48 protein-coding genes (1 of these 48 cut by a window edge) are annotated in these 56293 nt (G+C 73.5%); 35 read left to right on the forward strand and 13 right to left on the reverse strand.

Annotation, left to right across the window (positions count from 1 at the left end; genetic code table 11):
- The first annotated feature begins 166 nt into the window (after positions 1 to 166).
- The 3 genes from ACME2J_RS08095 to ACME2J_RS08105 all read left to right on the forward strand — a co-directional run bounded on the left by ACME2J_RS08095 (position 167) and on the right by ACME2J_RS08105 (position 7617).
- On the forward strand, positions 167 to 5674 hold the full coding sequence (locus ACME2J_RS08095) for an SDR family NAD(P)-dependent oxidoreductase (RefSeq protein WP_495544385.1): 5508 nt from the start codon (positions 167 to 169) through the stop codon (positions 5672 to 5674).
- Between the two features lie 87 nt (positions 5675 to 5761).
- Entirely contained in the window at positions 5762 to 6952 is a 1191-nt protein-coding gene (locus tag ACME2J_RS08100) for an acyl-CoA dehydrogenase family protein (protein WP_495544386.1), read from the forward strand.
- Entirely contained in the window at positions 6949 to 7617 is a 669-nt protein-coding gene (locus ACME2J_RS08105; RefSeq protein ID WP_495544387.1) for a GntR family transcriptional regulator, read from the forward strand. Before ACME2J_RS08100 ends, ACME2J_RS08105 begins: the two co-directional genes overlap by 4 nt.
- A gap of 42 nt (positions 7618 to 7659) precedes the next feature.
- On the opposite strand, the gene ACME2J_RS08110 is transcribed toward ACME2J_RS08105, so the two are convergent.
- Positions 7660 to 8943, reverse strand: a complete 1284-nt coding sequence (locus ACME2J_RS08110; protein WP_495544388.1) for a cytochrome P450 — start codon at positions 8941 to 8943, stop codon at positions 7660 to 7662.
- A 120-nt stretch (positions 8944 to 9063) separates the two neighbouring features.
- Between ACME2J_RS08110 and ACME2J_RS08115 the strand changes: the two genes are divergently transcribed.
- Positions 9064 to 9207, forward strand: coding sequence for a hypothetical protein (locus tag ACME2J_RS08115; protein WP_495544389.1), 144 nt, complete (start codon positions 9064 to 9066; stop codon positions 9205 to 9207).
- A 6-nt stretch (positions 9208 to 9213) separates the two neighbouring features.
- Here ACME2J_RS08115 and ACME2J_RS08120 read toward each other — a convergent pair whose 3' ends face one another.
- The 3 genes from ACME2J_RS08120 to ACME2J_RS08130 form a co-directional block, all read right to left on the reverse strand.
- Positions 9214 to 11235 (reverse strand): putative bifunctional diguanylate cyclase/phosphodiesterase, encoded by a 2022-nt coding sequence (locus ACME2J_RS08120; RefSeq protein WP_495544390.1) that lies wholly within the window; start codon positions 11233 to 11235, stop codon positions 9214 to 9216.
- A 194-nt stretch (positions 11236 to 11429) separates the two neighbouring features.
- Positions 11430 to 11852, reverse strand: a complete 423-nt coding sequence (locus ACME2J_RS08125) for a MaoC/PaaZ C-terminal domain-containing protein (protein ID WP_495544445.1) — start codon at positions 11850 to 11852, stop codon at positions 11430 to 11432.
- Positions 11853 to 11863: 11 nt separating this feature from the next.
- Complete coding sequence (locus ACME2J_RS08130; RefSeq protein ID WP_495544391.1) at positions 11864 to 12313, reverse strand: MaoC family dehydratase N-terminal domain-containing protein; 450 nt, start codon at positions 12311 to 12313, stop codon at positions 11864 to 11866.
- A gap of 67 nt (positions 12314 to 12380) precedes the next feature.
- Between ACME2J_RS08130 and ACME2J_RS08135 the strand changes: the two genes are divergently transcribed.
- Complete coding sequence (locus ACME2J_RS08135; protein ID WP_495544392.1) at positions 12381 to 13556, forward strand: acyl-CoA dehydrogenase family protein; 1176 nt, start codon at positions 12381 to 12383, stop codon at positions 13554 to 13556.
- Between the two features lie 172 nt (positions 13557 to 13728).
- On the opposite strand, the gene ACME2J_RS08140 is transcribed toward ACME2J_RS08135, so the two are convergent.
- Positions 13729 to 14994, reverse strand: a complete 1266-nt coding sequence (locus tag ACME2J_RS08140) for a cytochrome P450 (RefSeq protein WP_495544393.1) — start codon at positions 14992 to 14994, stop codon at positions 13729 to 13731.
- 120 nt (positions 14995 to 15114) lie between these two features.
- The gene (locus ACME2J_RS08145) at positions 15115 to 16404 is read right to left on the reverse strand and encodes a PucR family transcriptional regulator (protein WP_495544394.1); all 1290 of its coding nucleotides are present in this window, start codon (positions 16402 to 16404) and stop codon (positions 15115 to 15117) included.
- A 133-nt stretch (positions 16405 to 16537) separates the two neighbouring features.
- On the opposite strand from ACME2J_RS08145, the gene ACME2J_RS08150 reads away from it, so the two are divergent.
- The 13 genes from ACME2J_RS08150 to ACME2J_RS08210 all read left to right on the forward strand — a co-directional run bounded on the left by ACME2J_RS08150 (position 16538) and on the right by ACME2J_RS08210 (position 31477).
- Complete coding sequence (locus tag ACME2J_RS08150; protein ID WP_495544395.1) at positions 16538 to 18151, forward strand: GMC family oxidoreductase; 1614 nt, start codon at positions 16538 to 16540, stop codon at positions 18149 to 18151.
- Between the two features lie 78 nt (positions 18152 to 18229).
- Entirely contained in the window at positions 18230 to 18808 is a 579-nt protein-coding gene (locus ACME2J_RS08155; protein WP_495544396.1) for a TetR/AcrR family transcriptional regulator, read from the forward strand.
- A gap of 160 nt (positions 18809 to 18968) precedes the next feature.
- Positions 18969 to 19631, forward strand: a complete 663-nt coding sequence (locus tag ACME2J_RS08160; protein ID WP_495544397.1) for a hypothetical protein — start codon at positions 18969 to 18971, stop codon at positions 19629 to 19631.
- Between the two features lie 380 nt (positions 19632 to 20011).
- Positions 20012 to 20464, forward strand: coding sequence for a hypothetical protein (locus ACME2J_RS08165; protein WP_495544398.1), 453 nt, complete (start codon positions 20012 to 20014; stop codon positions 20462 to 20464).
- Positions 20461 to 21336 (forward strand): ABC transporter ATP-binding protein, encoded by an 876-nt coding sequence (locus ACME2J_RS08170; RefSeq protein WP_495544399.1) that lies wholly within the window; start codon positions 20461 to 20463, stop codon positions 21334 to 21336. Before ACME2J_RS08165 ends, ACME2J_RS08170 begins: the two co-directional genes overlap by 4 nt.
- Before the next feature lie 162 nt (positions 21337 to 21498).
- The gene (locus tag ACME2J_RS08175) at positions 21499 to 22374 is read left to right on the forward strand and encodes an MlaE family ABC transporter permease (RefSeq protein ID WP_495544400.1); all 876 of its coding nucleotides are present in this window, start codon (positions 21499 to 21501) and stop codon (positions 22372 to 22374) included.
- Complete coding sequence (locus tag ACME2J_RS08180) at positions 22374 to 23237, forward strand: MlaE family ABC transporter permease (protein WP_495544401.1); 864 nt, start codon at positions 22374 to 22376, stop codon at positions 23235 to 23237. The genes ACME2J_RS08175 and ACME2J_RS08180 overlap by 1 nt, the downstream gene beginning before the upstream one ends.
- Positions 23238 to 23241: 4 nt before the next feature.
- Positions 23242 to 24720 carry an MlaD family protein gene (locus tag ACME2J_RS08185; RefSeq protein WP_495544402.1) on the forward strand — a complete coding sequence of 493 codons (1479 nt, stop codon included), beginning with the start codon at positions 23242 to 23244 and terminating at the stop codon, positions 24718 to 24720.
- Positions 24720 to 26192 carry an MlaD family protein gene (locus tag ACME2J_RS08190; protein ID WP_495544403.1) on the forward strand — a complete coding sequence of 491 codons (1473 nt, stop codon included), beginning with the start codon at positions 24720 to 24722 and terminating at the stop codon, positions 26190 to 26192. Before ACME2J_RS08185 ends, ACME2J_RS08190 begins: the two co-directional genes overlap by 1 nt.
- Entirely contained in the window at positions 26189 to 27478 is a 1290-nt protein-coding gene (locus ACME2J_RS08195) for an MlaD family protein (protein WP_495544404.1), read from the forward strand. Before ACME2J_RS08190 ends, ACME2J_RS08195 begins: the two co-directional genes overlap by 4 nt.
- A complete protein-coding gene (locus tag ACME2J_RS08200; RefSeq protein WP_495544405.1) occupies positions 27475 to 28884 on the forward strand; it encodes an MlaD family protein in 1410 nt (469 codons plus the stop codon). Before ACME2J_RS08195 ends, ACME2J_RS08200 begins: the two co-directional genes overlap by 4 nt.
- Positions 28881 to 30146: an MlaD family protein gene (locus ACME2J_RS08205; protein ID WP_495544406.1), complete on the forward strand. Its 1266-nt coding sequence runs from the start codon at positions 28881 to 28883 to the stop codon at positions 30144 to 30146. Before ACME2J_RS08200 ends, ACME2J_RS08205 begins: the two co-directional genes overlap by 4 nt.
- Positions 30143 to 31477, forward strand: a complete 1335-nt coding sequence (locus ACME2J_RS08210; RefSeq protein WP_495544407.1) for an MlaD family protein — start codon at positions 30143 to 30145, stop codon at positions 31475 to 31477. Before ACME2J_RS08205 ends, ACME2J_RS08210 begins: the two co-directional genes overlap by 4 nt.
- A gap of 68 nt (positions 31478 to 31545) precedes the next feature.
- On the opposite strand, the gene ACME2J_RS08215 is transcribed toward ACME2J_RS08210, so the two are convergent.
- A complete protein-coding gene (locus ACME2J_RS08215; protein WP_495544408.1) occupies positions 31546 to 32697 on the reverse strand; it encodes a LuxR C-terminal-related transcriptional regulator in 1152 nt (383 codons plus the stop codon).
- A gap of 88 nt (positions 32698 to 32785) precedes the next feature.
- Positions 32786 to 33961, reverse strand: a complete 1176-nt coding sequence (locus tag ACME2J_RS08220; protein ID WP_495544409.1) for a LuxR C-terminal-related transcriptional regulator — start codon at positions 33959 to 33961, stop codon at positions 32786 to 32788.
- Between the two features lie 90 nt (positions 33962 to 34051).
- Here ACME2J_RS08220 and ACME2J_RS08225 point away from each other — a divergent pair, with 90 nt between their 5' ends.
- The 9 genes from ACME2J_RS08225 (at position 34052) to ACME2J_RS08265 (ending at position 44539) form a co-directional block, all read left to right on the forward strand.
- Positions 34052 to 34927 (forward strand): hypothetical protein, encoded by an 876-nt coding sequence (locus tag ACME2J_RS08225; protein ID WP_495544410.1) that lies wholly within the window; start codon positions 34052 to 34054, stop codon positions 34925 to 34927.
- Between the two features lie 94 nt (positions 34928 to 35021).
- Entirely contained in the window at positions 35022 to 36227 is a 1206-nt protein-coding gene (locus ACME2J_RS08230; protein ID WP_495544411.1) for a CaiB/BaiF CoA transferase family protein, read from the forward strand.
- 159 nt (positions 36228 to 36386) lie between these two features.
- Positions 36387 to 37142 (forward strand): SDR family NAD(P)-dependent oxidoreductase, encoded by a 756-nt coding sequence (locus tag ACME2J_RS08235; RefSeq protein WP_495544412.1) that lies wholly within the window; start codon positions 36387 to 36389, stop codon positions 37140 to 37142.
- A gap of 62 nt (positions 37143 to 37204) precedes the next feature.
- Positions 37205 to 38779 (forward strand): acyl-CoA synthetase, encoded by a 1575-nt coding sequence (locus ACME2J_RS08240; protein WP_495544413.1) that lies wholly within the window; start codon positions 37205 to 37207, stop codon positions 38777 to 38779.
- 126 nt (positions 38780 to 38905) lie between these two features.
- Positions 38906 to 40099, forward strand: a complete 1194-nt coding sequence (locus ACME2J_RS08245; protein ID WP_495544414.1) for a thiolase family protein — start codon at positions 38906 to 38908, stop codon at positions 40097 to 40099.
- Positions 40100 to 40195: 96 nt separating this feature from the next.
- Positions 40196 to 40936 carry a lytic transglycosylase domain-containing protein gene (locus tag ACME2J_RS08250; protein WP_495544415.1) on the forward strand — a complete coding sequence of 247 codons (741 nt, stop codon included), beginning with the start codon at positions 40196 to 40198 and terminating at the stop codon, positions 40934 to 40936.
- The gene (locus ACME2J_RS08255; protein WP_495544416.1) at positions 40933 to 42813 is read left to right on the forward strand and encodes a PKD domain-containing protein; all 1881 of its coding nucleotides are present in this window, start codon (positions 40933 to 40935) and stop codon (positions 42811 to 42813) included. Before ACME2J_RS08250 ends, ACME2J_RS08255 begins: the two co-directional genes overlap by 4 nt.
- A gap of 121 nt (positions 42814 to 42934) precedes the next feature.
- Positions 42935 to 43399: a hypothetical protein gene (locus ACME2J_RS08260; RefSeq protein WP_495544417.1), complete on the forward strand. Its 465-nt coding sequence runs from the start codon at positions 42935 to 42937 to the stop codon at positions 43397 to 43399.
- A gap of 114 nt (positions 43400 to 43513) precedes the next feature.
- Complete coding sequence (locus ACME2J_RS08265; protein ID WP_495544418.1) at positions 43514 to 44539, forward strand: sigma-70 family RNA polymerase sigma factor; 1026 nt, start codon at positions 43514 to 43516, stop codon at positions 44537 to 44539.
- 237 nt (positions 44540 to 44776) lie between these two features.
- Here the strand turns inward: ACME2J_RS08265 and ACME2J_RS08270 are convergent, their stop codons facing one another.
- Positions 44777 to 45058: an acylphosphatase gene (locus ACME2J_RS08270; protein WP_495544419.1), complete on the reverse strand. Its 282-nt coding sequence runs from the start codon at positions 45056 to 45058 to the stop codon at positions 44777 to 44779.
- Positions 45059 to 45232: 174 nt separating this feature from the next.
- Here ACME2J_RS08270 and ACME2J_RS08275 point away from each other — a divergent pair, with 174 nt between their 5' ends.
- A complete protein-coding gene (locus ACME2J_RS08275) occupies positions 45233 to 45601 on the forward strand; it encodes a DUF1330 domain-containing protein (protein ID WP_495544420.1) in 369 nt (122 codons plus the stop codon).
- A 10-nt stretch (positions 45602 to 45611) separates the two neighbouring features.
- Here the strand turns inward: ACME2J_RS08275 and ACME2J_RS08280 are convergent, their stop codons facing one another.
- From ACME2J_RS08280 to ACME2J_RS08290, 3 genes are read right to left on the reverse strand one after another with little or no spacing between them, the layout of a single operon-like run.
- Positions 45612 to 46271: a haloacid dehalogenase type II gene (locus ACME2J_RS08280; RefSeq protein ID WP_495544421.1), complete on the reverse strand. Its 660-nt coding sequence runs from the start codon at positions 46269 to 46271 to the stop codon at positions 45612 to 45614.
- A complete protein-coding gene (locus ACME2J_RS08285; RefSeq protein ID WP_495544422.1) occupies positions 46259 to 46456 on the reverse strand; it encodes a hypothetical protein in 198 nt (65 codons plus the stop codon). The genes ACME2J_RS08280 and ACME2J_RS08285 overlap by 13 nt, the downstream gene beginning before the upstream one ends.
- Before the next feature lie 28 nt (positions 46457 to 46484).
- Positions 46485 to 48080 (reverse strand): S1 family peptidase, encoded by a 1596-nt coding sequence (locus ACME2J_RS08290; protein ID WP_495544423.1) that lies wholly within the window; start codon positions 48078 to 48080, stop codon positions 46485 to 46487.
- An 85-nt stretch (positions 48081 to 48165) separates the two neighbouring features.
- Here ACME2J_RS08290 and ACME2J_RS08295 point away from each other — a divergent pair, with 85 nt between their 5' ends.
- From ACME2J_RS08295 to ACME2J_RS08325, 7 genes are all read left to right on the forward strand, one after another.
- A complete protein-coding gene (locus tag ACME2J_RS08295; RefSeq protein WP_495544424.1) occupies positions 48166 to 48831 on the forward strand; it encodes a transglutaminase-like domain-containing protein in 666 nt (221 codons plus the stop codon).
- A gap of 100 nt (positions 48832 to 48931) precedes the next feature.
- On the forward strand, positions 48932 to 50305 hold the full coding sequence (locus tag ACME2J_RS08300; protein ID WP_495544425.1) for a flavin-containing monooxygenase: 1374 nt from the start codon (positions 48932 to 48934) through the stop codon (positions 50303 to 50305).
- Positions 50295 to 50942: a TetR/AcrR family transcriptional regulator gene (locus tag ACME2J_RS08305; RefSeq protein ID WP_495544426.1), complete on the forward strand. Its 648-nt coding sequence runs from the start codon at positions 50295 to 50297 to the stop codon at positions 50940 to 50942. Before ACME2J_RS08300 ends, ACME2J_RS08305 begins: the two co-directional genes overlap by 11 nt.
- Positions 50939 to 51880 (forward strand): alpha/beta hydrolase, encoded by a 942-nt coding sequence (locus tag ACME2J_RS08310; RefSeq protein ID WP_495544427.1) that lies wholly within the window; start codon positions 50939 to 50941, stop codon positions 51878 to 51880. Before ACME2J_RS08305 ends, ACME2J_RS08310 begins: the two co-directional genes overlap by 4 nt.
- A complete protein-coding gene (locus ACME2J_RS08315; protein ID WP_495544428.1) occupies positions 51877 to 52305 on the forward strand; it encodes a VOC family protein in 429 nt (142 codons plus the stop codon). The genes ACME2J_RS08310 and ACME2J_RS08315 overlap by 4 nt, the downstream gene beginning before the upstream one ends.
- A 107-nt stretch (positions 52306 to 52412) precedes the next feature.
- Complete coding sequence (locus tag ACME2J_RS08320; protein ID WP_495544429.1) at positions 52413 to 54071, forward strand: AMP-binding protein; 1659 nt, start codon at positions 52413 to 52415, stop codon at positions 54069 to 54071.
- A 70-nt stretch (positions 54072 to 54141) separates the two neighbouring features.
- On the forward strand, positions 54142 to 54798 hold the full coding sequence (locus ACME2J_RS08325) for a hypothetical protein (RefSeq protein WP_495544430.1): 657 nt from the start codon (positions 54142 to 54144) through the stop codon (positions 54796 to 54798).
- Between the two features lie 31 nt (positions 54799 to 54829).
- On the opposite strand, the gene ACME2J_RS08330 is transcribed toward ACME2J_RS08325, so the two are convergent.
- A protein-coding gene (locus ACME2J_RS08330; protein ID WP_495544431.1) for a flavin-containing monooxygenase crosses the window boundary here: on the reverse strand, positions 54830 to 56293 show its 3' portion. It continues 114 nt past the right edge of the window; the window shows 1464 of its 1578 coding nt (coding positions 115-1578); the start codon falls outside the window, past its right edge; it ends in the stop codon at positions 54830 to 54832.

Here is a 56293-nt window from a genome sequence, read left to right on the forward strand (position 1 = left end):
CTTGCAATGTATAAAAGATCTCCTTCACCGCGTAGCTCATGCAGCCTCCCGGGTGCACAGGGGCGTCATCGAGGTGGGTTCAGGTAGACCGGCGGGGGGATGGGCGTCGAAAACGACAGGCGCAAGGACAAGCAGCCGCACAAGGTGCGGCGACGAGGTTTTGAACATGGTGTTCCTCTACATGACCCCGTCGTCGCGCCTGCGCGCGCACGTCGCCGAGGCGGGCCTCGCGCCGGCCGACGTCGCGCTCACCCTCGCGACCGGGCGCGCGCACCTCCCGCACCGCGGCGTCGTCGCCGGCCGCGACCGCGCCGGGCTCCTCGCCGGTCTCGACGCGCTCGCCGTCGGGACGCCCGCGGCGCGCGTCGCCGCCGGCGCGGTGGGCGAGAGCACCGGGCGCGTCGCCTTCGTCTTCCCCGGACAGGGGTCCCAGTGGGCCGGAATGGGCGCAGCGCTCGCGGAGGACTCGCCGGTCTTCGCCGCGGCGCTGCGGGCGTGCGGGGACGCGCTCGCGCACTACATGGGCGTCCCCCTCGCCGACGCGCTCCGCGATCCCGCCGCGCTCCAGCGCGTCGACGTCGTGCAGCCTGCGCTCTTCGCCGTCCACGTCGCGCTCGCCGCGCTGTGGCGGAGCCTCGGAGTCGAGCCGTCGGTCGTCGTCGGCCACTCGCAGGGCGAGATCGCCGCCGCCCACGTCGCCGGCGTCCTCTCGCTCGAGGACGCGGCCCGCGTCGTCGCCCTGCGCAGCCGCGCGCTCGCCGAGATCGCCGGGGCGGGCGGGATGCTGTCGGTCTCCCTGCCGCCGGAGGAGGTCGGTGAGCGCCTCGCCGGGTGGCCCGGCCGCCTCTCCGTCGCCGCGTTCAACGGACCGCGCTCCGTCGTCGTCTCCGGGGGCCCCGAGGCGCTCGACGAGCTCGCCGCCGCCTGCGAGAGCGACGGCGTGCGCACCGGCCGGATCCCGGTCGACTACGCCTCCCACTCCCCGCACGTCGAGCGCATCCGCGAGCGGCTCCTCAGCGAGCTCGCGTCGATCGCGCCGCGCACCGCGGAGATCCCGCTCGTCTCGACGACGACCGCTGAGGCCGTCGCGGGCCCCGAGCTCGACGCCGCGCACTGGTACCGCAACCTCCGCGAGCCCGTCCTCTTCGAGCCGGCCGTCCGCGCGCTCGCCGCCGAGGGCACGGGGACGTTCATCGAGTGCAGCGCCCACCCGGTCCTCACATGGGCGATCGAGGAGACGGCGAGCGACGTCGCGGTGACCGGCACGCTGCGTCGCGACGACGGCGGCCTCGACCGCGTCCTCGAGTCGGCGGGCGCGGCGTGGGTCGGCGGGGCGAGGGTCGCCTGGGAGCGCCTCCTCGAGGGCACCTCCGCCCGTCCCGCCGACCTCCCCACCTACGCCTTCCAGCACACGCGCTTCTGGCAGCCGCCCCGCGCCGGTGCGGACCGGGCCCGCGACGCGGCGGGACACCCCATGCTCGGCGCCGCCGTCGCGCTCGCCGATCGCGACGCCCTCGTCCTCTCCGGCCGCGTCTCGCTGCGCACCCACCCGTGGCTCGCCGACCACGCCGTCGGCGGCACGGCGCTCCTCCCCGGGACGGGCCTCCTCGAGCTCGCGCTGCGCGCGGCCCGCGCGGCGGGCGCAGAGGTCGTCGACGAGCTCACCCTCGAGGCGCCCATCGTCCTCGGCGACGACGAGGTCGAGCTGCAGGTCGGCGTCGGAGAGCCCGGAGGGGACGGCCTCCGCGCGCTCGTGATCCACGCGCGCCCCGCCGGCCGCGACGCCGAGTGGGCGCGCCACGCGAGCGGCCTCGTCGGACCGGCCCGCGACGCCGCGCCCGTGGGCGCGGACGGCACGTGGCCGCCGCCCGGCGCCGAGCCGATCGACGTCGACGCGCTCGACGACCGGCTCGCCTCGCTCGGCTACGACTACGGGCCCGCGTTCCGCGGCGTCGGCGCCGCGTGGTCGCACGGCGGCGATCTCCTCGCCGAGGTCTCCCTCCGTCCCGAGGAGGCCGCCGAGGCGAGGCGCTTCGAGGTCCATCCCGCCCTCCTCGACGCCGCGCTGCACCCCGCGTTCGGCCGCGCGCAGGACGGCGGCGTCCGGCTGCCGTTCCGCTGGGCGGGCGTCCGCGTCGCGCGGCCCGGCGCGACGTCCCTGCGGGTGCGGATGCGTGCGGGCGAAGGCGACGCCCTCTCGGTCGTCGCGACCGGGGAGGACGGGGAGGTCGTCCTCGCCGTCGACACGCTCGAGGCGCGCCCGCCCGCCCCGGGCGCCTTCGCCGCGCCGGGGCCGGACGCGCTCCTCGCGGTCCGGTGGGTCGAGGCCGTCCCCGGCACGCCGTCCGCGACGGGCGACGCCGTCGTCGAGGCCGCCTCGGCGCGCACGGCGCTCGCCCTCGTCCAGGAGCGGCTCGCCGACGTCGAGGCGCGGGACGGGCGGCTCGTCCTCGTCACCCGCTCGGCCGTCGCGGCGCGACCCGGCGAGGTGCCCGATCCGCGTGCCGCCGAGGTGTGGGGCCTCGTCCGCAGCGCGCAGACCGAGCACCCCGGTCGCTTCGCGCTCCTCGACGTCGACGACGCGTCGGCGGCGGGTCCGCTGCCCGCCGTCCCCGCCGTCCCCGCCGACGAGCCGCAGGCCGCGCTCCGCGACGGCGCGCTCCTCGTCCCGCGCCTCGCGCGCGCCGCGAGCGCGGAGCCGCCCGCGGCCGACTGGCGCCTCGGCCTCCGTCGGGCCGGCTCGCTCGACGGCGTCGGCCCCGTCGCGGGGGACGGAGCCCGTCCGCTCGCCGCCGGAGAGGTCCGCGTCGCGGTTCGCGCCGCCGGCGTCAACTTCCGCGACGTCCTCCTCGCGCTCGGCACCTACCCGGGGGCGGCGCCGCTCGGCAGCGAGGCGGCGGGCGTCGTCGTCGAGACCGGCCCCGGTGTCGGCGGCCTCTCCGTCGGCGACCGCGTGACGGGCCTCGTCCCCGAGGCGTTCGGGCCGCTCGCCGTCGCGGACGCCCGGCTCCTCGCACCCGTCCCGGCGGGCTGGTCGTTCGCCGAGGCGGCGACCCTGCCCGTCGCGTTCGCGACGGCGCACCACGGCCTCGTCGACCTCGCGGGCCTGCGCGCCGGCGAGCGCGTGCTCGTGCACGCGGCCGCGGGCGGCGTCGGCCTCGCGGCCGTCCACCTCGCCCGGCGGCTCGGCGCCGAGGTCTTCGCGACGGCGAGCCCCGCGAAGTGGGACGCCCTGCGGGCGCTCGGCATCGACGACGACCACCTCGCCTCGTCGCGGACGAGCGATTTCCGCGAGCGCTTCCTCGCCGCCACGGGCGGTGAGGGCGTGGACGTCGTCCTCGACGCCCTCACCGGCGAGCTCGTCGACGCGTCGCTGGACCTGCTCCCGCGCGGCGGCCGCTTCGTGGAGATGGGGAAGGCCGACGTCCGCGACCCGGCGCAGGTCGCCGCCGCGCGCCCCGGGGTCGAGTACCGCGCCTTCGACCTCTTCGACGCCGGTCCGGACCACCTCGGCGCGATCCTCGGCGACGTCGCGGCCGCCGCGGCCAGGGGCGAGCTCCCCGCGCTCCCGCTCACGGCATGGGACGTGCGCGACGGCGTCGCCGCTCTCCGCCACCTCGCCCAGGGGAGGAACGTCGGCAAGGTCGTCGTCACCGTCCCGCGGGCGCTCGATCCCGACGGCACGGTCCTCGTCACCGGCGGCACGGGCGCGCTCGGCGGCCTCGTCGCCCGGCACCTCGCGGAGGCCCACGAAGCGCGGCACGTCGTCCTCGCCGGTCGGCGCGGGCCCGACGCCGAGGGTGCCGCCGAGCTCGCCGCCGACCTCGCGGCGCTCGGCTGCGAGGCGACGGTCGTCGCCTGCGACGTCGGCGACCGCGACGCCCTCGCGGCGCTGCTGGACGCCATCCCCGCCGCCCACCCGCTCACCGCCGTCGTCCACGCGGCGGGAGCGCTCGCCGACGGCGTCGTGGAGTCCCTCGACGAGGAGGCGCTCGCGCGCGTCATGCGCCCGAAGGCCGACGCCGCCCGGCATCTCGACGAGCTCACCGCCGGCGCGGATCTCGCGGCGTTCGTCCTCTTCTCGTCGGTCGCGGGGACGCTCGGCACGCCGGGCCAGGCGAACTACGCGGCGGCGAACGCGGCGCTCGACGCGCTCGCCGTGCGCCGCCGCGCCGCGGGCCGACCGGCGACCTCCGTCGCCTGGGGTCTCTGGGAGCAGGCGAGCGGGCTCACCGGCGCGATGCGCGACGAGGACGTCGCCCGCCTCGCCCGCGAGGGCATCCGGCCCCTCTCCACCGAGGAGGGCCTCGCCCTCCTCGACGCCGCGCTCGCGCACCCCGCCCCGGGGCTCGTCGCGCTGCCGCTCGACCGCCCGGCGCTGCGCGAGCGGGCAGCGGCGGGCACGCTCCCCCCGCTCCTGCGCGACCTCGCGCGGGGGCCGGGCACATCCGCGGGCGCCGCGGCCGCGCCCCTCGCGCGACGGCTCGCCGCCGCGGCCCCCGGGGACCGGCGGGACGTCCTCGTCGATCTCGTGCGGGAGCAGGCCGCGGCGACGCTCGGGCTCGACGCCGTCGACGAGGTCCGCCCCGACCGGGACTTCAAGGACCTCGGCTTCGACTCCCTGGCGGCCGTCGAGCTGCGCAACCGCCTCGGCCAGGTGACGGGGCTGCGGCTCCCGTCGACGCTCGTCTTCGACCACCCGACCCCGGCGGCGGTCGCCGCGCTCCTCGAGGAGGCGTCGGCCGCGCCGGCTCCGGCGCAGGCACCGGTCGCCGGAGCGCCCGCGCCGGCCGTCGCGCAGCAGGACGCACCCGCCGCCGTCCCGGGCTCGCAGTCGGCGATCCTCGCGCGGCGCGCGTCCACCGTGCCGGACCCGGCCGCGCCGCTTCCCCCGATCCCGCCCGAGCTCGTCCGCGGCGACGGCGCGCCGCCGGCCCCGTCCCGGCCGTCGCCGCTCGGCGCGCTCGCCGCCAAGGTCCGCGCCGCCCGCTTCCGCGCGTGGGTGCTCGCCGCGCGCCTGCGCCTCGCACGCCAGGGCTGCCGGCTCGTCGTCGAGGCGGCGGAGCCGCCCCGGCTCGACGCGCCGCTGCGGCTCGTGATCGACGCGGCGGGCCGCGGCGGGACGCTCACCCTGCGCCTCGGCCGCGACTGCCGGTTCGGCCGCGACGTCACGCTCGACGTCCGCACGGATCTCGACGGACTCATCGAGGTCGGCGACCGCGGGACCTTCCAGGACCGGATCCGGCTCCAGGCCTGGGGCGGGGCGATCCGGCTCGGTGAGCAGACCCAGGTCCGCGACGGCAGCGAGCTGAAGTCGCGGGGCGACCTGCGGGCCGGCGACGAGGTCGTCATCGCGCGCAACGTCACCGTCCACTGCCACGAGAGCATCGAGCTCGGGGACCGCGTCGGCCTCGCCGAGGGCGTCACGGTCATGGACTCCGACCACACGCACGACGGCTCGGACGTCGGCTTCCTGAGCCAGCCGGTCGTCTCGACTCCGGTCGTGCTCGAGGACAACGTCATGGTCGCGACGAACGCGGTGGTCCTTCGCGGCGTCCACGTCGGCCGCAACGCCTTCGTCGCCACCGGGGCCGTCCTCACCGCCGGCGAGTACCCCGCGCGGCATCTCCTCGCGGGGGTCCCGGCGGTGCCGGTCCGCCCGCTCGGCGAGTAGCCATCGCCCCGCCGCCCCGGGGGAAGGCCCTTGACGCGAGATCCTCGATCTTCGAAGATCGAAGAAACCGACTCCGCCGGAGGACCCATGACGACGACCGCCACGACCCCTGCGCCCGCGCTGCGCCCGACCGACTACCTCGACGTCGACCACCTCCTCTCCGACGAGGAGCGGCTCATCCGCGACACCGTCCGGGCCTTCGTCCGCGAGAACGTCGTCCCGCACGTCGGCGACTGGTTCGAGGAGGCGACGATCCCGCGCGAGCTCGCGACGGAGCTCGGGCGCCTCGGGCTGCTCGGGATGCACCTCGAGGGCTACGGCTGCGCCGGCGCGAGCGCGACCGCCTACGGGCTCGCCTGCATGGAGCTCGAGGCCGGGGACAGCGGGGTGCGGTCGCTCGTCTCCGTCCAGGGGTCGCTCGCGATGTACGCGATCTGGCGCTGGGGCTCCGAGGAGCAGAAGCAGGAGTGGCTGCCGCGCATGGCCCGCGGGGAGGCGATCGGCTGCTTCGGGCTCACCGAGCCCGACAGCGGCAGCGACCCCGGCTCGATGCGCACCCGCGCCCGCCGCGACGGCGACGACTGGATCCTCCACGGCCAGAAGATGTGGATCACCAACGGCTCCATCGCCGAGGTCGCGGTCGTGTGGGCGCGGACCGACGAGGGCCTCCGTGGGTTCGTCGTCCCGACCGACACGCCGGGCTTCACGACGCAGGACATCCACCAGAAGCTCAGCCTCCGCGCGTCGGTGACGAGCGAGCTGCTCCTCGACGACGTCCGTCTCCCCGCCTCCGCCGTCCTCCCCGAGGTCTCCTCGCTCAAGGGCCCGCTCTCGTGCCTCAACGAGGCCCGGTACGGGATCGTGTGGGGCGCCGCAGGCGCTGCGCGGGCATGCCTGGAGTCGGCGCTCGACTACAGCAAGGAGCGCGTCCAGTTCGGCCGGCCGATCGCCGCGTTCCAGCTCCAGCAGGGCAAGCTCGCCCGCATGGCGCTCGAGGTGAACCGCGCGACGCTCCTCGCGCTGCACCTCGGGCGGCTGAAGGACGCGGGGCGGCTCCTCCCCGAGCAGGTGAGCATGGGCAAGCTCGGCAACGTCGACGCCGCCCTCGACGTCGCGCGGACCGCCCGCCAGGTCCTCGGCGCGAACGGCGTCACGCTCGAGTACCCCGTCATCCGCCACATGAACAACCTCGAGTCCGTCGTGACCTACGAGGGCACCGCGGACGTCCACGCACTCGTCATCGGCGCCGCCCTCACCGGCGAGCAGGCCTTCCGGTGAGCACGCTGCGCGCCGGCCTCGGGACGGCCCAGCAGCACGCGGTCGACGGCCTGCGTGCGCTCATCGTCGCCGGCGAGCTGCGGCCGGGCGACCGGGCGAACCAGGAGGACCTCGCCTCGCGGTTCGGCGTCAGCGTCGCCCCTGTGCGCGAGGCGCTCCGCGTCCTCGAGCAGGAGGGCCAGGTGACCTACCTGCCGCGCCGCGGCTACTTCGTCACCGAGCTGCGGCTCTCCGACCTCCGCGAGATCTACGAGCTGCGGCGTCTCCTGGAGGACCGCGCCGCCCGCCGCGCGCTCGAGGACATCGACGACGAGGCGGTCGAGCGCATCCGCCGCGCGGCCGGCGACTGCCTCGAGGCGGCGCAGGCCAGCGACGTCGCCGCCGAGCTCGAGGCGAACCGCCGCTTCCACTTCGCGATCCTCGACTCGCCGGCCCAGCCGCACGCGATGCGGCTCATCCGCCTCCTCTGGGACTCGACCGAGGCCTACCGGGCGCTCTACTACAACGCCCCGGAGGAGCGGACCCGCTCGATCGAGGCCCACGACGCGATCATCGACGCGGTCGTCGCCCGCGACGCGGACCGCCTCGTCGCCGAGCTCGACGCCCACCGCGACCGCGCGCTCGACGTGCTCGGGGCCATCCTCCCTGACGAAACTCACGCCTAGGGTGAGTTTCGTCAGGTGGGGTGGGCGAAACGGGCGTGAGCGTCAGCTCGGCGGCGTCCAGCGGACCGGCATCTCGTGGACGCCGTGGAGGAAGTTGTTCTGCTGGAACACGACGTCGCCGTCGAGGCGGATGTCGGGCAGCCGGCTGAAGATCTCGAGCATCGAGGCCTTCACCATCTGCCGGCCGAGCGAGGCGCCGATGCAGTAGTGCGGACCGCCCGCGCCGAAGCCGAGGTGGCGGTTCGGGTCGCGCGTGATGTCGAACCTCGCGGCGTCGTCGAGGGCGTCCTCGTCGCGGTTGCCCGAGCAGTACCAGAGGACGACCTTGTCGCCGGCGGCGATCTCCTGGCCGCCGACCTCGACGTCCTCGGTCGCGGTGCGGCGGAAGTGCATCACCGGGGTCGCGAAGCGCAGGACCTCCTCGACGAGGCCGTCGACGTGCGCCTCGGGATCCGAGAGGAAGAGCTCCTTCTGGTCGGGGTGCTCCTCGAGGAGGCGCAGCGCGTGCGCGATCGAGTGGCGCGTCGTGTCGTTCGCCGCCGAGCCGAGGAGCGAGAAGAACGCCGCGATCTCCCAGTCCTCGAGCTTGCGGCCCTCGAACTCGGCCTCGAGCACCCAGCCGACCATGTTGTCCGCGCGCTCGCCGCTCGACCGGATGCGGTCGGCGGACGCGAGCGCGATGTCCTGGATGATCTCGGCCTCCTCGGCGAAGGTCGTGAGCGCGTCGCGGCCCATCGCGCAGTTCGGGTCGTCCCAGGCGAGCATGCGCTCGGCCGCGTCCATGATCTTCTGCTGGTCCTCCGAGCCCCTGGGGACGCCGAAGAAGTGGGCGAAGATGTAGCCGGGGAGCTGCTTCGCGTAGAGCTCGCAGAAGTCGCCCTCGCCCTTCGGCGCCATCTCGTCGATGAGCTCGGTGACGTGCTGGCGGATCCAGTCCTCGATCTTCATGACGTTGCGCGGCGTGAACGCCGTCGAGACGATGCCGCGCTGCTGACGGTGCTCGTCGCCGTCCATCCCGAGGAAGGAGTGCGAGGCGACGAGGACGACCTCGGGGACGTCCTCCATGAGCACGCCCTTCGAGCTGATGAACCGCTGCGCGTCGCGGGAGATCTTCCGGCAGTCCTCGTACCGGGTGATCGCCCAGAATCCGGGCGTGTCCTCCTCGGGAGGCATGAGGGTGGACTCGTAGGGACGGTGCCACGAGATCGGGCAGTCACGGCGAAGACGGGCGAAGGTCTCTTCGCGCTCGTCGAACGGGCGGGCCCAGAACTCGCGGCTCGAGAGGTCCGCCCCATCGAGCGTCGGACGGTGCGCGATCGTGCTCATGCCCAGAGGATCGCTGCGGCGGCGCCGTGCGTCCTCTTCCGATCGGGGCATCCGTGCCCTCAGGAGGACGGACTCGGCGCTCTCGGGGTTCCCGCGACGGCGCTCCGGGCATCGAGCAGCATGCTCAAGCGCCTCTTCCAGACCTACATGATCGGCAAGATCGCTCGTCGTGGCGGTCGGGCCACGACCCGCCGCCGCCGCGGGCGGCGCAGCCGGGGCGGTCTCGGCGGCATGCTCGCGCGCCTCGTGCGCAGCCGCGCCTGATCCCGCTCAGCTCGCGTCCGTGACGGGCGCCGCCGCGGCGCTGCCCGCCGCGCGGCCGACGACGTCGAGGACGTGCTCGGCGGCGACCGGCCGCGAGAACAGGTAGCCCTGCGCGAGCGCGCAGCCGTCGCGGGCGACGCGCGCGAGCTGCTCCTCCGTCTCGACGCCCTCGGCGACGACACCCATGCCGAGGGCGTCGGCCATGGAGGCGACCGCCGGCAGGATCGCCTTGCCCTGGTCGGCGCCGGAGCCGGAGACGAACGTGCGGTCGACCTTGATCTGCGAGACCGCGACCCGCGTGAGATGCCCGAGCGAGCTGTACCCGGTCCCGAAGTCGTCGAGGACGACCCGGACGCCGAGGCCGCGCAGCGCCGAGACCGTCGCCTCGGCATCGCCGCGGGCATCGAGGAACGCCGTCTCGGTGAGCTCGATCGCGAGCGCGTCGGGAGCGAGCTCGTGCCGGCGCAGCTCGGCGGCGACCCGGTCGGCGTATCGGGGGTCGGCGAGCTCGACCGCCGAGGCGTTCACCGAGACGTAGAGATCCTCGGCGAGCGGGTCGCAGGCCCGCCAGTCGGCGAGACGCGCGCAGGCCTTCCCGAGAGCGAGGGCACCGATGCGGTCGATGAGCCCGGACTGCTCGGCGATCGGCACGAACTCCGCGGGCGAGACGGGACCGTGGATGGAGGAGGTCCAGCGCATGAGCGCCTCGAGCCCGACGACGTGGCGGTCCTCGACGCGGACGATGGGCTGGAACACGAGGTCGAGCTCACCGTCCTCGATGGCACGATGCAGATCGGTCTCGAGCTGCAGGCGGCGGACGGTCTCGCGGCGCATGTCGCCGTCGTAGAAGACGACGCGCCCGCGACCGCTCTCCTTCGCGCGGTACATCGCGATGTCGGCCTCGCGGAGGAGCTCCGCAGCGCTGCGCTCGCCGCCGGCGCAGACGCTCACGCCGACCGACGCGCTCGTGCGGACCTCGCCGTGCGCGGTCGCCAGCGGCCGGGCCCAGACGCCGGTCACCCGCTCGGCGAGCGCCTCGAGGTCGGCCTCGTCGGGGACGCCGTCGAAGACGACGACGAACTCGTCGCCTCCGAGGCGGGCGACGGTGTCCGTCTCGCGGACGGCCGCGGCGAGCCGCGGGGCGACCCCGGCGAGCAGCTCGTCGCCGACGTCGTGCCCATAGCTGTCGTTGACGAGCTTGAAGTTGTCGAGGTCGAGGAGGACGACGGCGACGGTCGCGCCGTCACGTCGCGCCCGCGCGAGCGCCGTCGCGAGGCGGTCGCTCACGAGGGTCCGGTTCGGCAGGCCGGTGAGCGCGTCGTGGAGAGCCGCGTGGCGCGTGATCCTCTCGGACTCGAGGCGCTCGAGCGCCGACCCGAGGATGTGGGCGACCGACTGCAGGAACGCGGTGTCGTGCTCGCTGAAGCGTCGCCGCTCGATCGTGTGCATCCCGAGCACGCCGTACGCCCGACTCGAGCCGCGGAACGCGACGGACATGCCGCCGACCGCGCCCCGGCGGCGCAGGAGCGGCGCGACGCGGAAGCGGTGCTCCTCGTCGAAGTCCTCGACGACGACGGGCCCGTCGTGGTCGAGCACCCAGCCCGCCTCGGACCCCGGGCAGGTCGCCGCCTCGACGGCGGGCGCCTCGGCGGCCCAGCCGGCGCCAGCGGCGAGCCGCAGCGCGCCGTCCTCGTCGAACGCGAAGGCCGCGCAGCAGTCGACGTCGAGGATCGTGTCGAGGGCGAGCACCGCCTTGCGCAGGAGCGTGCGCTCGTCGGTGGCCTGGAGCGCGTCGCGACCGAGTCGCGCGAGCACCTGGTGCTCGGCGGCGCGCTCCTCGGCCCGTGCCGTCGCGTCGGCGGTCGCGCGGACGAGTCGGTGGACGAGCGCGGCGAGGAGCGCGATCGCGGTCGCGATCGCGACGGCGGTCGCGACCGGCCCGAGGAGGGCCGCGGCGAAGACGACGAGCCCGAGGGGGACGAGAGCGGCGAGCAGCCAGCGGGCCGTTGGGGGGAACGACGCACCCACACGGTCGTTATCGGCAGGCCGTGCGTGCGGGTGTAGCCCGGACCCCGGGTCGCCGGGGAAGGAGCGGGCGGAGGGGCGCGGCGGGCGGCCGCGCGGGAGGTCGCACGTGGGTCGCTGCGTGAACGTACGCTCACACAGCGGGTGGCGCCCTCCCGCCCGGAGAGAGGGGGCGGGCGGGAGGGCGCGGGCCCGCGTCAGGCGACCTGCGCGACGACCTTCGCCTTGAGCGCGACGTCGCCGTTCTGGCGCGTCGCGGCGAGGGAGCACGTCGCGAGGCGGCCATCGTCGGACTCCTCGATGGAGTCGACGGTTCCGCCGATCGTGAGGACGTCGTCGGGCCAGACCTGGCCCGTGAAGCGCAGCTCGAGGCGACGCACGTTCTCACGGCCGAGCCAGTGCGCCGCGTGGTTCGCGAGGACGCCGGCGTGGTACATCCCCATCCCGAACACGGTGTCGAGGCCCGACTCGCGGGCGAACGTCTCGTCGTGGTGGATCGGGTTGAAGTCGCCGCCTGCGCCCGCGTAGCGGACGAGGTCGGTGCGGGTGATCGGGCCGAGCGTCGTCTCCGGTCCGGTGTCGCCCTCGGAGACCGCGCGGAGCCCGTCGGTCGTCTCGATATCAGTCATTCTCAGCCTCCCGTCTGGATGAGCGTGTCGATCTGGCGCATGACGACGTCGCCGTCGGCGTTGGTGATCTCGCCCTCGATCGTCACGAAGGTCATCGTCCCGCCGCGCTTGCCCTCGCGCTCGTCGACGGCGGCGACCTTCCGCCGCATCGTGAGCTCGTCGCCCACGACGACGGGCCGCAGGTACTCCCACGTCGTGCCGCCGTGGAGCAGCCGCTTGAAGTCGAACCCGAGGTCCTCGATGGCCGCGTCGCGCTCGCGCCAGTGGAAGGCGGACATCGCGAAGGTGAGCGGCGCGGGGATCCCGTCGTGGCCCGCGGCGCGCGCTGCGGCGTCGTCGACGTAGATCGGGTCGTCGTCGTGAAGCGCCCGGGCGAACTCGCGGACCTTCCCGCGCTCGACCGGGAACGTGACCTCGTCCAGCTCGAGGCCGACCTGTGAGGGGTCGGGCATGCGTTCCTCCTGTCGTGTGGTGGGGCGCGAGACTAGCAGAAGAGTTAACGACTGTTAGCATCCGCGCATGCTCGAGACCCAAGCCGCGATCCCGCTCGTCCCCAGTGCGGAGGAGCAGCTCCTCCGCGAGACCGTCGCCCGCATCGCCGGTGGCTACGGCCACCAGTACTTCGCCGAGCACGCGGCGTCCGGCGAGTTCCCCGCCGCGCTGTGGTCCGAGCTCGCCGCCGCGGGCTTCGTCGGCGCGAACCTCCCCGAGGAGCACGGGGGCGGCGGCCTCGGGATCTCCGCTCTGTGCTGGGTCGAGGAGGAGCTCGCCGCGGCGGGCTGCCCGATGCCGATCCTCGTCATCTCGCCGGCGATCGTCGGGAGCATCCTCGCCCGGCACGCCGACCCCGAGCAGTGCGAGCGCTGGCTCGCCCCTCTCGCCGCCGGCGAGATCCGCGCGGCCTTCGCGATCACCGAGGCCGAGGCGGGCTCGAACTCGCATCGCGTCGCCCTGCGCGCCCGTCGCGACGGCGACGCCTACGTGCTGCGCGGCCAGAAGACCTTCATCTCCGGCGTCGAGGACGCCTCGATCGTCCTCGTCGTCGCCCGCACCGGCGAGCCGGACGCGAAGGGCCGCGCGCCGCTCTCGCTCTTCGTCGTCGACGCCGACGCCCCCGGGCTCGAGCGTCAGCTCATCCCGACCGCCGTCCAGGCGCCCGAGCGGCAGTGGACGCTCTTCCTCGACGACGTCGTCGTTCCGGCGGACCGGGTCATCGGCGGCGAGGGGGCCGGTCTCAAGGCGCTCTTCGACGGGCTCAACCCCGAGCGGCTCATGGGCGCGGCGATGTGCAACGGCATCGCGCGCTACGCGCTCGACAAGGCGGCGGCCTACGCGAACGAGCGCGAGGTGTGGGGCGTGCCGATCGGGAGCCACCAGGGCGTCGCCCATCCGCTCGCCGAGGTCCGCATCGAGCTCGAGGCGGCGCGCCTCCTCCTCCAGCGCGGCGCGCTGCGCTACGACGCGGGGCTCGACGCCGGCGCGGACAGCAACATGGCGAAGTTCCTCGCCTCGGAGGTGAGTCTGCGGGCGCTCGACCGCGCGATGCAGGCCCACGGCGGCAACGGCCTCGCCCTCGAGTACGGGCTCTCGACGCTGTGGTTCGTCGCCCGGCTCCTCAAGACGGCGCCGGTCTCGCGGGAGATGGTCCTCAACTTCGTCGCCGAGCACACGCTCGGCCTGCCGCGTTCGTACTGAGCGCGCCCCAACCGCCGAGAACCCAGGGGCGGGCCCCATGCGGCGCGCTTCGCGTTCTCGGCCGCCCGGGAGGGGCCGGCCGGGGGCCGGGCCGCGCCGCGGCCCGTGGCGCCACGTGCGCCGGCGCCGCCGAAGGGGAGAGGCGACGCCGGCGCGTGCGGCCGCGCCGTTCTCAGACCTCCGTCGGGGTCCAGGTGACCGGCAGGCGCTTCGTCCCGTGGACGAAGTTCGCGATGAGCGGGTCGGCCTCCCCGCACTGGATGTCGGGGACGCGCGTGAAGAGCTCGGAGAAGAGCGACTTCAGCATCTGACGGGCGAGAGCGGCACCGAGGCAGTAGTGCGGGCCGCCGCCCCCGAAGGCCTGGTGGTGGTTCGGGCTGCGGAGGATGTCGAACTCGTAGGGGTTGCCCCAGTGCTCCTCGTCGCGGTTGCCCGAGCAGTACCAGAGAGCGACCTTCTCGCCCTTGCGGATCGTCTTCCCGCGGATCTCGACGTCCTCCTTCGCGGTCCGCCGCATGTGGATGAGCGGCGTCGCCCAGCGCAGCATCTCCTCGACGGCGCTGTCGATGCGACCGGGGATGTCCTCCTGCAGGAGGCGCTTCTGCTCGGGGAAGTCCGAGAAGGCCTGCATGGCGATCGCCGAGCCGTTGCGCGTCGTGTCGTTCGCCGCGACGGCGAGGAGGACGAAGAAGGAGCCGATCTCGAAGTCGGTCATCATCTTGCCCTCGAACTCGGCGTTGACGATCCAGCTCACGAGATCCTCGCCGGGGTTCGCCCGCCGCTCGGGGATGAGCTCGCCGATGACCTCGTGCAGCTCCTGGGCGCAGCCCGCGAACTGCTCGAGGGCGGTGCGGTCGCCGCACACCTCGGGATCCGTCCACGCGAGGACGCCCTGGGCGGCGCCGACGGCGCGGTGGTAGAGGTCGCTGCCGCGCTCGAGCCCGAAGAACTCGCCGAAGATGCGAGCGGGCATCTGCGACGAGATGAGCTCGACGAAGTCGCCCTCGCCGAGCGGCGCGAGCTCGCCCACGAGGTCGCTGGCGTGCCCGCGGATCCAGCCCTGGAGCCGGCGCATGTTCGCGGGCGTGAAGGCCGTGAGCGTGATCCCGCGCAGCGACGTGTGCCGCGGCGCGTCCATCGCGATGAACGACTGCGCCATCTCGGTGACGATCTCGGGGAAGTCCTCGAGGATGACCCCGCCCTCCGACGAGAAGATCTGCGGGTTGCGGCTCGCGAAGCGGATGTCCTCGTACTTCGTGAGCGACCAGAAGCCGCGCGTGTTCTCCTCCGGCGGGAGGAGGTCGGACTCCATGGGGTCGCTCCACATGACCGGGTTCTCGCGGCGGATCGCCTTGAACACCTCTTCGCGCTCCCCCCAGGGGCGCGCCCAGAACTCCTTCGTCCTGATGCTGAGGTCGGGCGGTGCGGTGAGCGACATGCGAGGTCTCCTCCTCTGTCGGAACGGTCGTCACGCGATGATCGCCCCGCCCGAGGAGGTCGTTTCGGGTCGAGTACCGGCGTCTCGCGCCCGCCCTTCGTGAAACCGACGAACGGCCGTTCACTCGTCGAGCGCGGCGACGAGATCCGTCTCGAGGAGGCCGACGATCTCGACGGCGGCCTGGAGGAGGAGGGAGTCGGCATCCGTGAGCCCGGTGAGCTCGATCGCGCGCCGCACGCGGTAGGCGACGGTGTTGTGGTGGATGCCGAGGCGGCGCGCCACCTTCGCGTAGTTCTGCCCCTCCGCGTAGAAGATGCGCAGCGTCGCCAGGAGGCGGCGAGAGCCCTCGTCCTCACCGGCGAGCGGCCCGAGGGTCGCGCGGGCGAGCTCGCGCGCGGCCTGCGCATCGCGTGTGAGGAGGTCGGCGACCGCGACGTCCGAGTAGAGCGTCACCGCCGCCGAGCCGCGGAGCAGCCGGGCGACGCGGCGCGTGCGCCGGGCGTGGTCGTGGCTCTTGCGGAAGCCCTCGAGGTCCCGTGCGGGCTGGCCGACCGCGATCCGGACCCCGGTGCCCTCGAGCGCGTTGCGGGCCGATGCGATGCGCGACGCGGACAGCTCCCCGCGCGGCACCCAGGCGGAGACGACGCGCGAGGCGGTGCGCAGGAGCAGCGGCCGCGCGGGCCCGCCGGCGAACGCGCGGGCGACCGCGGCGGCGACGTCCTCGAGATGGCCGCTCGGCCTCTCCCCGGCGCCCTCCTCGCTCCAGGCGATGAACGCGAGATGCGTGCGGCCGAGGTCGTAGCCGAGGCGCGCGCTGCCCACCTGCTTGTCGATCGGCTCGTCCGCGAGGATCGCCTCGACCGTCTCGGCGCGGACGGCGTGCGCCCGCCGCATCGTGCGCTCGCGCTCCTCCTCGTAGACCACCGCGAGCGGCTGCAGGATCGCGTCGACCCACGCGAAGGTGAAGACGGACGTCACGCGCAGCGCCTCGTAGACGACCTCCGGCGGCGCGTCGGACGCCGCGAGCCGTTCGTGCCAGATCTCGCGGTAGCGCGCCTGGCCGAGGCGGAAGACGCGGAGCACGGCGTCCATCGGGAGGCCGCGCGCGACGAGCGTCCTCGCCCACGTGAGCGCGTCCTGCGGCGGCGGGACGACATGAGGGTCGCTCCACGAGCGCGTCATCGCCGTGAGGAGCGCCGCGCACGCGCGCGCGACCGCGCGCAGGTCGTCCCGCACGTCCTCGTCGTCACGGACGAGGTCGACGACCTCGGTGATGTGCTCGACGAGGATCTCCGCGACGTCGTCGTTGTCGGCGTCGATGGTCGCGGCGATCTCCGTGACGAGGCGCTCGCACTCCGGCGTGCGGTCGGGGGCCCGACCGGATGAGAGGACGCGGCGCCGATGCTCCACGGGCCGACCCTCTCACAGAGCGGGGGCGAGCGAGCGCCGGTCCGCGGTTCGTCCGTGATTCCTCCAGTCGCGTGGGTGGCGCCCTTGTGCGAACACCAGACCGCGCGCCGCACGCGTCCTCCAGGATCGCGCCATGGAGACGTACGACCACATCGTCATCGGCGCCGGCTCGGCGGGCTGCGCGGTCGCCGGCCGCCTCAGCGAGGACCCGGCCCGCCGCGTCCTGCTGCTCGAGGCCGGCGGTTCCGACCGCAGGCTCGAGGCCCGGGCGCCGCTCGCCTTCTCGGGCCTCTTCCACACCGCCCGCGACTGGGACTACGAGACCGAGCCCGAGCCCGCGCTCGACGGTCGGCGCCTCTACCAGCCGCGGGGCAAGCTCCTCGGCGGCTGCAGCGCGATGAACGCCATGCTCTGGGTCCGCGGGAGCGACCAGGACTTCGACGGCTGGGGCATCCCAGGCTGGTCGTGGGACGAGGTCGAGCCTTACTTCGTGCGCATGGAGGACCACTTTCTCACCGGTCCCGGCCACGGGAAGGGAGGGCCCATCCGCGTCCGCCGGCTCTCGACGCCGGACGCCTGCACGTCGGCCTTCATCGACGCCGCCGTCGACTCCGGCATCCCGCGCACCGAGGATCTCAGCGGTCCCGTGCTCGAGGGCGTCCAGCACTCTGCGACGAACACGAGCGGCGGCCGGCGCTGGAGCGCCGCCCGCGGCTACATCGACCCGGCCCGGCGCCGCAAGAACTTCACGGTGCTCACGAACGCGCTCGTCCGGCGCATCGTCATCGAGGGCGGCGTCGCGGTCGGCGTCGAGGTGGAGCACAAGGGCCAGGTGAAGCAGATCGGCTCGCGCGGCGACATCGTCGTCAGCGGCGGCGCGTTCAACACCCCGCACCTGCTCCAGCTCTCGGGCATCGGGCCCGCCGACCATCTCCGCGAGATCGGCGTCGACGTCGTCGTCGACAACCCCGCGGTCGGCGCCCACCTCTCCGAGCACCCGATGACGTTCGTCAACTACGAGCTGCGGGAGCCCCACCTCGGCCTCTCCGACGCGGAGAAGCCGAAGCACCTCCTCAAGTGGCTCCCGCGCGGCGGCGGGAAGCTCGCGAGCAACGTGGGTGAGGCGCTCGCGCACATCCGCACGCTGCCCGAGCTCACGGCGCCGGACATGCAGCTCGTCATGGGCCCCGCCTTCTACTGGGAGCACGGGGCCGCGAAGCACCCCCGGCCCGCGATGATGATCGCGCAGTCCTACTGGACGCCGAAGAGCGAGGGCACGGTCCTCGCGCGTTCGTCGGACCCGACGCAGAAGCCCGCGGTCCTCCTCAACATCCTCACGGAGCGCTCCGACCTCGAGGCGCTCATGCGCGGCGTGCGCCTCACGCGCGACATCTTCGACCGCTCGCCGCTGCGCGAGATGGTGTCGCGCGAGATCACCCCGGGGGCGGCGGTCCAGTCGGACGAGGACCTCGAGCGCTGGATCCGCGACACCTGTCAGCACACGTACCATCCGTCGTGCACGGCGCGGATGGGCGAGCCGGGTGAGGGCGTCCTCGACCCCGAGCTGCGGGTCCATGGCGTCGGCAACCTGCGGGTCGCGGACGCGAGCGCCCTCCCCCGGATCACCCGCGCGAACACGAACGCGCCGGCGATCCTCATGGGAGAGCGCTGCGCCGCGTTCATCCGGGGAGAGGCGCCGCTCGGCCCCGCGCGTGCCGGGGCGAGGAGGCCGGCCGGGGTGACCTGAGCGGCACACGCGGGGCAACGAGGGCGGAGCGGCGGCATCGCTGCCGCTCCGCTTCGGCATGTTTACTATCGTTCACTCATGTCCCGTGAACGAGAGATCCTCGACGCCGCGGCCAAGCTCTTCTACGAGCGCGGCTTCCACGCCGTCGGCGTCGACGAGATCGGCGAGGCCGTCGGCGTCACCGGCCCCGCGATCTACCGGCACTTCTCCGGGAAGGACCATCTTCTCGCGACCCTCTACCACGAGGCGCTCGACGAGCTGTTCCTCCGGCTCACCGGCCGGATGGACGACCCGCACGAGGAGCTCGCCGCGCTCATCCGCGCCCAGGCGGAGTTCGCGGTCGAGCACCGTGAGACGGTCGGCATCTACACCCGCGAGGACCGGGCCATCGCCCAGCCCTGGCGCCGCGAGGTGGCCCGGCGCACGAAGGCCCACATGAACCGCTGGATCGAGGTGCTCACGCGCTGCTACCCCGAGCGTCCGCACGAGGACATCGTCACGGCCGCCTACGCCGCCGTCGGCCTCCTGCACTCCGTCGCACAGTGGCCGCCGGCGGCGCTCAAGGCGCACGACGTCCCCGGGCTCCTCGTCGGCATCGTGAGCGAGGGGCTCGCCTCGTTCGCGCCTGCCGAGGACGAGGCCGAGCTCACCGGCTGAGAGGAGGGGTCGCGCCCGCGCGGGCGGCCCCGACCGCGCCGACGAGCCGGGCGCGCGCGGCTGGCGGCCCGCCAGGCGCGCGAAATCCCGCGAGGGAGGCCCGGAATGCCCCCGGGGGGAGATCCGGAGGGGCAACTGGCCTGCCACCGTGAGCGGCGATATGCCGCGATCTCCCGCTGTGGCCCTCGCCGGCCTGCTCGCCGCCGGCCTCCTCGCCGCCCCCGGCGCACTCGCCGAGAGCGAGGCGGAGGAGACGTACGAGACCCTCACGGTCACCGCGACCGGCGATCCCGTCTTCGGCTCGATCGCCCTCAAGCAGGCGCTCACGGAGGGCGAGGTCGGTGACGTCCTGCGCATCGCGAACGCGAGCAGCTCGTACACCCACGTCGTGGCCGAGCGCAGCGGTCTCTTCTCGTTCACGATCCCGCCCCGCGGCGACGCGCGCTGGGTCCTCACGGCGGGCACCCATCACCTCGTCGGGCCCACGCACCCCGGCTTCATGAACGCCCGCGTGAGGGTGGGTCCCGAGGCCGAGCTGCGCAAGAAGGTCGTGCGCACGAAGAGCCGGCGCAGCCGCGCGCGGTCGCGGAAGGTCGTGCGCACCGCGGTCGTCCGATGGGCGCTCGAGGAGCGCGACGGGCTGAGCTTCGACGTGCAGCGGCGCAAGGGCCGCAAGGGCGAGTGGGAGATGTGGCGCGAGGGCACGACAGCGGCCGCCGGGCGCTGGCGCGCCAAGGCGGGGGAGAGCTGGCGCGTCCGCGTCCGCACCCGCAGCGCAGCCGGCGAGGGCGCGTGGTCGCCGTCGGCCGCCGTCGTCCCCTGAGCGGCCCGCCGCCCACGACTGCGCCCCCAGGACGGCCGCGGACATCCGCGGCCGTTCTGCTTCCCGGAGGGGCATCGGCTTGACAACGGTCGTGAACGACGGTTAACGTAAACGCTCGTAAACGCCCGATGGGAGATCGAGGGGTCGTGGGAGCAGTCGACGGGCAGGTGACAGGGGTCGCGCGCGCTTGCGCCGCGCGTCTGCGCGCGCTCTCGCCAGGGGCGGGCGCGCGGACCGCCGCGGCTCGCGCCGCAGTCGAGCCCCGACCCCGCGCGAGCGGCCCGGCGCAGGTCGCCGGCCCTCACGACGTCACGCATGCGCCCGCCGTCTCGCGACACGCGAGCGCGCCCGGCGGGGCGCAGGAAAGGAACGAGATGGTGATGCAGGAGGAGCCCGAGTCGCGGGAGCGCCCGGCGACCCCGACGCCCGGCGCCGAGGCGATCGTCACGGCGTTCGTCGAGACCATGCACCGCGGGGCGGAGAACCCGCAGCTCAGCGGCACGCTCGCGCGCGCCGAGACGTCGATCGCCTTCGAGGTCCGCGACCTCCCCGGCCGCCGCGTCGTCCTGCGTCTCGGCGACGGGCGCGTCGAGGTCGACGACGACTCGAGCGCCCCCACCGAGGCCGCGCTCCAGCTCGACAGCATCGACATCCACGAGCTGTTCCTCGGCGGCCTCCCGCTGCCGATGAAGATCGCCGCCGAGCGGATCGCCTTCCGCGGGCCGGTGCGCCGCTTCATGCGCGTCATCGCCCCGATCGGCCAGCTCGCCGGGGACTACCGCGACGAGATCGAGGCGGCGCTCGACCGCCGCGACGGAGGACGCACTTCATGAGCACCCACGGAGGGCCGCCCGGCGCGGCCGACCCGGACACCGCACGCCTGCTCGACAGCGCGAGCGACTACAGCCACCACGAGGGCGCGATCGCCGTCCACGAGGAGACGCCCGGCGACTTCTGGTCGATCGAGTGCATCGACGTCCACCGCTCCTTCGGCAACAACGCCGTCCTGCGCGGTCTCAACGTCGGTCTGCCCGAGGGCATGATCTCGGTCATCCTCGGCCCCTCGGGGACCGGCAAGTCGGTGCTCATCAAGCACCTCATCGGGCTCCTCTTCCCGCAGCGCGGCGACGTCCTCGTCCACGGCGAGTCCGTCCCGAACATGACGATGAGCGAGCTCCTCGAGATGAGGAAGAAGTTCGGGATCCTCTTCCAGGACGGCGCGCTCTTCGGGTCGATGTCGGTCTACGACAACGTCGCGTTCCCGCTGCGCCAGCACACCGACCTCGGTGAGGACGAGATCGCGGAGATCGTCAACGCGCGCCTCTCCGACGTCGGCCTCACGCACGCAGGCGGCCGTCTTCCGAACGAGCTCTCGGGCGGCATGCGCAAGCGCGCCGGCTTCGCCCGCGCGCTCGTCCTCGAGCCGGAGATCGTCATGTTCGACGAGCCGGACTCGGGCCTCGATCCCGTCCGCACGGCCCTCCTCTGCCAGCTCATCGAGGAGGTCCACGAGCAGCACGGCGGCACCTACGTCGTCATCACGCACGACATCGCGTCCGCCCGGCGGATCGCCGAGTACATCGCGGTCCTGTGGCAGGGGAGCATCGTCCAGGCCGGCGGCCGCGACGACATGTTCGGGTCGGAGAACCCGTTCGTCCGCCAGTTCCTCGCCGGCGCTCCGGTCGGCCCGCTGGGGATGGAGTGACGGTGGGACGCGCCGACGGCGGCAAGTACCCCCGAGGGGGTCAAGGGATCAGCCCAGGGGGACTACTCCCCCTCCAGGGGCGGACCTACATTCGTGAGGCAGTCGCAGCGACCGGACGTCGCCTGCGGCCGCGGGTTCTCTAGGAGCAGGGGAGGGAGGGACATGGCGACGACCACGACAGGCGCACCCGTACCGCGCACGAAGGACGCCCGGCCGACGAGGCGCGGGCGCACGGGGGGCAGCGCGCCGAGCGCCACCGCCGGTCTCAGCGCCGCGATCGAGCAGGTCGCGGGGATGATCATGCTCACGGGCAAGACGGTCGTCGCGGCGACGACGCCGCCGTTCACGTGGAGGGCCGATCTCGTCGAGGAGATCTGGCTCATCCTGCGCCGCTGCATGATCCCCGTGATGCTGTCGACGCTGTTCTTCGGCTTCGGCGCACCGGGCGTGCAGGGAGGCACGATCACGAACTTCCTCGGGACGGTCGACCGTCTCGGCGCGTTCTTCGTCATGGCGTCCGTCCGCGAGTTCGCGGGATGGATCAACGGCATGGTCATCGCCGGCGTCGCCGGCACCGCGATCTGCGCCGACCTCGGGGCCCGCAAGGTCCGCGAGGAGATCGACGCGCTCTCGGTGCTCGGCATCGATCCGGTGAAGTCGATCGTCGTCCCGCGCTTCCTCGCGCTCGGCGTGATGACGGCGCTCATGAACCTCGTCGCCCTCGTCTTCGGCGTCGTCGGAGGCTGGCTCGCAGCCGTCGTCCTCTTCCAGGAGTCGACCGCCGGGTTCCTCGCGACGTTCGGCTCGAACTTCACGACGCCCGACCTCATCGGGAGCGTGCTCAAGACGAGCATGTTCGGCTTCATCGTCGCGATCGTCAGCTGTTACAAGGGCCTCAACGTGTCAGGTGGCGCCGAGGGCGTCGGCCGCGCCGTCAACCAGGCGGTCGTCGTGTCGTTCGTCGGCATCTGGGTGTTCAACTCCGTCTTCACCTACACGCTGCTGGCCGCCTATCCCGAGACGGGGAACCTCCACTGATGGAAGCGGCAAGCGTCAGGCAGCCGAGGGCCTCCCGCGCCCCGCGTCCCGCAGGCGCGGCGAAGGAGCTCTCCGAGGGCTTCACCCGCCCGGTGAAGGACGTCGCGAAGGAGCTCGGCGAGTTCGTCGCCTTCTCGTGGCGCACGATCGTCGAGGTCCCCGGGGTGTGGCGGTACTCCGGCGAGGTCCTCCGCCAGGCCGGCATCCTCATCACGGGGACCGCCGCCGTCATCTGGTTCATGCAGTTCGTCATGGGGACGACCTGCGGGATGGAGGGCAACTACGTCCTCCGCGGATACGGCGCCTCCGGGTACTCGGGCGTCCTCACGGGCGTCTGCGCGATCCGCGAGATGGGTCCCTACATGTGGGGCTACATCCTCGCCGCGAAAGTGGGCTGCGGTCTCGTCGCGGAGATCGGATCCATGCGTATCAACGACGAGCTCGACGCGATGGAGTCCATGGGCCTCAACCCCATGCGCTACATCTGCGCCGCGCGGCTCGTCGCCGCCGCGATCGTCTTCCCGCCGATCTACATGATCGGACTCGGGATCAACACGATCGCTTCGTACCTCGTCATCGTCGTCCAGATCGGCGAGGTCTCTCACGGCGCCTGGGAGACGGTCCACTGGGCCTTCCAGGAGCCCATCGACTACGTCTACTCGCTCGTCAAGATCATGACGACGGGGCTCGGCATCGTCCTCATCGGCCTGTACTACGGCTACACGGCCTCTGGTGGACCCGTCGGGGTCGGAAAAGCGACAGCGAGATCGATGATCCTCGCGCTCGTGATGATCCACCTCTTCGGCGCCTTCTTCTCGACGCTCTTCTGGGGCTTCGACGGACCGAGCCCGATCGGGGGGTGAACACATGAGCCAGGAAGCAGCACGGTGGGCGCCGCTCACCGCCATCCTGCGACGCCCGTGGGTCGTCGTCGGAGTCGTCGGACTCGTCGCGTTCGGGTTCTGGGTGAAGAGCACCCGGACCCAGCCGCACCACGTCCGCGTCGGCTTCGAGACCGCCGTCAACCTCGTGCCGGGGCTCGACGTCCAGATCGACGGCATCGACGCCGGCAAGATCTCGAAGGTCGACTACCGGGACGGCCGTGCGGTCGTCGAGCTCGGGATCGACGACCGGTACTGGCCGCTGCGCCAGGGGGCCAAGGCGAGGATCCGCTTCGGCACCACGGTCGGCAACGGCACGCGCCGCGTCGACGTGGACCCGGGTCCGGCGGACGCGCCGCCGCTGCCCGAGAACGGCGTCATCAAGGCCGAGGACTCGGTGTCGGCCGTCGAGTTCGACGAGGTCTTCAACACGCTCGACGCACGGAGCCGCAAGAACCTCCAGAGCATGCTCGGGCGGACGGCCGAGTCGTTCGACGGGCACTCGGAGGAGCTCGGCGCCGGCCTCGAGGCGAGCGCACGCGGCATGAAGGCGCTCGAGGCCCTGGTCGGGGATCTCGGCGAGGACACGCACGCGCTGCGGGGCCTCGTCGTCAACGGCCATCGTGCGACGCGGGCGCTCGCCGCGCAGCGGGAGAGCATCAGCTCGCTCGTCGGCGGCGCGGCGGCGACCTTCGACACCTTCGCGCGCCGCTCCACCGCGATGCAGGAGTCGCTCGACGAGCTGCCCTCCACGCTGTCGACGACGCGGTCGACGCTCGCGCGCCTCGACGAGAGCGTCGACGAGCTCGACCCGCTCATGGAGGACCTCGACCCTGGGGCGAAGCGGCTGCGCCGGATCGCCCCGACGGCCCGCCGCGCGATCGCCCGCGTCAGCGAGCAGGCCCCGCTCGCGGCGGCCGCTGTCCGGCCGCTCACCGCGGCGGCGCCCGACGCGCGCGCCCTCCTGGCCGACGCGACGCCGGTCACCTCGACGCTCTCCGAGGTCTTCGAGGAGCTCGCGCCGATGGTCGCCTGCCTGCGCCCGTACGCGCCGGAGACGGCGGCGGCCCTCAGCAACTGGGCGAGCTGGTCAAAGAACTACGACGGGATCACCCACTTCGCTCGGGTGAAGGTCACCGCGAGCCCGTACAGCCTCAACGCGACCCCTGACCTCTCGACGGATGAGTACACGAGCCTGCTTCCGATGGTCACCTACGCGATGCCGCGGCCCCCTGGCCTCAACGCCGGGAAGCCGCAGTTCCTCCCGGAGTGCGGGGTCGGCCCCGAGTCCCTCGACCCCTCGAAGGACCCGGAGGACACCTCGCCGCGCGCCGGCAAGAGCAGCGGCGGCGGTGACGCGGGCGGCGCCCGCTCCGGCGGGGGCGGCTCGTCCGTCGCTCCCGGCGACGTCGACGGCCTCGTCGACCCGCTCGTCGACGAGCTCCTCGGGGCGGTGAGCCGCTGATGGTCCTCTCGCCCCGAGCCATCGTCGCGACGGCGCTCGCCGTCGTCGCCATCGCCGTCCTCCTCGCGACGCGAGGCGGCGACGACCCCTACGTCGTCAAGGCCGTCTACGAGGATGCCGGCGGCCTCACGGAGAACTTCGACGTGAAGGTCGACGGCATCCCCGCCGGGAGCGTCGCCCGCGTCGAGCTCGACGACCAGGACCGCGCGGTCCTCACCCTCGAGCTCGACGACGGCGCCGCGCCGATCGGCGAGGGGGCGCGAGCCGACGCTCGCCCCGTGAACCTCCTCGGCGAGAAGTACGTCGATCTCGATCTCGGCGACCGGTCGAAGCCGCTGCCGTCCGGCTCGGTCATCCCGCCGGAGCGCACGGGTGCGCCGGTCGAGCTCGACGACGTCCTCAACACCCTCGACGCGGGGACGCGAGCACGCCTGCGCGTCCTCATCAACGAGACCGGCGTCGCGCTCACCGGCCGCGGAGCCGACTTCAACGGGCTGCTCCGCGTCATGCCGAAGGCGCTCGACGAGACCCGCGAGGTCGTCGACGAGGTCAACGAGCAGACCGCGAGGATCCGCTCGGCGATCGCCGCCGGTGACCGCGTCATCTCCGAGGTCAACGACAGCCGCTCGGATCTCAACCGGCTCGTGAGGAGCGCCGGCGACGCGCTCGACACGGTCGCCGACAAGCGGGCGGAGCTCGGTCAGACGCTGCAGGCCGCCCCCGGCGCTCTGCGCGCGACGACGGCGACGCTCCGCGAGCTCGAGACGACGGCGGGCCGGCTCGGCCCCGTGTCGCGGTCCCTCCGCAAGACCGCGGAGCCGCTCGCCGCGACGCTCGCCGCGCTTCCGGCCTTCGCGAAGGACACGACCGCGACGCTCGAGAAGGCCGTCGACGCGGCTCCTGCGCTCGCGAAGCTCGGCCGCGAGGCGACGGCGGACGTGAAGCGCGTGACCGGGACGACCGGGGAGCTGAACGGCTTCCTCGAGGATCTCGCGCCCGTCACGCGGGGCCTCCAGCGCGGCGTGATGCGCGACGCGATCGGCCTCATGGACGGCTGGTCGAGGCTCATCCAGCGCTCCGACGGCCTCGGGCACATCTTCCGGGTGCGCTTCCACATCGACCAGGAGGTCCTCACGAGCTCGATGTCGCGGCTGCTCGGCGACGCGATGCCGCTGCCGACGAAGAAGAAGGCGGCGCGCAAGACGCCCGAGACCGATCGGGCCCCGGCGGCTCCCGCCGAGCCCGCCGCGCCTGCTCCCGAGCCGGCGCCGGCGCCGAAGCTCCCCGTCCTCGGCGACGTCCTCGACGACCTCCAGGACTCCGTCGACGAGGTCGTGGGGCCGCTCGGCAAGGGCCTCAAGGACCTCACGACCCCGCTCGCTCCGGGCGGGAAGCTCCTCCCGGGCGGCGCGCCGCGATCCGGTGAGGACCAGGACATGCAGCGACTCCTCGACTACCTCCTCGGCTCATGAGACGACCCTCACGACGCGCAGTCAGCCACGAGCCCCGGCGGGCGACGATCTACGCCCTCGGGCTCGGGGGCATGCTCATCGCGATCGTCCTCGTCGTCATCGGTCAGACGGCGACGAACGGCATCCCGCTCCGGTCGTACTACACGATCGACGCGGGGTTCGCGGACGCCGACAACATCGCGCCCCACGCCCAGGTCCGCATGGGCGGCCGGCTCGTCGGCCAGGTCCTCGACCCGCGGGTCGAGGACGGCCGGGCGCGCCTCACCCTCCAGCTCAAGGGCGGCATCGGCCCGCTGCGCGACGACACGCGCGTCGAGGTCCGGCCGCGGAGCGCGATCGGGGTGCGCTACGTCGAGCTGTACCCCGGTGAGACCGGAGCGCCGATCGCCGACGGCGGGTTCCTCCCCGAGGAGCAGACCGCCGCGACCCGCCCGCTCGACGAGGTGCTCAGCACCCTCGACGCGGACACGCGGAAGAACACGAGCAGCCTCGTCCGGCAGCTCGGCCTCTCGGTCGCCGGTCGCGGCGAGGAGCTCAACACCGCGCTCGGCGGGGCCGAGACGTTCGCGGAGGACCTCGAGAGCGTCATGAAGGAGATCGGCGACCGCGACGGCAACGCCGCCTCCTTCGTCAAGGGCGCCGACACGGCCGCGACCGCGGTCGATCCCGTGCGCCGCGAGCTCACCGACGCGTTCCGGCCGTCGGCCGGCGTCGCCGACGTGTTCGCCGAGGAGCGCGACGCTCTCCACGAGACGCTCGAGGAGGCGCCGGGCTCGCTCGCCGCCATCCGCTCCGGGCTCGGCGCGACGACGCCGCTCGTCCGCGAGGTCGGGCGGTTCGCGAGCACGTCGCTCCCGATGCTCGAGTCGCTCCCGGCGACGCTCGGCGAGGCCAAGCCGCTCATCGACGAGGCCGGGCCGGTCCTCGAGGCGACCGGACCCGTCCTCGACGCGGCGCAGGACGCCGTCGACCCGACGCTCGGGCTCCTCCGCAAGCTGCGACCCGAGCTCGAGCCGCTCGAGACGGCGTTCGAGGGGGCGACGCCCATCGTCGACAACCTCGGTCCGAGGTACTGCGACCTGCGGAACATGTTCGGCAACTGGAGCAGCATGATGCAGTTCGGCACGAGCCTCGGGAACTACCTCCGCTTCAACGTGCCTCCCACTCCCGAGTCCGTCCAGGGCTGGGGCGGCGGCCTCGACCTCGGGCCCCTCACGGGTGTCGGGAACCCCTACCCGGCGCCGTGTGAGGCGGGGACGGAGCAGATCGGAGGGCGCGGGCGATGAGCGGCACGAAGAAGGTGCGGCGCGGCCGCTTCGAGTACGTCCCCGGCCAGCACCGGCCCCGGCCGGTCCGCACGGGACTCATCGCGCTCGCCGCGTCGGCGGCGACCCTCTACGCCGGCTTCACGGCGAGCATCCCGTTCCTCCCCGAGAGCGGCACCGAGGTGAAGGCGGTGTTCGAGCACGCCGCGAACGCCCGCGCGGGCACCCACGTCCGCGTGCACGGGGTCACCGTCGGCAAGGTGAAGGAGGTCGAGCCGGGCCCCGGCGGCCGCGGCGCCCTCATCACGATGCGCCTCGAGGACGAGGAGGACGTCAACCTCAAGCAGGACGCCCGCGCGCACATCTGGTGGCGGACGCTGCTCGGCCGCAACATGTACATCGACCTCGTGCCGGGGTCGCCGAGCGCACCGCCCCTCGGCGAGCGCACGATCCCCGTCGAGCGCACGACCTACCAGACCGAGTTCGACGAGCTCCTCACCGCGCTCGACCCGACCGCGCGCAAGAGCATCCAGACGATGATCGCCGAGTTCGACGAGGGCTTCGGCGACCCGGAGGCCGTGGGCGAGGTCTTCGACGAGCTCGGCCCCGCGATGCGGTCCGTCGGCCCGGCCGTCCGCGCCATGCGCGGGACCGAGGCCGGAGACCTCAACCGGCTCGTCACGACGGCGAGCCGGACGCTCGGGGCGCTCGCCCGCGACGAGCGCGCGCTCGCCGGGTTCGTGAGCAACGCGTCGACCGCGCTCGGCGTGACCGCCGCCCGCCGGGCGGATCTCGGGGCCACGCTCGACGCCGCTCCCGCCGCGCTCCGGCAGACGCGGACGACGATGACGCGCTTGCGGACGACGCTGGACGAGCTCGACCCCGTCGCACGGGCGCTCCGCCCGGGGGCACGCCGGCTCGATCCGGCGCTCCGTGACGCCGAGCCGATGCTCGCGTCGCTCGACGAGGTCCTCGAGAAGGCGGAGCCCATGCTCACGCAGCTGCGGCCGACGTCGCAGGCGCTCGAGGACGTCGTCGCGGACGCCGGTCCCCTCGTGGAGGAGGCGGCGCCGGTCGTCGAGCGCACGAAGACGGGCGTCATCCCCGTGCTCGACAAGAAGTCGCCCGACACGACGTGGACGACGGTGCAGGGCGTCGGCCCCGTGATGAGCGCGATCGCGTCCGCCGCGCAGCAGTACGACGTCTACGGGCACGTCATGCGCTTCCAGGCCGGCGCGAGCGAGCAGTTCGTCGGCCCCGCCCCGTGCTCGACGGTGTTCCTCGACCCGACGGCCGAGGAGAAGGTCAACTGCGAGCTCCTGATGGAGACGTTCGGGGCCGCGCTCGGGCTCCCGCCCACGAAGAAGATCCAGCAGAAGGCCGCGAAGGCCGACGCACGGAAGGTCAAGGGAGGGTCCGGACGATGATGAACAGCGACCGGCTGCGGCTGGAGATCCAGCGGGCCCGCGGCCCGCTCATCCTCCTCGCCGTCGTCGTGACGGGCGGCATCGTCTCGCTGCTCATGCAGCTCGACAACCTCCGCTTCGAGCGGCCGTGGGACGACTACCGCACGGTGAAGGCCGAGGTGCGGGACGCGAAGGCGATCCAGCCCGGCAAGCAGGCCGTGCGGATCGCGGGCGTCGACGTCGGCGTCGTCCGCGACTGGGAGGTCGACGGCGACAAGGCCGTCATCACCCTCGCGGTCAAGGAGCAGTACGGCGAGATCTACCGCGACGCGACCGTGAGGATCCGTCCCGTCTCCCCGCTGCAGGACATGTACGTCGCGCTCGACCGCGGCAGCCCCGAGGCGGGCGCGATCCCCGAGGGCGGGACGATCGAGGTCTCCCGGACGGCCAGCCCGGTCGACATCTCGCGGGTCCTCAACGTGTTCGACCGCGACACGCGCGTCGAGCTCGGGAACCTCCTCCGCGGCTTCGGCGCCGGCCTCGAGGACAACGGCGACGCGCTCCGCGAGTCGTTCGCGGCGATCGCGCCCTTCCTCGTCTCGGCCGAGGAGCTCACGACCGCGATGAAGGAGCGCCGACACGAGCTCGCGCGGCTCGTCCACAACTTCGGCGGCGTCACGGAGGCGCTCGCGACCCGCGACCGCGACCTCGCTCGCCTCGTGAAGACCGGCAACACGGCGCTCGGCGAGCTCGCGCGCCAGGACGACGCCTTCAGCGCGACGATCGCCGCGCTGCCGGGCACCGTCACCGCGCTGCGGTCCTCGCTCGCGGAGGTCGCGCGGGCCGAGGACGACCTCGACCCCGCGCTGCGGGCGCTCCATCCGGTGACCGAGGAGCTCGACTCCGGCCTCGATGCGCTCGAGACGTTCTCGGCGAAGGCGACGCCCGCGCTGCGCGAGCTCACGCCCGCGGTCGAGGACCTCGCCCCGCTGGTCACGAGCCTCGAGCCGGCCGTCGACACCGCTCAGGTCGCGGTCGATCGCCTGCGCCCGCAGGTCGGGCAGCTCGACGACGTGACGAAGCTCGTCGAGATGTGCGAGACGCCGATCCACAACTTCTTCCGCTGGACGCCGTCCGTCCTCAAGTTCGGCGACGCCAACGGCGCGAACCCGCGGGCGGAGGTGAGCGTCGGCACGGCGTCGACGCCGGCGCTGAAGTGGGACCCGAGCCTCAAGCGCCAGCCCAAGTGCTACGACGACTTCGAGCAGGAGGACGCAGGATGAAGGTCCAGCACGTGAGGCTGAAGCTGGTCGTGATCGGGGTCTTCGTCGCGACCTGCCTCTTCATCTTCGTGACCCTGCTCGGCATGACCGGGGTCACGCTGAGCGACGGGTACACCGCGAAGGCGCGGTTCCCGATCGCGATGCAGCTCGTCGACAACTCCGATGTGCGCGCACAGGGCGTGAAGGTCGGTCGCGTCACCGGGATCGACAACGTCGGCAGCGTCGCCGAGGTCGAGATGTCGCTCGACGACGAGATCGTGCCGATCTACCGCGACGCCACCGTGCAGCTGCGGATGAAGACCCTCGTCGGCGAGACGTACATCGACCTCGACCCCGGGACGCCGCAGGCCGGCGAGCTCGACAGCGGCGAGGGCATCCCGCTCGCGCGTGCCGAGGAGGCGGCGCGGCTCGACGACATCCTCGACGCGGTCGACCCGAAGACGCGGGAGCGCATCAAGACGAACGTCGCAGCGCTCGGTGACGGCTTCGACGGTCACGGCGAGGATGCCAACGAGATGCTCTCGGCGTTCGAGCCCGTCATCGGCGACGGCGGCCGGGTCCTCGGCGTCCTCCAGGAGGAGAGGCGCCGGGTCGCGGAGCTCCTCGGGCAGACCGGCGAGGTCATGGAGGCCTTCGGCGAGCGCTCCGGGGCGGTCCGGACGCTCGCCACGTCGCTCCTCGACGCTGCGACCGCGGCCGAGGCGCGCGACGAGCAGATCCGATCGACGATCCGCGAGCTGCCGCCGACGCTCCGCAAGGCGGCGGAGAGCTCGCAGCGGCTCGGTGGCTTCGCGCAGCGGGCGACCCCGGTCGTCGCGAACCTCACGTCGGCCTCGAGCGAGCTCGCCCCCGTCGTGCGCGAGCTGCGACCGGCGGCCCGCTCCGCGCGTCGCCTCGTGAGCGACCTCGGCGAGCTCGTCCCCGAGGCCGCTCCGCTCTTCGACGAGCTGGCGCGATTCTCGTCGGCGACGCAGCCCGTGGGCCCGGCGCTCGGCGCGGTTCTCCGCGAGGCGAACCCGGCCCTCACCTACCTCGCGCCCTACAGCCGCGAGTTCGGCGCGTTCTTCGCGAACATCGGCTCCGTCATCGACACGCACGACGCGCTGGGCAAGATCGGCCGCGTGCACCCGGTGGTGAGCGAGACCTCGGCGGCGGCGTGGACGCCGGCGATGCGCGATGCGCTCAACGCCCTCATCGATTCGAGCGGTCTCGAGACGTTCCACCGCGAGCGCTCCAACGCCTACCCGAAGCCCGGGACGGTCGGGACGCCCGAGGAGTGGGACGGGACGTACCCGCTCATCGAGGCCGCTCCGCCCTCGTCCGGCGGGTGAGCCGTCGGCGCCGGCGGGCGCTGCCGGGGCGGTCTCCCCCCTCTCGGCAGCGTCGGCCGGCGCCGCGCCTACGAGGCCTGCTCGTCGATCTTGTAGCGCAGGAACCGGGCGACGGCGTCGGCTCGGTTCGAGGCGTGCATCTTGCGGAGGATGCGCTTCACGTGGGACTTCACCGTGCCCTCCGCGATGAAGAGCGCACGCGCGACGTCGGCGTTCGTCGCCCCTTCCGCGAGCAGCCCGAGGACGTCCAGCTCGCGCTGCGTGAGCGTCCACGGCGCACGGCCGGTCTCCGCGACGAGCGATCGCGCCGCCGATGTCGCTCGCCGCCGCTCACGCTTCCCGCGCCAGAGGTCGGCGTCGGTGACGTCACAGGTGATCGACTGCGTCGCGGCGAGCGCCTCGCCCACACGCGCGCGCTGCTCGCGCAGGCGCTGGAGGAGCACGGCGCGCTCGTAGATGTGCGAGAAGCCCTCGGCGAAGGCCCAGAGCGTCTGCACGTCGGCCTCGTCGACCGGGCGCCCGGAGAACCGGTAGTCGGCGTGGAAGAACCCGCCGACCTTGCCGCGGACGGCGATCGGCGCGCCGACGTAGCACGCGGCTTCCGAGTGCTCGACGAACGGCTTGAAGGTGCGAGCGTCGTGATAGGCGTCGCTGACGATCGCGGGGGCACGCCGGCGGGCCATCTCGGCCTCGAGCATCATGTGGGTGAGCTCGGGTCGCGCCGTCTCGCCGAAGGACACGAAGTCGCGCGCCCACCGTGCGTCGTCCTCGAAGTGCGCGTCGCGCAGCACCCACTGGTGGGCGTCGATCGTCGAGAGGACCCCGCGTTCGAAGCCGCAGCTCGAGCAGAGCTCGCGAGAGACGCGCGCGAGGAGCTCGCTCGGCTCGCTCACGCTGCGCAGGCGGTCGAGGCCCTCCTGCACGCGCTCGTGCGCGGCGAGGCGATCGGTGATCCGCGCGTCGGTGAGCGTGAGGTAGACGTCCTGAAGATCTGCGACGCACGTCGCGACCTCGGCCGGGTCGGCGCCGATGTCGTCGCTGCCGCGGAGCTGGCCGAGCAGCGCCGTGCTCGCGAGGCGCAGCTCGCCCTCGATGTCGACGTCGACGCCCTCGGGGCACCCCGTCCAGCCGAGCGCCGCGGCGCGCCGCAGCGCGTCCTCCCCCCGTGCGACGGCCTGGGCGTCGTGTGCCCGGTGTCGGCGTACGTGCCTGCTTCTCATAGACGACCTCCCGCCGGGGAGGGTAGCCGAGGTGAGCGGTGCGGCGACGAGGTCGGGCGTCTCGACGAGCGGAACGGCGGTGCTCATGTCACTGCCTCCTCTGGGAGGTGAGATAGCGCGCGACGGCTTCCGCGCGGTTCGACGCGCGGAGCTTGCGCAGGATGTGCTTCACGTGAGACTTCACGGTGCCTTCGGCGATGTAGAGCTTCTCGGCGACGGTCGCGTTGGAGTCGCCCGCCGCCATGAGCGAGAGCACCTCGAGCTCGCGCTTCGTGAGGACGCTCTCGAGACGGACCTGGGGCGGGACGAAGACCGCGGTCGCGCTGCGCGCCAGGGGGTCGTCCGGCTCGAGGCCCTCGTGCAGCGTGATGTCCGCCCGGGCGAGGTCGTCGAGGAGCGCCTCGGTCGACGACACCATGCGGCTCGTCTGCGCCTGCTGGCGCTCCATCCGGACGCGGAGGACCGTGTGGCGGTAGACGTGGGCGACCTCGCGGACGAAGGTCTGGAGCATGGTCCGGTCGTGGGGCTCGACGGTCCGGCCGCCCGGCCCGAAGTCGGCGTGCAGGACGGCGAGGACGACGTCGTCGCTCACGATCGGCGCGAGGACGTACGACCGCGTGCCGGAGGGCGCCGGTCCCGTCTCGGAGAGGGTCGCGTCGGCGACGAGCACCGCGGACCGACGGCGGATGACCTCCGTCTCGGGCGACCCGCGATCGATGTCGAGCGCCCGGCCGGTGACGCTCTCGAGGTACGCGCTCTCCGCCGCCTTCCCGTCGGTGAACCAGGCGCCCTCGACCGTCCACTCCGAGCCGGAGACGCGGCTGATGATGCCGCGCGCGAAGCCGAGGTGGGTGCAGAGGACCTGCGGGAGATCGCGCAGCAGGTCCGCGGGCGCGGCGTGCTGGCGGAGTCGCTCGAGTGCGCGCTCGACGCGCTCGAGGCCCTCGATCCGCTCTTGGAGGTGCTGTCGGCGCAGGGACCCGCGCACGTCGCGCAGGCGCACGAGGAGGCCGACGACGTCCTCGTCCGCGGCGACCTCCCCGGAGGCGATCGCCGTGGCGAGCCAGTCCGAGGCCTCCTCGGCGAAGCCGACGAGGGCCTCGAGGTCGGTCGTGTCGGGCGGGCGCTCCTCGCCGTCGCGGAGGGCGGCGGCGCGGCCGATGAGCCGGAGGGCGGCGCGGGTCACCCGCCGCCGGGAGGCGACGATCTCCGCCGGCCGGCTCGCTCTCGCGGTCGCGTGCCCGATGCGGTAGAAGGTGCCCACGCTTCACCTTGTAAACGATTGCTAACGTTTCCGCAACCACGGGGCGCCCGTCACCGGCGTCGCGCGAGCCGTCCCGGGAGGGAGCCCCCGATGCTGTTCCCGTTCGTCGAATTCGTCTTCACCCACGGGCTGGGGCCCGCGGTCGGTCGCTATCTCGTCCGGTCGCCCGGCGAGAGCGCTCCGATGCGCACCACCTCGACGGTCGTCGGCCCGACGCTCGAGCCCGGCTCGGCGGACGTGCTCGTCATCCGCGTCGATGCGGGGACACCCGCGCGACGGAAGTGGCGGCGCCGAGCGGCGACGATCGGCCCCGACCACGTCGAGCCCGACGTCTCCCTCTACGTGGCGACCCTCGTGTACGGCACGCGGGCGTTCGAGACCGAGGACGCGGCGCGCGCCGCCCTCCAGGAGTGGCGCGGCGACCTCGACGCGGCCCGCGAGATGGCCGGCGAGGCCCTCGCGGTCGTCAACCGCGCCGTCCGCGCCTATCGCGCGGCGGCCGCCGACCCGTACGTCACCGAGGTCGTCGAGGGCGACCCGCGGTCGACCCGGCTCGGCTACGCGACGAAGGCGGTCGTCGACGGCGAGATGATCGAGGCGCTCGAGCTCCCGGCGCTCCGGCCGACCCGCATCACCCGCTCGGAGCGGCTGCGGCCGACCGGCCTCGTCGCCGACGTCCTCGCCGGCCGCGACAGCATCCCCGCGGGGGAGGACGTCCTCCTGCGCAGCGTCCTCGACGTCGAGCAGGGGCGGCCGGTCATCGCCGCGCGGCAGCTCGGGGTCGCCCTGGCCGCGCTCGCGGAGGCGCCGGGCATGGACCGCGCGCTCCTCGCGCGCCTCGAGGGCGAGCTGGCGGGGCTCGACGGGCGCCTCGCCGAGCCCGCCACCGCGGCGGACGCTCGCGAGACGCTGCTGCGCCTCCTCACGGAGGCCGGCGAGGCCGTCGACCGGTGGCACGAGCGATGAGCGCGCGGGGAAAACCGCTCGGAGGGGGCAACCGGATGTCGCCGGCGGCTGATGGCACGCGGCGCCCGGCGCTCTACCGTCCAGCCCTCGCGCCGTGACCACGCCAGACGGACATCCGCCGCCCAGCGCCTCGGGCGACCTCCTCCCGGGCGTCCGCGTCCTCGACGCGGGGTCCTTCATCGCCGCCCCTCTCGCCGCGATGACCCTCGGGGACTGGGGCGCCGAGGTCATCAAGCTCGAGCCTCTCGAGGGAGACGCCGCGCGGGGCGTCGGTCCCCAGGCGGGAGACGGCATGTCGGCGACCTTCATGAGCGCGAACCGGGGGAAGCGGAGCATCGCGCTCGACCTCCGGGACCCCGCCGCGCGCCGACGCATCGACGGGCTCGTCGCGTGGGCCGACGTCGTCATCCACAACCTGCCGCCGGGCTCGGCCGCTCGGCTCGGGCTCGATCCGGAGGCGGTGCTCGCCGCGTCCCCCGACACCGTCGTCTGCACGGTGAGCGCCTACGGCGCGAGCGGTCCCGCCGCCGGGAGGCCGGCGCTCGATCCGGTCATCCAGGCCGTCTCGGGCCTCGCCTCCGCGACCGGCCCCGTCGACGGGGAGCCCTTCCGCTGCGCCGCTCCGATCGTGGACACCGCGACTGGGCTCGCCGCTGCTGCCGCCGCCCTCGCCGCGCTCCACCGGCGGACGACGACCGGTCGCGGCGGGCACGTCGCCGTGTCCCTGCTCGACGTCGCGCTCGCGATGCAGGGCCCGCTCTTCGCGCTGCGGTCGCTGCTCGGCGAGACGCCGCCGCGGCGCGGCAACGGCAGCTTCGCCGTCCTCGGCGACCAGCTCGCCGCGCGCGACGGGCTCCTCGCGTTCGTCGTCTGGGACGACCGCCGCTGGGCGGCCTTCTGCGAGATCCTCGGACTCGAGGACCTCGTCGACGACGCGCGCTGCGTGAGCAACGACAGCCGCTACGCCCATCAGGACGAGCTGCGTCCACGGATCGCCGACGCCTTCTCGCGCTTCGGCGCGGCCGACCTCGAGGCCTCGCTCATCGCGGCGGGCATCCCGTGCGCGCGGACGCAGGGCCTCGACGAGGTCGTCCGCGATCCGCAGGTCGCGGCGTCGGGGAGCCTCTACGTCGAGGAGCGCGTCGATCACCCCGGCATCACCCTGGCCGCGCCGCCGGCGCGGATCGACGGCGGTCGGCCCGGCGCGCCGGGTCGTCCGCCGTCGCTCGGGGCGCACACCGCCGAGATCCTCGCCGAGCTCGGGCTCGACGGCCGCGAGGCCGCGACCGCCGCGTCCTGAGCGACGCCGCCGCCGACGGTCTCCACCCGCACGGGAGAACCGCCCCGGGGCGCGTCCGGATCCGGCCGCACGCGCGCCGATGCGCGGCGCCGCGCCGACCGCTGCCGTGGATGCGCGAGCGCTAACGCTCGTTAACGCTTTTGTGGTAGCTTCGCGGTCATGGCCGGACATGTCGCAGTCGTCACCGGAGGCGCTCGCGGGATCGGGCGCTCGATCGCGGAGGCCCTCGCCGGTCGCGGGACCGCGGTCGCCGTCGCGGACCTGCGTCCCGACGAGGCGAGTGACGTCTGCGAGTTCCTCGGGGCCGCGGGCGCGCGGGCGATCCCGGTCCCGCTCGACGTCACCGACCGCGCCTCCGTCGATGCGGCGATCGCCGAGGTCCGGGCCGAGCTCGGGCCCATCGACGTGCTCGTCAACTGCGCGGGGTACGACGAGCTGCGCCCGTTCGTCGAGACCGACGAGGAGTTCTGGGACCGCATCCTCGAGATCAACCTCAAGGGCGTCCTCCGCGTGACCCAGGCCGTCCTGCCGGACATGACCGACGCCGGGTGGGGGCGGATCGTGAACATCGGCTCGGACGCGGGTCGCGTCGGCTCGTCGCTCGAGTCCGTGTTCTCGGCGGCGAAGGGCGCGGTCATCTCGTTCACGAAGACCCTCGCCCGCGAGATGGCCCGGACCGGGGTGACGGTGAACGTCGTCTGCCCCGGGCCGACGCGGACGCCGCTGCTCGAGGGCATCGTGAGCGCGCAGGGCGGGGGCGACAAGGTCATCGACGCGATGACGCGGGCGGTCCCCATGAAGCGCCTCGGCGAGCCGGCCGAGGTCGCCGCCGCCGTCGCCTTCCTCGCTTCGGAGGAAGCGGGCTACATCACCGGGCAGACGCTCTCCGTGAGCGGCGGGCTGACGATGGCCTGAGGTCCGGCAGCACGGGAAACACGAGTCGCCCCGGCGCGTCCGGCGGCGGATGGAGGAGAGAGATGAACACCAACGTGACGACGACCCTCGACCGCGCGGCGCGCCTCTACGGCGACAAGCTCGCGGTCATCGACGGCGAGACCCGCCACACCTACACCGAGTTCGCGCGCCGCGTCGCCGCGGTGGACGCCGGGCTCGCCGGTCTCGGAGTCGGCCGGGAGGACACGGTCGCGGTCCTCATGCTCAACTCGCACCGGCACCTCGAGGTGTGGTTCGCGGTGCCCCGCGGCGGCGCGATCCTCAACGACCTCAACATCCGGCTCGCGCCCGCCGAGCTCGCGGAGATCATCGACGACTGCGGCGCGAAGCTCCTCATCGTCGACGACGCGTTCCTCCAGGCGGGCCTCGAGCTCGCGGAGCGCTGCGGGAGCGTGAAGACGGTCGTCCACGCCGGCAGCGGCGCGGCGCCGGAGGGCACGGTGAGCTACGAGCAGCTCGCGGCGGGCGAGGGGCGGCCGGCCGCGTCCGTGCCCGAGGACTCGGTCGCGGGCGTCTTCTACACCGGCGGCACGACCGGTCGCCCGAAGGGCGCGATGCTCACGCATCGCAGCCTGCTGGGCAACGCGAAGCACGTCCTCATCTCGTGGGGGTACGTGCCGGAGGACCGCTACCTCCACGCCGCGCCGATGTTCCACCTCGGCGACGGCAGCTCGACCTACGCGCTGGCGTGGCTCGGCGGCACGCACGTCACGATCCCCGCGTTCGACCCCGAGCTGACGATCCGCACGCTCGCCCGCGAGAAGGTGACGCGGACGCTCCTCGTGCCGACGATGATCAACGCGCTCATCGATCATCCCGCGCTCGCCGAGAACGACCTCTCGGCGCTCAAGCGGATCACCTACGGCGCGTCGCCGATGCCCGACGAGCTCCTCCGCAAGGCGATGAGCCGGATCTCCTGCGAGTGGACGCAGGCGTACGGCATGACGGAGGCCTCGCCGCTGGTGCTCACCTGCGGCCCGGAGGACCACCGCCGCGGCGCGGCCGGAGAGGAGCCGTACGCCAAGCGCCTGCGCTCCGCCGGCACGCCGGTCGTCGGCGTCGACGCCGAGGTGCGGCGGGAGGACGGGACGGTCGCCGACGTCGACGAGCCCGGTGAGATCTGGGTCCGCGGCGAGAACCTCATGAAGGGCTACTGGAACCGCCCGGAGGAGACCGCGGCGGCCTTCGACGCCGACGGCTGGTACCGCTCGGGCGATGCCGCCTACCGCGACGCGGACGGCTACTTCTACATCGTCGACCGCGTGAAGGACATGATCATCTCGGGTGGCGAGAACGTCTACTCGAGCGAGGTCGAGAACGCGATCTACCAGCACGCCGCGGTGCTGGAGTGCGCGGTCTTCGGCGTGCCGGACGAGAAGTGGGGCGAGCGCGTCCACGCCGCGGTCGTCGTGCGCGACGGCCACGACGTCGAGGCCGAGGAGATCATCGAGCACTGCCGCGCTCTCATCGCGGGCTACAAGCTCCCGCGCAGCGTCGACTTCCGCGCCGAGGAGCTCCCGAAGTCGGGCGCGGGCAAGATCCTCAAGGTCGAGCTGCGCAAGCCGTACTGGGAGGGGCGCGACCGCGCGGTCTCCTGACCGCGAAAACCGCTCCGATGGGGCAGAGGGTTGACGCCGTCGGGCGATGGCGGTCGACCCCTGCCCCGCATAGCGTTCCCCGCGCCTCGTCACCCTTCACGCGAACGGAAAGGCATCCACCGCATCATGCACGCGAGCTCCTCGCAGGACCCCGGGCGCGAGCCCGTCATCGTCGACGTCGTCCGCACCCCGGTCGGCCGGGCCGTCAAGGGCTCGCTCGCCGGCGTGCGCCCGGACGACCTCGGTGCTCACGTCGTGCGGGCGCTCCTCGAGCGCCAGCCCGCCGTCGACTCGGAGACGATCGACGACCTCGTGTGCGGGTGCGCCTTCCCGTGGGGCGAGCAGGGCTACAACGTCGGCCGCTGCATCGCCGTCCTCTCCGGGCTGCCGCACGCCGTGCCGGCGCAGACGATCACGCGGCTCTGCGCGAGCTCGCTGCAGGCGATCCGCTCCGCCGCGCACGCGATCGAGGTCGGCGAGGGCGACACGTTCGTCGTCGTCGGCGTCGAGTCGGTCTCGCGGGTCGGGCGCGGTCTCGAGCTCTCCGAGACGAACCCGCTCCTCGACCCCGAGAAGGAGGGCGATACGCTCGGGGCGATCTTCACGCCGATGGGGGTCACCGCCGAGCTCGTCGCCGACGACTACGGCATCACGCGCGAGCAGATGGACCGCTTCGCGCAGCGCTCGCAGGAGCGTGCGTGCGCGGCACGTGACGCGGGCGTCGGCGCCGACGACATCGTCGGGGTGCCGCTGCCCGACGGAGGCGTCTTCGACGCCGACGAGGGGCTGCGGCCGAACAGCTCGCTCGAGTCGCTCGGCGAGCTCAAGCCGGTCTTCTGGGAGAACGGCCGCGTCACCGCGGGCAACTCGTGCCCGCTCAACGACGGGGCGGCCGCCGCGCTCGTCATGTCCCGTGCCCGCGCCGAGCAGCTCGGGCTGCGGCCGCGTGCGCGCATCCTCTCCTCGGCCGTGTCGGGCGTCGATCCGTCGCGCATGGGCATCGGCCCGATCGAGGCGATCGGCCGCGCGCTCGAGCGCGCCGGCGCGACGATCGACGACGTCGACGTCTTCGAGCTCAACGAGGCGTTCGCCGCGCAGGTCATCCCCGTCTGCGACGAGGTCGGCATCGACCCCTTCGACGACCGCGTCAACCCGCACGGCGGCGGCATCGCGCTCGGCCACCCCTTCGGGATGACCGGCGTGCGGATCATGACGACGCTCATCGGCGGCCTCGAGCACGCCGACGGCCGGATCGGCATCGAGAGCATGTGCGTCGGCGGCGGCCAGGGACAGGCGATGGTCGTCGAGCGCCTCGACTGAGACGCGGGCGGAGCGCCGCGATACACCGGAACGTCAGTTCGACCAGACGTCCACGCGAGCTGTCCGTTGCAGTGAGCGCGTCCGACCGAGGGGGTCGTGCCGCCGTTCCGACGACTCGTCGTCCTGTCCACCTGCGCTCTCACGCTCGCGTTCCCGGCGACGGCAGCTGCGGACCCGTGGTGGGAGGAGTGGCCGGCCGACCCCGCGTCCGGACCCGGCGAAACGGACCCGGGGGGCGACGAGCCGTCAGAGGGCTGGACGCCCGCGGAGGATCCGGAGGTCCCGGAGCCCGAGTACGGCGCGTGGTTCGCCGACCTCGAGGACGGCGCCGACGACGCGGGCGGCGCGGACGCGCCGGCGACCGCCCCCTCGGTGGAGGAGAAGCCGGCGTCGACACGGCCGGGATCGTCGCGCGACGCCGACCCGTCGCTGCTGCGGGGCGTCAAGTACCGCAAGCTCATCATCCGCTACGCGAGGCGCCGCTCCCTCGACCCGGCGCTCGTGGCCGCGGTCATCCACGCCGAGTCGAACTTCGACCGCCGCGCCCGCTCGCCGGTCGGCGCCCGCGGGCTCATGCAGCTCATGCCGGCGACCGCTCGCGAGATGGGGGCGAAGGTCTCCCGGCTCTACGACGCGCAGACCAACATCTCCTACGGCACGCGCTACTTGCAGACGGTGCGCCGCATCGTCGGGCCGAGCACCCGGCTCATGGCCGCTGCCTACAACGCCGGTCCCGGGGCGGTCAAGCGCTACGGCGGCGTTCCCCCGTACGCTGAGACGCGCCACTACGTGCAGCGCGTCAGCGCTCTGCGCACGAGGTATCGCAAGCTCCGATGAGCGCTCGGCGCCTCCTGCGCGCCCTCGCGGTCGCGCTCCTCCTCGCCGTCGCGGCGCCCGCTGCGGCGGATGCCGCGACCCGCGCCGAGCGCATCGTCTCGCTCGCCCGCGCCGAGCTGCGCAAGGGCGTGAAGGAGATCCCCGACGGCTCGAACAAGGCGCCGGCGATCAAGCGCTACGTCCGCTCGACGTCGCCCTCGTGGTTCGGCGCGCCCTGGTGCGCGTACTTCGTCTCCTACGTGGCGAAGCGGGCCGGGGTCCCGATCGGGCCGGCGGGGCGCGGCCTCGGCTACGTCCCGACGATCGTCTCGTGGGCGAAGCGGACGAAGCGGTGGCGCACGAGGCCGCGCCCGGGCTACCTCGTGACGTGGCCGAACCACGTCGGCATCGTGGAGAAGGTCTCCCGCTCCGGCACGATGACGACGATCGAGGGCAACTCCGCCAACCGCGTGCGGCGTCGCTGGCGCCGGACGAGCGACGCCCAGGGGTTCGTCGCCCTCGCGAAGGGCGGCAAGCTGAGCCCGAGCGTGCCGAAGCGCAAGCGGCCGTCGAAGAAGGAGGGACGGCTGCGGGCGCGCATCACCGCGTATCCGTCCTCGCGGCTCCACGTCGGCGACCGGCTCGAGCTCTCCGCCAACGACTCCTCCGGGCCCGTCGAGAAGGTCCGCTGGGACCTCGACGCCGACGGCCGGTTCGACGACGCGAAGGGCGACACGGCGGCGATGCGCGTCGTGCGGTCCGGGACGTTCCGCATCGCCGTGCGGGTGAGCTCGCGCTCGGGCCGCTCCGCGGTCGCGCGCTCGACGATCACCGTCCTCGGCCGGCGCGCGCCGACCGCGGTCCTCAAGGTCCCCGCCGAGACGCACGCCGGCGAGAAGATCACCGTCGACGCGAGCCGCTCGAAGGATCCGCTCGGCAAGGGCCTCGAGTACGAGTGGGACCTCGAGGGGGACGGGACGTTCCTCCCGGGGACCGCGAAGGGCCCGATCACCTACGCGACCCCCGGCGTCCGGGCGGTCACCGTCCGCGTCCGCGACGGCGCCGGGGTGGTCGACGAGGAGACCGCGCACGTGAGCGTCGGCCCGTCGCTCGACCCGGTCGTCCGCGTCGGCTGCGCGGCGCCGTCCGTGCACACGGGCGAGAAGCTCTTCTGCGCCGCGGACCACAGCGCGTCCGGACGCCGGATCACGAGGGTCGAGTGGGACACCGACGGCGACGGTCGGTACGCGCGCAAGTCGATCCACGAGCGCTTCACGTGGTCGCGCCCCGGCGCCTACGAGGTCCGCGTCCGGGTGACGGACTCCAAGGGCCGCAAGGCGACGGCCTCGACGTGGGTCGAGGCGCTCAACCGCGCGCCGACCGCCGCGATCTCCGCGCCCTCGGCGATCCACGTCGACCAGACGTTCACGGTCGACGCGTCGAAGAGCGCCGACCCCGACGGCTCCGTCGCGCGGGTGCGCTGGGACGTCGGCGGCGAGGGCGCCTGGGACGGCGAGGGCGGGAAGCTCACCATCCGCCCGCAGGCGGTCGGACCGCTGCGCGTCATCGTGGAGGTGACCGACGACCGCGGTGCGGTCACGCTGCGCGAGGCATGGGTCGAGGTGCGTCCGCCGCTCACGGCCGTCGCGGGCATCCTCACCGCCGACCCCGTCGCGGGCGCCCCGGTGCTCCTCACCGCCCGCGACTCGTCGGGCGGCACTCTGCGCAAGTGCATGTGGGACCTCGACGGCGACGGCGACGTCGACAAGACCCGCTGGAGCTGCGCCGACCCGTTCTCCGTCGCGTACAAGACCCCGGGGGTGAGGACCCTCGTCCTCACGGTCGAGGCGACCGACGGGCGCCGCGCGACCACCACCGCGTCGATCGTCGTGCGGTGAGCCGCGCTTCGTGAGGAAAGCGTGAGAGCGCCCCGGCGCTCCTGACGTCCACCGGGCCGTGTGCGTCTGGTGGTCACGCTCGTCGCGGCCGTGGCGAGAAACCACACACGAAGGAGCTCCCATGCCCCCGTTCCGCACCGTCGTCGCCGTCCTCTCGGCGGCCGCCCTCCTCGGCACCGCGACGCCCGCGGCGTCCGGTCAGTCCGCCGGCGACCCGCCGTCGCGCGGCGATTCCTCGAGCCAGACCGAGCGGTCCGCGAAGAAGCGCGGGAAGAAGCACCGCCGCCATCACCGGCTCACGGACGCGCAGCTCACGCGCGTCGCCGAGCAGCTCGGCACGACGCTCGAGGCTCTGAAGGCCGCGATGGCCGAGGTGAAGGAGGAGACCCGGGCGACGGAGGAGCGCGAGACCCGCGCGGAGAAGCACGCGCTGCTCGCCGGCAAGCTCGGCGTCACGGCCGAGGAGCTGCGGGCCGCGTTCGACTCCGTTCGTCCGGCGCGCGGCGAGCGCCGCGGCCGCGGTGACTGCCCGCGTCCGTCGGAAGGCCCCACGGGCGCCCAGGGCGGCGAGGGCACCGGCAGCTGAGGCCTCGCGGTCGTCCCCGGACGCCCGCGAGTGGCGTCCGGGAGGCGACCGATGAGTCTCGCCCGCTCGGGCGGTCATCGGGACATCCGTCCCCCTCACGCGAGCACCCCTACCATGACCCTCGTGACGACGAGCGGTCCCACACTCTCGCTCGACGCGGAGCTCGAGAGCCACCGCCGCGGGCTCACCGGCTACTGCTACCGCATGCTCGGCTCCGGCTCCGAGGCCGAGGACGCCGTGCAGGAGACGATGGTCCGGGCATGGCGCGCGGCCGACCGGCTCCAGTCGCGGGCGGCTCTCAAGGCGTGGCTCTACCGGATCGCGAGCAACGTCTGCTTCGACTTCCTGCAGAGCGCGCAGCGCCGCGCGCAGCCGATGACGCTCGGGCCGTCCGCCGACGCGGGGGGCGATCTCGGCGAGATGCTCCCCGAGCGGTCGTGGGTCCTGCCCGTCCCCGACGCCCGAGTCCTGCCCGACGGCGACGATCCCGCAGCGCTCGCCGCGTCGCGCGAGACGCTGCGCCTCGCGTTCGTCGCCGCGCTCCAGCATCTCCCGGCGCGCCAGCGGGCCGTCCTCATCCTCCGGGAGGTGCTCCACTGGTCCGCCGCGGAGGTGGCCGAGCTCCTCGACTCCTCGACCGCCTCGGTCAACAGCGCGCTCCAGCGGGCGCGCGCGACGCTCGCGGACCTCGAGCTCGACGAGGAGGGGACCGGCACGGGCGTCGCGGACGACCGGAGCGACGAGCTGCTCGAGCGCTACGTCGAGGCGTTCGAGGCCTACGACCTCGACGGCCTCGCCAGGCTGCTCCGGGAGGACGTCGCGTTCTCGATGCCGCCCTTCCCGCTCTGGGTCGAGGGCCCCGAGCAGGTCGTGCGGTTCATGTCCGGCACCGGCGCGAAGTGCGAGGGCTCGCGCGTGCTTCCCACGCGGGCGAACGGCGCCCCCGCGGCGGCGATCTACAACCCCGCGGGAGACGGGCTCTGGGAGCCGTGGGCGATCGTCGTCCTCGAGGTCTCACCCGAGGGGATCGCCGGCCTCCACCACTTCCTCTACCCGCAGCTCTTCGGCGCCTTCGGGCTCCCCCGTGTCCTCGAGGCAGAGGACGCCGGCGAGGCCGACGAGGTCGACGAGCGCGCGTAGGCCGGGACACGCGCCGACGGTCCGCACGCGCCGGCCGCGACGGCGCGCCGCGAGCGCGAGTCGCGCGAGCGTCTCGACCGTCGCGAGGTCGGCCTTCGCAGAGGGTCTCCGCACGCGCGCCACGACCGCCCCGTCACCGTCGACGAGGACGATCGTGCCGGGATCGTCGCTCGCGCCCGCCATGGTCTCCACCTCGGACCCGCGGCGGGCCGCGGATTCATCGAACGGTCTCGCGGGTCAGCGCGTCTCGAACCCGGTGAGGCCCTCGGGTGGGACCTCCTCGCGGTCGACGCGCTCGACCCGGGCGAGGGCCGGTCCTCGGCTCGCGGCGTGCTCGACGGCGGCGACGGCGTCCGGTGGCCCCTCGGCGCGGATCTCGACGGTCCCGTCGGGACGGTTGACCGCCCACCCGGCGACGCCGGCGCCACGCGCCGCGGCTGCGGCGTGCGCGCGGAAGGACACGCCCTGGACCCGTCCGTGGACGACGAGACGCACAGCCGTCAGCCGCGGGGTGGTCATCACCTCATCGTGCCACTCGTCGCGCGCCGCGACGAGGACGCGCTCAGAAGATGAGGACGAGAAGGATGAGAAGGAGGATGAGTGTGCCGACTCCGATGTACATGGCGTCCCGCTACCCGTCGCCGTGCCCGGTCACCCCGACATCCGTCCAGGGCGCCGTGTGAGGATGCCCGGATGGCGATCGACCCCACCCGAGACGACATCCGCACGTTCATGGAGGAGGACGACGGCCGCCCCGTCGTCATGCTCAACCTGCTCCGGTTCCGCGACGACGGAGGGGAGTCCGGCTACGCCGAGTACGTGCGGCACTTCACTCCGCATGCCGAGGCGGTCGGCGCGGAGGTCCTCTACCTCGGCACCGGCCGCTCACCCCTCGTCGCCGAGCAGGGCCAGGAGTGGGATGCGGTGCTCCTCGTGCGCTACCCGTCGCGGCAGGCGTTCCTCGACATGGTGAAGAACCCCGACTACCAGGGAGGCACCCGGCTGCGCAGCGATGCGCTCGTCGAAGCGGTGCTCCAGCCGACCGTCGACTGGGCGCCCTGACCCGGGACGGTCAGCCGGTGGCGCCCGTGAGCCGGCGTGCCACCTCGAGGAGGTCCGCGCCGCGGATCTCCGGCTCCAGCGCCGTCGTGCCGAGGACGCCCTCGCCACGCGAGACCCACGCCGTCCGCAGTCCGGCGGCGCGGGCGCCCGTCGTGTCCCACTGGTGCGCGGCGACGAGGACGACGCCCGCGGCGGGGACGCCGAGCTCGCGGACCGCGTGCCCGTAGGTGTCGGGATGCGGCTTGTAGCGCTGGACGGCGTCGACGCCGAAGACGGCGTCGAGCCGGTCGCGCAGCCCGGCGGCGGCGAGGGTCGCCTCGCCCGACCGGGCGCCGCTGTTCGTGAGGACCGCGGTGCCGACGCCCGCTTGGCGGAGCAGGGCGAGCGCGGGCGCCGCGTCGGGCCACGGGTCGAGCGCCTTCGCGCGCTCCATCGCCGCGTCGATCAGGCCGGGATCGAGGCCCTCGGCGTCGACCTCGATCGCGAGCGCGTCACGGACGTGCTCGGCGAACGGGACGAACGGGCGCCCGGCGAGCGTCGACGCCATGCCGGAGAGGACCGCGCCGCGGAGCGTGCGCAGCCCGAGGTCCGGGCGGTCCCAGGGCTCGCCGATGCCCGACGGGTCGGTGAGCGTCCCGTTGAGGTCGAAGAGGGCGATCAGGACGACCACCGCCCGCCGGCGAGGTGCTCCTCGACGATCCGTCGCTGGACCTCGGTGAGCGGGACGTCCTCACCGGCCTCGAGCCGGCGCGCCGCCTCGGCGATCGTCAGGTCGCAGCCGGTGAGCCGGTCGCCGACGACCGGCGGCGCCTCGGAGGCGCAGATGCCCTCGTGGCAGAGCGGGTACGGTGTCACGAGGACACCGTACCCGGCGCCGCCACACCTACGGCAGGACCTGCTTCGCGTCCTGCTCGCCGCGCAGCCCGCGGGACTCGGAACCCGTGTACTGGATCGAGAGCTGGCCGCCGAGGAGGGCCGCGGCGAGCGGGAGCGGCTCGTCGAGCGTCCACTCGCCGTCGTCGATCCGCGCGGTGAAGTCGGGGGTGAGGAGCGAGCCGTCGGCGCCCATGTGCTCGAGCCGGATCCGCACGACGCCGGCCGCGTTCCCGGCGATCGTGCCGCCGACGCGCAGGCGGCCGCCGGCGATCTCGGCCTTCGTGCGGCGCAGGCGCGACCGGTCGCCGCCGGCGCGGAGGCGGACTTCGTCCTCGCGGACGCGGTCGTTGCCCGCGTACTCGATCTCGAGGATGCCCGTCGTCTTGTCCTGCGACGTGGGCAGCCGGCGGCGGAAGCGGATCGTGCCGTCCTCGATGTCGGCGGTGAACCGGGTCGTGCGGCCGGAGGAGCGGTAGCTCACGCTCACCTCGCCGGTGGCGCGCCTCGTGATGCGGGCGAGGACGTCGAGCGTGTTGCGAGTCGAGCCCTCGTCGACGTCCGCCCGCTCGACCTGGAGCTTCGCCGGGCTCTTGAGGACCTCCGCCGACGGCGTGAACGCGGGCGCGGGGACGGGTGCAGGCACCTGCGCGGCGGTCGGGATGGGGGCGGGGGTCGGCGCGGGGGCGGGAGCGGGAGTCGACGCGGGAGTCGGCTCTGGCGCCGGCGCCGGCGCGGGTTCGGGCGTCGGCTCGGGCGCGGGCTCGGGCGCCGCCTCCTCGCCGGCGACCGGCAGCGCCTCGCCGATGACCGACTCGATCCAGGCTCGCATCGCGCGCGTCTCCGTGTAGAGGCCCTCGACGCCGCCGCCGTTCGAGCACGGGAAGGGTCCGCGGCTCACGATGCCGATCTGCACGAGGGCGTCCGACGCGCTCCCGAAGAGCGGTCCGCCGCTGTCGCCGGAGCACGACGAGGACGGGGGCGTCGCGGACGGGAGCGCCTCGGTGCAGATCTCGATGTCGCCGTCGGGCAGGCCGCAGCTCGGCGATGCGTCGTCCTGCACGAGGACGTCGAGCTTGCGGAGCTCGGGCGCGAAGGTCGTCGCGTCGGCGTCCGTGGAGCCGTAGCCGACGACGGTCGCCGGGGTGCCGGCGGCGGAGAGTGAGAGGTCGTCGGACGCGGGGATCCGGACGGTCGGCGCCTCCGGCATCGCCGCGGAGAGCTTCACGAGCGCGACGTCGTACGGGCCGCCCGCGCCGGGGTCGTAGGACGGGTGGGGGACGATCGAGCTCACGGTGCGGGCGCGGAGCACGTCGACGGTCGAGAGGTCGCCGGGGTCGACGACGACGCGGGTCCACGCCGGGTCGTCCAAGCTGGTGAAGCAGTGTGCGGCGCTGAGCACCCATTCGGGATGGACCAGCGAGCCGCCGCAGTAGTGGGCGTCGAACTCCGTCGAGATCCACGAGGCGCCGACCGAGACGACGCCGGGGTACTGCTCCTTCGTCGCGAGGTCGCCGCCGACGATGCGCGCGGAGACCTCCGCCCGCGCGGGGGCGGCCGGGAGGAGGGCGAGCGCGAGCGCGCCCGTGGCGACGAGCTTCTTCATCCGTCCAGGGATCGGCCGCGACACGCGGGGACTGAACGTGCCTGGACGGACGAACGGACCCCCAGGGGGCGTATCCTGTGTGGTCATGCCCGTGACCGGACCGCCCACCGACGCCGACCTCGCGCCGACGTCCTTCATCGACTCAGACCACCCGGACGTCGTCGCCTTCGCCGAGCGCGTGACGGCCGGCGCACAGAGCGACGCGGAGCGCGCCCGTCGCCTGTTCGCGGCCGTGCGGGACGAGATCCGCTACGACCCGTACACGCTGCCGACCGGTCCCGAGGAGTACCACGCGAGCCACGTGCTGCGGGCCGGCAGGGCGTACTGCGTGCCGAAGTCGGTCGTCCTCGCCGCATCGGCCCGCGCGGTCGGGATCCCGGCGCGCCTCGCGTTCGCCGACGTCCGCAACCACCTGCAGACCGAGCGCCTCCGCGAGGAGATGGGGACCGATCTCTTCGTCTGGCACGGGTACGCGACGCTCTGGCTCGATGGCACCTGGCGCAAGGCGAGCCCGGCGTTCAACAGCGAGCTCTGCGAGCGCTTCGGCGTCGAGCCCCTCGACTTCGACGGGACCGCGGACGCGCTGCTGCACCAGTTCTCCGGGGACGGCTCCCGCTACATGGAGTACGTCACCGACCACGGCATGTTCGAGGACCTCCCGCTCGACACCCTCGTGCGCGAGCTTCGCGCCGCCTATCCGAAGCTCACGACCCTCAACTCCGGGGTCACGCCGGACGCCGGGCCCGCATGACCTGAGCGGCAGGGCGTCGGCGCGCGTCGAGCGCAGTTGACACGTGTCAGCCGACGCGGGTACGGTCGAGGACGACCGTCGCCCGAGAGGAGAGGGAGCAATGGGAGATCGACCGAGCGCGTGCGTCGTCGGCGCGGGGATCAGCGGGCTCACGACGGGAAAGAACCTCGGCGACTACGGCATCCCGTACGAGTGCTTCGAGCTCTCCGACCGCGTCGGCGGCAACTGGGCCTTCCGCAACCCGAACGGGAAGTCGAGCGCCTACGCGTCGCTCCACATCGACACGTCGAAGGACCTCCTCTCCTTCCACGACTACCCGATGCCGGAGTCCTTCCCGGACTTCCCGCACCACTCCGAGATCAAGGCGTACCTCGACGACTACGCCGACGTCTTCGGCCTCCGCGAGCGGATCCGCTTCGGGAACGGCGTCGAGCACGCCCGCCGGCTCGACGGCGGCGGGTGGGAGGTCCGCACGCAGGACGGCGAGACCCGGCCGTTCGACGTGCTCGTCGTCGCCAACGGCCACCACTGGGACCCGCGCTGGCCGGACTTCCCCGGCGAGTTCACGGGGCTGGAGATGCACTCGCACGAGTACATCTCCCCGACCGATCCGCACGACCTCGCCGGCAAGCGGATCCTCGTCGTCGGGATCGGCAACAGCGCGGCCGACATCGTCAGCGAGCTCTCGCAGAAGGCGTGGGGCAACGAGGTGACGATCTCGACGCGCTCCGGTGCGTGGGTCATGCCGAAGTACGTCTTCGGGATGCCGCTCGACCGGCTCGCGAGGACGCTCCCGTACGTCCCGCTCTCCGTCCAGCGCCGACTCGTGCGCGGGCTTCCGCGGCTCGTCTCCGGCCGCCCCGAGGACTACGGGCTGCCCCGTCCGAACCACAACTTCCTCGAGGCGCACCCGACGGCGTCGAGCGAGCTGCTCCTGCGCCTCGGCTCCGGTGACGCCGTCGCGAAGCCGAACGTCAGCCGCCTCGACGGCTCGACCGTCCACTTCGAGGACGGCACGTCGGCGGAGTTCGACGCGATCGTCTACGCCACGGGCTACAACATCACGTTCCCGTTCCTCGACGAGGACCTCCTCAGCGCGCCCGGCAACGTGCTGCCGCTCTACAAGCGGATCTTCTCGCCCGACATCGACGACATCGTCCTCGTCGGGTTCGCGCAGGCGATCCCGACGCTGTTCCCGTTCGTCGAGGTCCAGGCCCGCCTCGTCGCGCGCTACCTCGCGGGCACCTACCGGCCGCCCGCCCCGGACGAGATGCGGGCGACGATCGCCGCGGACGAGGCGAAGTACGTCGGGCACTACAACGCGAGCGCCCGCCACACCCAGCAGATCGACTACTTCGACTACGACCGCGACATCCACCATCGCGAGATCCCCGCGGGCCGCCGGCGGGTCGCCGATCTCGGTCCCGTGCCGCTCGCCGGGCGCGCATCGCGGGCAGGTGCCCATGCCGCCTGAGGCCGCCGCGCTGCCGGGCCTCCCGGGCCGCCGACCGCCGTCGAAGGGCGAGCGGCGGCGGGCGGAGCTGATCGCCGCGCTCGCCGCGCTCCTCGAGGAGCGGCCGCTCGCCGAGATCGGCGTCGGCGACATCACCGAGCGGGCGGGGGTCGGGCGGTCGGCGTTCTACTTCTACTTCCCGAGCAAGGAGGCGGCGGTCACCGAGGTCCTCCGCGGGCTCGCGGACGAGATCCTCGGCGACGCCCAGGCGTTCCTCGCGGGCGACGCCGACGACCCGGCCGCGGCCGTCCGCGAGGCGCTCGCCGGGACCGCGAAGGCGTGGGTGGCCCATCGCCATCTCGTGCTCGCGATGCTCGACGCCGCGGCGGGCGACGACGACGTCCGCGCGCTCTGGGAGCAGTGGATGGACGTGTTCCGCGCGCCGCTCACCGAGCGCATCGCGGCCGAGCAGCAGGCGGGCCGCGCGACGACCGCCGCGGCGCCCGAGCGCCTCGCCGACGTCCTGCTCTCGATGAACGAGCGATCTCTCGAGCGCCACCTGCGCGACGAGATCCCCGACCGACCGGCGGCGACCCAGGCGGTCGTCGACGCCCTCACCGCCGTCTGGCTGACCACGATCTACGGAGGAGACCCATGACCACACCCGCCGATGTCCGCTTCCCGTCCGGTGACGACATGTGCGCCGCCTGGCACTACACCGGGGAGGGCGAGGACCTCGCCGGCGAGCGCGGCCGGCCCTGCGTCGTCATGGCGCACGGCTTCTCCGGCACCCGCGACACGGGGCTCGTCGGCATCGCCGAGGGCCTCGCCGCCGCCGGCACCGACGTCCTCCTCTTCGACTACCGCCACTTCGGCGCGAGCGAGGGCGAGCCCCGCCAGCTCCTCTCCCCGAAGCGACAGCGCGAGGACTACCTCGCCGCGATCGCGCACGCGCGCGCGATGGACGGCGTCGACCCCGACCGCATCGTCGCGTGGGGGACGTCGTTCGCCGGCGGGCACGTCCTCCAGATCGCCGCGACGGACCACCGGCTCGCGGCGACGGTCGCCCTCACGCCTGCGGCCGACGGCTTCGCGGCGCTCCTCGCCATCCTCAAGCGCGAGGGCCCGATGTTCGGCAACCGGCTGACGCTGCTCGGACTCAAGGACGCGATCGGCGCGCTGCGCGGGCGGCCGGCGCTCCTCACGCCCGCGGTCGGGCGCCCGGGCGAGGTCGCGGCGCTCACCGCGCCCGGCGCCTACGAGGGGATGACGGGCATCGCCGGACCGAGCTGGCGCAACGAGGTCGCGTCGCGGATCTTCCTCCAGATCGCCATGTACCGGCCGGGCCGGTTCGCGTCGAAGATCCGCTGCCCGCTCCTCGTCCAGATCGCCGACGAGGATCAGACGGTCCCGCCCGCGTCGTCGATGAAGGCCGCGATCAAGGGGCGCGCCGAGGTGCGTCACTACCCGTGCGACCACTTCGACGTCTACCCCGGGACCGCGTGCGGCGAGGCGGTCGTCGCCCATCAGGTCGCGTTCCTGCGGCGCCACCTCGGCGCGACGACGAGCGCGACGGCGGCCGGGGCGGCGGCATGAGCGCGTCCTTCGTGCACACGTGCGTCCGGGTCGCCGACCCGGACGCGTCCGTGCGCTTCTACGCGGCGCTCGGCTTCGAGCGCCGCGGGCAGCTCAACTTCGACTCGGCGTTCAACGTCTACATGGGTCTTCCGGGCGGCGGCGACACGCTCGAGCTCACGGTGAACGTCGGGCGCGAGCAGCCCTACGACCTCGGCGACGGCTACAACCACATCGCGCTCGCGGTCGACGACATCGACGCGACGCTCGCGGCCGTGAAGCAGGCGGCCGGCGTCGAGCCGGAGAAGCCGCCGTTCCACCCCGGTGGCCGCGACGACCTGCCGCGGATCGCCTTCGTCCAGGACCCCGACGGCTACCGCGTCGAGCTCATCGACGGCGGCCGCTTCGCCACGCCGCAGGACCCGCCGCACCCCTCGCAGCCCTGACCGCGACCCGCTGTGTCGGAATGCGCCCAGGCGCCCGGTGCATTCCGACACACCGCGGGCTCGGGAGGCGGTAGCGTCGGCTGACACCGCGTCGAGAGGAGAGACCGATGACGATCCAGTCCATGCCGTCCTACGCGCACGGCGCGAGCGACGTCCCCCTGCTCGGGGAGACGATCGGGGCGAACCTGGAGCGGACGGTGGCGCGGTGTGGCGATCGCCCGGCGCTGGTCGCGCGTCACCAGGGCATCCGGTGGACCTACGCCGAGCTCGATGCGGAGGTGGATCGGGTCGCGCGCGCGTTGGTGGCGGCGGGCCTGGAGAAGGGCGACCGGGTGGGGATCTGGGCGCCGAACCGGGCGGAGTGGATGGTCGTGCAGTACGCGACGGCGAAGCTCGGGATCGTGCTGGTGAACATCAACCCCGCCTACCGGACGCACGAGCTCGCCTATGCGCTGAAGCAGTCGGGGTGCCGGATGCTCATCGCGGCCTCGTCGTTCAAGACCTCGGACTACGTCGCGATGACCGACGAGGTGCGCGGCGAGCTGCCGGGCCTGGAGCGGGCGGTGTTCTTCGACGACGCCTCGTGGGATGAGCTGCTGGCCGGCGCGGACGGCGTGGACGTCGAGGTCGTGCGGGAGCGCTCGGCGCGCCTCGACCCGTTCGAGGCGATCAACATCCAGTACACGTCGGGGACGACCGGGTTCCCGAAGGGCGCGACGCTCTCGCACCACTCGATCCTCAACAACGGGTACTTCGTCGGCGAGGGCTGCCGGGTGAGCGAGGAGGACCGGATCTGCGTGCCGGTGCCCTACTACCACTGCTTCGGGATGGTGATGGGCAACCTCGCGGCGACCTCGCACGGGGCGTGCGTCGTCCTCCCCGCCGACGCCTTCGAGCCCGGGGCGGTGCTCGACGCGGTGCAGGAGGAGCGCTGCACCGTGCTCTACGGGGTGCCGACGATGTTCATCGCCGAGCTCGAGCATCCCGACTTCGCGAGCTACGACCTCACGTCGCTGCGCACCGGGATCATGGCCGGCTCGCCGTGCCCGGTGGAGACGATGAAGCAGGTGATGGACCGCATGCACATGGCCGAGGTGACGATCGCCTACGGCATGACCGAGACCTCGCCCGTCTCGACGCAGACGCTGCCCGGCGACGACGTCGAGCACCGCACCGCGACCGTCGGGGCGGTCCATCCGCACGTCGAGATCCGCGTGGTCGGCGTGGGCGGGGAATGGGACGGCCTCACGGTCCCGCGCGGCACGCCGGGCGAGTTCTGCACGCGCGGCTACTCGGTGATGCTCGGCTACTGGGACGAGCCCGAGAAGACCGCCGAGGCGATCGACGCGGCGCGCTGGATGCACACCGGCGACCAGGCGGTGATGGGGGAGGACGGCTACGTGAAGATCGTCGGGCGGATCAAGGACATGATCATCCGCGGTGGCGAGAACATCTATCCGCGCGAGATCGAGGAGTTCCTCCTCACCCACCCGCAGATCGTCGACGTCCAGGTCGTCGGCGTCCCCGACGAGCGCTACGGCGAGGAGATCTGCGCCTGGGTCCAGCTCCGCGACGACGCCGAGACCCCCACGGAGGACGAGCTGCGCGAGTTCTGCCGCGGCAAGATCGCCCACTACAAGGTCCCCCGCTACATCCGGCCGACCAGCGAGTTCCCCATGACCGTCACCGGCAAGGTCCGCAAGATCGAGCTGCGACAGCGCGCCGTCGACGAGCTCGGCCTCGCACCCGCCGCCGCCACCGCGTAGGCCGGGGACATCCGTCCAGCGCCCGGCCGCGACCCTCGCGCGCGCGGGTGCGCGCGTCGAGACACGGCTCATGCGCACGCCCGCACCCGCGGCGCTCGTCGCCGTGCTCGCCGCCGTCCCGCTCGCGCTCGCCTCGCCCGCATCCGCGCAGGTCCCGCTCGATGAGGCCCCGCCGGTCGCCGTCCCCGAGACCGGGTGGGTGGACGACGGCGAGTGGTGGGACGACGGCGAGGACCTCCGCCCCGAGGAGCCCGCGCCCGAGCCGGAGCCGGAGATGCCCGAGACCCGCATGAAGGTCGTGAAGGGGACGAAGGCGAAGATCCGGCCGGACGGGACCGCGGCGATCCCCCACGGGGCGCCGAAGCGCGTGCGCGACATGATCAGGGCGGCGAACCGCATCGTCGGCAAGCCGTACAAGTGGGGAGGCGGTCACGCGCGGCTCGAGGACAAGGGCTACGACTGCTCGGGCGCCGTGAGCTACCCCCTCATCAAGACCGGCGTCATGCGCGCGCCGAAGGTGAGCGGCCGGCTCGCGCGCTCGTTCTTCTCCGGCGAGGGCCGGCACGTGACGATCTACGCGAACCGGGGCCACGTCTACATGGAGATCGCCGGCCTGCGCCTCGACACGAGCGCGGTCGGTCACCGGTCCGGGACGAAGGGCGTCGCCTGGCGACCGGTCATCGGCAAGCGCGACGGGTTCCGCGTCCGGCACCCGAAGGGGCTGTGAGCGCCCCTCCGGGTGGGATGACGGGGCGGGATCAGTCGGTCGCCGTGGCGGCTGCGGCCGCCCGGCGGGCCTTCCGCGACCGGCTCCCCGTGAACGCGTAGTCGCGCAGCGGGAACCGCGTCGAGCGCCACTGCACCTCGAGCGTCGGCGCGACGCGGAACGGCGTGTCGCCGTGCGCGTCGTAGTAGTAGCTGTTCGCGGTGCCGCAGTTGCCGTGCACCAGCAGCTGGTGACGGCGTCGCCGCTGCATCGAGGAGAAGTAGCGGTCGTTCGCCTCGCGCCTCACCTCGACGCGCGAGATGCCGCGAGACCTCGCCTCGCCGAGGAGCCTGCCGATGTGGCGGAGCTGGTTCTCGATGAGGGTGAAGTACGAGGCGCCGTTGTACCCGTAGGGCCCGAACACGAAGTGGAGGTTCGGGAACCCCGGCACGCTCACCCCGTGATAGGCCTGGAAGCGGTTCTCCTCCCAGAACGCGGCGAGGTCGACGCCGTCTCGCCCCGCCGTCGGGAAGGGCGGCATGCTCCCGCGCTCGAAGACCTTGAAGCCCGTCGCGAGGACGAGGACGTCGATCTCGTGGTGCGTCCCGTCCGCGACGGTGATCCCCGTCTCCGTGATGCGCTCGATCGGCGTCGTCTCGAGCGACACGTTGTCGCGGTTGTAGGTCTCGAGGTACGTGTTGTGGAACGCCGGGCGCTTGCATCCGAGGTCGTAGTCGGGGGTGAGCTTGGCCCGCGTCTCGGGGTCGTGCACCTGCCGCTCGAGCTTCCGGCGCGCGATCTTCTCGGCGAAGGCCGCGCTCGGGATGAGCTTCGGGAAGTGGAGCGCGAGCGGGAACTCGAGCTCGACGAGCGCCTGGCTGAGCGCGCGCATGCCGCGCTGCAGGCCGGGGACCTTCTCGAGGAGCCGGCTCGACGTCGCCGAGATCGGCCCGTCGAGCTTCGGCAGGCACCAGATCGGCGTCCGCTGGAAGACGGTGAGGTGGGCGACGTCGGGCGCGATCGCCGGGATGAGCTGCACCGCCGAGGCGCCCGTCCCGATGACCGCGACCCGCTTGCCGCGGAGGTCGAGGTCGTGATCCCACCGCGAGGTGTGGACCGTCTCGCCGGCGAAGACGTCGAGGCCCTCGATGTCGACGGGCTTGGGCTGCGAGAGCGCGCCGGTCGCGATGACGACGTGCCGGGCCACGATCTCGTCGCCCGCGTCCGTGCCGAGCCGCCACGTGTCGGTCGCCTCGTCGAAGTCCGCGGACGTGATGCGCGTGCCGAAGCGCATCCGCGGGCGGATGCCGTAGCGGTCGACGATCCCCTGGGCGTACCCGCGCAGTTCCTCGCCGGGGGCGTACACGCGCGACCAGTCCGCCCGGGGGGCGAAGGAGTACTGGTAGCTGAACGACGGGATGTCGACCGCGACCCCGGGGTAGCGGTTCCAGTGCCAGGTCCCGCCGACGTCGTCGCCCTCTTCGACGACGAGGTAGTCGTGGAGGCCCAGCTCGTC

It is taken from the genome of Paraconexibacter sp. (genome assembly GCF_059438195.1).

Bases quoted from the DNA above. Each gene is read 5' to 3' on its own strand.
- ACME2J_RS08170 (WP_495544399.1), top strand. From the start codon at position 20,461: ATGAGCACCCACGGAGGGCCGCCCGGCGCGGCCGACCCGGACACCGCA.
- ACME2J_RS08260 (WP_495544417.1), top strand. From the start codon at position 42,935: ATGCCCCCGTTCCGCACCGTCGTCGCCGTCCTCTCGGCGGCCGCCCTC.
- ACME2J_RS08235 (WP_495544412.1), top strand. From the start codon at position 36,387: ATGGCCGGACATGTCGCAGTCGTCACCGGAGGCGCTCGCGGGATCGGG.
- ACME2J_RS08295 (WP_495544424.1), top strand. From the start codon at position 48,166: ATGCCCGTGACCGGACCGCCCACCGACGCCGACCTCGCGCCGACGTCC.
- ACME2J_RS08095 (WP_495544385.1), top strand. From the start codon at position 167: ATGGTGTTCCTCTACATGACCCCGTCGTCGCGCCTGCGCGCGCACGTC.
- ACME2J_RS08315 (WP_495544428.1), top strand. From the start codon at position 51,877: ATGAGCGCGTCCTTCGTGCACACGTGCGTCCGGGTCGCCGACCCGGAC.
- ACME2J_RS08240 (WP_495544413.1), top strand. From the start codon at position 37,205: ATGAACACCAACGTGACGACGACCCTCGACCGCGCGGCGCGCCTCTAC.
- ACME2J_RS08200 (WP_495544405.1), top strand. From the start codon at position 27,475: ATGAGCGGCACGAAGAAGGTGCGGCGCGGCCGCTTCGAGTACGTCCCC.
- ACME2J_RS08160 (WP_495544397.1), top strand. From the start codon at position 18,969: ATGCCGCGATCTCCCGCTGTGGCCCTCGCCGGCCTGCTCGCCGCCGGC.
- ACME2J_RS08270 (WP_495544419.1), bottom strand. From the start codon at position 45,058: ATGACCACCCCGCGGCTGACGGCTGTGCGTCTCGTCGTCCACGGACGG.
- ACME2J_RS08185 (WP_495544402.1), top strand. From the start codon at position 23,242: ATGAGCCAGGAAGCAGCACGGTGGGCGCCGCTCACCGCCATCCTGCGA.
- ACME2J_RS08310 (WP_495544427.1), top strand. From the start codon at position 50,939: ATGACCACACCCGCCGATGTCCGCTTCCCGTCCGGTGACGACATGTGC.
- ACME2J_RS08190 (WP_495544403.1), top strand. From the start codon at position 24,720: ATGGTCCTCTCGCCCCGAGCCATCGTCGCGACGGCGCTCGCCGTCGTC.
- ACME2J_RS08325 (WP_495544430.1), top strand. From the start codon at position 54,142: ATGCGCACGCCCGCACCCGCGGCGCTCGTCGCCGTGCTCGCCGCCGTC.
- ACME2J_RS08100 (WP_495544386.1), top strand. From the start codon at position 5,762: ATGACGACGACCGCCACGACCCCTGCGCCCGCGCTGCGCCCGACCGAC.
- ACME2J_RS08135 (WP_495544392.1), top strand. From the start codon at position 12,381: ATGCTCGAGACCCAAGCCGCGATCCCGCTCGTCCCCAGTGCGGAGGAG.
- ACME2J_RS08195 (WP_495544404.1), top strand. From the start codon at position 26,189: ATGAGACGACCCTCACGACGCGCAGTCAGCCACGAGCCCCGGCGGGCG.
- ACME2J_RS08150 (WP_495544395.1), top strand. From the start codon at position 16,538: ATGGAGACGTACGACCACATCGTCATCGGCGCCGGCTCGGCGGGCTGC.
- ACME2J_RS08115 (WP_495544389.1), top strand. From the start codon at position 9,064: ATGCTCAAGCGCCTCTTCCAGACCTACATGATCGGCAAGATCGCTCGT.
- ACME2J_RS08110 (WP_495544388.1), bottom strand. From the start codon at position 8,943: ATGAGCACGATCGCGCACCGTCCGACGCTCGATGGGGCGGACCTCTCG.
- ACME2J_RS08215 (WP_495544408.1), bottom strand. From the start codon at position 32,697: ATGAGAAGCAGGCACGTACGCCGACACCGGGCACACGACGCCCAGGCC.
- ACME2J_RS08305 (WP_495544426.1), top strand. From the start codon at position 50,295: ATGCCGCCTGAGGCCGCCGCGCTGCCGGGCCTCCCGGGCCGCCGACCG.
- ACME2J_RS08300 (WP_495544425.1), top strand. From the start codon at position 48,932: ATGGGAGATCGACCGAGCGCGTGCGTCGTCGGCGCGGGGATCAGCGGG.
- ACME2J_RS08320 (WP_495544429.1), top strand. From the start codon at position 52,413: ATGACGATCCAGTCCATGCCGTCCTACGCGCACGGCGCGAGCGACGTC.
- ACME2J_RS08155 (WP_495544396.1), top strand. From the start codon at position 18,230: ATGTCCCGTGAACGAGAGATCCTCGACGCCGCGGCCAAGCTCTTCTAC.
- ACME2J_RS08205 (WP_495544406.1), top strand. From the start codon at position 28,881: ATGATGAACAGCGACCGGCTGCGGCTGGAGATCCAGCGGGCCCGCGGC.
- ACME2J_RS08275 (WP_495544420.1), top strand. From the start codon at position 45,233: ATGGCGATCGACCCCACCCGAGACGACATCCGCACGTTCATGGAGGAG.
- ACME2J_RS08255 (WP_495544416.1), top strand. From the start codon at position 40,933: ATGAGCGCTCGGCGCCTCCTGCGCGCCCTCGCGGTCGCGCTCCTCCTC.
- ACME2J_RS08165 (WP_495544398.1), top strand. From the start codon at position 20,012: ATGCAGGAGGAGCCCGAGTCGCGGGAGCGCCCGGCGACCCCGACGCCC.
- ACME2J_RS08175 (WP_495544400.1), top strand. From the start codon at position 21,499: ATGGCGACGACCACGACAGGCGCACCCGTACCGCGCACGAAGGACGCC.
- ACME2J_RS08140 (WP_495544393.1), bottom strand. From the start codon at position 14,994: ATGTCGCTCACCGCACCGCCCGACCTCAGCATCAGGACGAAGGAGTTC.
- ACME2J_RS08225 (WP_495544410.1), top strand. From the start codon at position 34,052: ATGCTGTTCCCGTTCGTCGAATTCGTCTTCACCCACGGGCTGGGGCCC.
- ACME2J_RS08210 (WP_495544407.1), top strand. From the start codon at position 30,143: ATGAAGGTCCAGCACGTGAGGCTGAAGCTGGTCGTGATCGGGGTCTTC.
- ACME2J_RS08180 (WP_495544401.1), top strand. From the start codon at position 22,374: ATGGAAGCGGCAAGCGTCAGGCAGCCGAGGGCCTCCCGCGCCCCGCGT.
- ACME2J_RS08130 (WP_495544391.1), bottom strand. From the start codon at position 12,313: ATGCCCGACCCCTCACAGGTCGGCCTCGAGCTGGACGAGGTCACGTTC.
- ACME2J_RS08265 (WP_495544418.1), top strand. From the start codon at position 43,514: ATGACCCTCGTGACGACGAGCGGTCCCACACTCTCGCTCGACGCGGAG.
- ACME2J_RS08290 (WP_495544423.1), bottom strand. From the start codon at position 48,080: ATGAAGAAGCTCGTCGCCACGGGCGCGCTCGCGCTCGCCCTCCTCCCG.
- ACME2J_RS08245 (WP_495544414.1), top strand. From the start codon at position 38,906: ATGCACGCGAGCTCCTCGCAGGACCCCGGGCGCGAGCCCGTCATCGTC.